We start from the raw sequence: 48,372 nt of genomic DNA on the forward strand, positions 1-48,372 counted from the left end.
GGCGTCCGGCCCCGGGTTGGCGTGCAGGGCGAAGCGCGGGTCGCGGCGCAGGTCCAGGGCCTTGCGGGAGTCCGGCATCATGCCGAGCAGCAGCTCGCCGAAGCGGAAGTCGGCCTCCAGGCCGGTGGCGCGGGGCGAGCCGTCCGCGCGGAGAGTGGCGAGGACGTGGTGCTTGTAGAGCTGGAAGCGGCGGCGGACGGTGTCGGCGAAGACGGGCTCGGCGGCGGCGAAGCCACTCCAGGAGAGGGGTGCGGAAGACGTCATGGGTGCCATCGAACACCCGATACCCGACATCTTCTGTCCGGTATCGCCACCCGTCTCCGGCCGCTCACACGTCCGAGAACGTGATGACGACCGCCTGGCCCATGGTCCGCAGTACCCCGGGCGAACCGCCCTCGGCGAGCACCGCGTCGTACCGGTCGAGCAGGATGTCCGTCCCGTCGAGCACGGCCCCGTCGTCGAGGGAGAGCGCCAGCACCGCGGCGCCCGGAGGCGCCATCAGCCGTACGGTGCCGCAGACGACGGCGGTCTCCGCCCGCGTACGCCCCCTGCGGTACATGACGTTCAGGTTGACGACGGGACCGGACAGCAGGAAGCCGTCGGTCGGGCGGTCGCCTGCGAAGTCGTGCGGCCACAGCGGCTCGTCGACGATGTGGTGCTCGCCGCCGACGACGAGGTCCATGCCCGCGCCCTCGACGACGGTCAGGGTGCGGTCGATGCCCGGGAAGAGCGAGAACGGCCCGTCGGCGGTGACGTCCGCGAGGCTCACCCGCCAGTCGAACCCGTCGGCTCCCCCGGGCCCGGTGGCGACCTCGCGGGTGAGGCCGCCGCCGTTCTTCCAGGGGACGGGCGTACGGTCGGCGGCGCGCAGGATCCGCGTACTCATCGCACGATCCCCTGGGCCTCGGCGGCGGCCAGCCAGGACGGGAACTCCGCGACCAGCCGGTCGTACAGCTCGGTTTCCGGCACCTTCCGGGGGTCGAGCCCGGCGTGGAAGTACCCGGCGTTGTCCACGACCCGTTTGGCGGGGACGGCCAGCTCGTCGAGCTTGCGCAGGAAGTCGAACTGGCTGCTGCGGGTGTCGCCGAACCCGACGAACTGCCAGAACAGCGGCAGCTTCGCGGCCTTGCAGAGGTAGCGTTCGGCGGCGGGCTTGCTGATCGGTCCGCCGTCCGTCTGGAAGACGACGAGTGCGGGCGCGGTGGAGCCGCTGTCGAGGTAGTGGTCGATGACCGCGTCCATCGCCAGGTGGTAGCTGGTCTTCCCCATGTGCCCGAGGCCCGCCACGATCGCGTCGATCCGGCCGTGGTGGTTGTCGAGGGCGATGTCGGTGACCGCGTCGATGTCCGTGGAGAAGAAGACGACGGGGACCCGGCCGTCGTCGTCGAGGTTGGCCGAGAGCCCCAGGACCCGGTCGGCCAGCGCCTGGACGCTGCCGTCCTTGTAGTAGTCCCGCATGGAGCCGGAGTGGTCGAGCACCAGGTAGACGGCCGCGCGCCGGCCGTTCAGTCCGTGCTTCTCCAGCGAGACGCCGGCGCTCTTGTAGAGGCTGACGAGGCCGGGAGCCGTCTCCCGTACCTTCTCCAGGCTGATGGCCGGGCCGGTGGCGGCCGCCGTGTTCACGCCGTGCATGGCGCCCCCCTTGTGCGGTCCGTTCGTGCGGTCCGTTCGTGCGGTCCGTGCTGTGCGGACCTAGAGCCTAGGCCACAGCGGTGCCCCCGGCTCCGGAGGTGCCCGTACCGGTTCGCTATCTTGATCGCCGCCGCCCACACCGGCCCCGCAGCGCACTCCCAGTGAAGGAGCCGGTCATGGAGGCCGCCGCCACCACGTGTTACCGCCATCCGTCGTACGAGACGTATGTCCGCTGCACCCGCTGCGAGCGCACCATCTGCCCGGACTGTATGCACGAGGCCTCGGTCGGCTACCACTGCGCGGAGTGCGTGCAGGAGGGGCGGCGCTCGGTGCGGCGGGCCCGGACCGTGTTCGGCGGCGCGGTGGCCGGGGCGACGGCGCCCGTGGTGACGTACGTCCTGATGGCGCTGAACATCCTGGCCTACCTCGGCGAGGTGGTGCGGCCCGAGATCGTCGACCGGTTCGCGGTGCTCGGCGCCGCGCTGACCGGTCCGGACGGGGAGCGGTACTACTACCGGGGTGAGACGTTCGCCGGGTACGAGCTGACGGGCGTCGCGGACGGCGAGTGGTACCGGCTGGTGACGGGGGCCTTCCTGCATCTGCCGCCGGACGCCTCGTTCGGGGTGATGCACCTGCTGTTCAACATGTTCGCGCTGTGGAACATCGGCCGGGTGGTGGAGGGGCAGCTCGGCCGGGCCCGCTATCTGGCGCTGTACCTGCTGTCGGCGGTGGGTGGCTCGGTCGTGGTGTACCTGCTGGCGCCGGACACGTCCACCGTGGGTGCCTCGGGTGCGGTCTTCGGTCTTGCCGCCGCGTTCTGGGTGATCAACCGGCGGCTCGGCCGGGACATGGCGGCGGTCAACCGGTTCATGGCCGGGTTCCTGCTGTGGATGGTGCTCTCGGCCCTGTTCACCTCGTGGCAGGGGCACCTGGGCGGGCTGCTGACCGGGGCGCTGGTGACGTACGGGCTCGCCTACGCGCCGGCGAAGCTGCGGACCTGGCCGGTGCAGCTCGGCGGCGGGGTGGTGCTGGTGGTCCTGTTCGCGGTGGCGGTGGCGGTGAAGACCACGGAGCTGACGGGCGGCGCTGTCCAACTGGGCGGCTGAGGTCATCCCGAGGTGACCGGGCCCTCCGGAGAAAGCCTTCCGGAGGAAACGGCCCCGGACGCGCCACGGCGCCCACTGAGTCCGGTCGGGGACAGGCGGGCGCCGCGTTCAGTTCCGTACGCCGTTGTACGGGACGTATCAAGGGGGCTCCCCCGGGCCGCGTGGCCCAGGGGGAACCCGGGTGGTGCTCAGACCAGCAGGGACCGGTCCGTCGGGCGGATCGGGGCCGGCAGGGCGCTGGTCCCGGTCAGGAAGCGGTCCACGCCGCGGGCGGCGGAGCGGCCCTCGGCGATCGCCCAGACGATCAGCGACTGGCCGCGGCCCGCGTCACCGGCGACGTAGACGCCGTCGACGTTGGTCGCGTAGTTCTCGTCGCGGGCGACGTTGCCCCGTGCGTCGAGCTCCAGGCCGAACTGCTGGACCAGACCGTTGGACTGGTCGGTTCCGGTGAAGCCCATGGCGAGGGTGACGAGCTGCGCGGGGATGCGCCGCTCCGTGCCGGGCTTCTGCTCCAGCTTACCGTCCTTGAACTCGACCTCGACCAGGTGGAGGGCCGCGACGTTCCCGTCCTCGTCGCCCTCGAAGTGGGTGGTGGAGACGGCGTAGACCCGCTCGCCACCCTCCTCGTGCGCGGAGGTGACCTTGTAGAGCATCGGGAAGGTCGGCCACGGCTGGTTCGCGTTCCGGTCCTCGCCCGGCTTCGGCATGATCTCCAGCTGGGTGACGGAGGCCGCGCCCTGGCGGTGGGCGGTGCCCACGCAGTCGGCGCCGGTGTCGCCGCCGCCGATGACGACGACGTGCTTGCCGCCGGCGTGGATCGGGGCGACCGTCAGGTCACCCTCCTGCACCTTGTTGGCGAGCGGCAGGTACTCCATCGCGAAGTGGATGCCGCCCAGCTCACGGCCGGGGACCGGCAGGTCGCGGGAGACGGTGGCACCGGCCGCGATGACGACCGAGTCGTAGCGGCGGCGGAGCTTCGCGGCGTCGATGTCCTGGCCGATCTCCACCCCCGTACGGAACTTGGTGCCTTCCAGCCGCATCTGCTCGATGCGGCGGTTGATGTGCGACTTCTCCATCTTGAACTCGGGGATGCCGTAGCGCAGCAGGCCCCCGATGCGGTCCGCGCGCTCGTAGACGACGACGGTGTGGCCGGCCCGGGTCAGCTGCTGGGCGGCGGCGAGTCCCGCCGGGCCGGAGCCGATGACCGCGACGGTCTTGCCGGAGAGGCGCTCGGGCGGCTGCGGGGTGACGTCGCCGCTGTCCCACGCCTTGTCGATGATGGAGACCTCGACGTTCTTGATGGTGACGGCCGGCTGGTTGATGCCGAGCACGCACGCCGACTCGCAGGGGGCCGGGCAGAGCCGCCCGGTGAACTCCGGGAAGTTGTTCGTGGCGTGCAGCCGCTCGGAGGCGGCCGTCCAGTCCCCGCGGTAGGCGTAGTCGTTCCACTCGGGGATGAGGTTGCCCAGCGGACAGCCGTTGTGGCAGAACGGGATGCCGCAGTCCATGCAGCGGCCGGCCTGCTTGCTGATGATCGGGAGCAGCGAGCCCGGAACGTAGACCTCGTTCCAGTCCTTGACGCGCTCGGCCACGGGGCGGGTCTGGGCGACCTCGCGTCCGGTGGTCAGGAAGCCCTTGGGGTCAGCCATGGGTCGCCGCCTCCATCATCTTCTCGGTGGTCTCCTGCTCGGAGAGACCGGCGAGCTCAGCGGCGTCCTTGGCGGCGAGCACTGCCTTGTACGTGGACGGGATGATCTTGCTGAAGCGGGTCACGGCGGTGTCCCACTCGGCGAGGAGCTTCTCCGCGACGGTGGAGCCGGTCTCCTCGTGGTGGCGGCGCACGACGTCGTGCAGCCACTGCCGGTCGGTGTCGGTGAGCTCCTCGATCGCGCCGAGGTTGCCCACGTTGACGTTGTCGCGGTCCAGGTCGATGACGTACGCGACGCCGCCCGACATACCGGCGGCGAAGTTGCGGCCGGTCTCGCCGAGGACGACGGCGTGGCCGCCGGTCATGTACTCGCAGCCGTGGTCGCCGACGCCTTCGGAGACGACGGTCGCGCCGGAGTTGCGGACGCAGAAGCGCTCGCCGGTGCGGCCGCGGAGGAGGAGTTCGCCGCCGGTGGCGCCGTAGCCGATGGTGTTGCCGGCGATGGTGGAGTACTCGGCGAGGTGGTCGGCGCCCCGGTCCGGGCGGACGATCACGCGGCCGCCGGAGAGGCCCTTGCCGACGTAGTCGTTGGCGTCGCCCTCCAGGCGCAGGGTGACCCCGCGTGGGAGGAAGGCGCCGAAGGACTGGCCGGCCGAGCCGGTGAAGGTGATGTCGATGGTGTTCTCGGGCAGGCCCGCACCGCCGAACTTCTTGGTCACCTCGTGGCCGAGCATGGTGCCGACGGTCCGGTTGATGTTGCGGATGGCGACCTGGGCCCGGACCGGCTGGGCGGCCTCGGGACTGTCGGCGCCGAGCGCGTCGGCGGCCAGCTTGATCAGCTGGTTGTCGAGCGCCTTGGTCAGACCGTGGTCCTGCTCGACGATCCGGTGGCGGACCGCGCCGTCGGGCAGCTCGGGGACGTAGAAGAGCGGAGCCAGGTCCAGGCCCTGCGCCTTCCAGTGGGAGACGGCCCGGTCGGTGTCGAGGAGCTCGGCGTGGCCGACGGCCTCCTCGATGGTGCGGAAGCCCAGCTCGGCGAGGATCTCGCGGACCTCTTCGGCGATGAACTCGAAGAAGTTGACGACGTACTCGGCCTTGCCGGAGAACCGGTCGCGCAGGACCGGGTTCTGGGTGGCGATGCCGACCGGGCAGGTGTCCAGGTGGCAGACGCGCATCATGACGCAGCCGGAGACGACGAGCGGCGCGGTCGCGAAACCGAACTCCTCGGCGCCCAGCAGCGCGGCGATGACGACGTCGCGGCCGGTCTTGAGCTGGCCGTCGGTCTGCACGACGATGCGGTCGCGCAGGCCGTTGAGCAGCAGGGTCTGCTGGGTCTCGGCGAGGCCGAGCTCCCAGGGGCCGCCCGCGTGCTTGAGGGAGGTGAGCGGGGACGCGCCCGTTCCGCCGTCGTGGCCGGAGATGAGGACGACGTCCGCGTGCGCCTTGGAGACACCGGCGGCGACCGTGCCGACGCCGACCTCGGAGACCAGCTTCACGTGGATGCGGGCCTGCGGGTTGGCGTTCTTCAGGTCGTGGATCAGTTGCGCGAGGTCTTCGATGGAGTAGATGTCGTGGTGCGGCGGCGGCGAGATGAGGCCGACGCCGGGCGTCGAGTGACGCGTCTTGGCGACCCACGGGTAGACCTTGTGGCCGGGCAGTTGGCCGCCCTCGCCGGGCTTGGCGCCCTGCGCCATCTTGATCTGGATGTCGTCCGCGTTGACCAGGTATTCGCTGGTCACGCCGAAGCGGCCGGAGGCGACCTGCTTGATGGACGAGCGGCGCGCCGGGTCGTACAGACGGTCAGGGTCCTCACCGCCCTCACCGGTGTTGGATTTGCCGCCGAGCTGGTTCATCGCGATGGCGAGCGTCTCGTGCGCCTCGCGGGAGATCGAGCCGTACGACATGGCGCCGGTGGAGAACCGCTTGACGATCTCGGAGGCGGGCTCGACCTCGTCGATCGAGATCGGGGCGCGGCCGGAGGTGAAGCCGAAGAGGCCGCGGAGCGTCATGAGGCGCTCGGACTGCTCGTTCACCCGGTCCGTGTACTGCTTGAAGATGTCGTAGCGCCGGTTGCGGGTGGCGTGCTGGAGGCGGAAGACCGTCTCCGGGTCGAACAGGTGCGGCTCGCCCTCGCGGCGCCACTGGTACTCGCCGCCGATCTCCAGCGCGCGGTGCGAGGCCGCGATGCCGGAGGCGGGGTACGCCTTGGTGTGCCGGGCGGCGACCTCCTTGGCGACGACGTCCAGGCCGGCGCCGCCGATCTTGGTGGCGGTGCCGTTGAAGTACGTCGCGACGAACTCCTCGTCCAGGCCGACGGCCTCGAAGACCTGGGCGCCGCGGTAGGAGGCGACGGTGGAGATGCCCATCTTGGACATGACCTTCAGGACGCCCTTGCCGAGGGCGTAGATCAGGTTCCGGATGGCCTGCTCGACGTCGATGTCCTCGATGAACGTGCCGGCCCGGACCAGGTCCTCGACGGACTCCATGGCGAGGTACGGGTTGACCGCGGCGGCGCCGTAACCGATGAGCAGCGCGACGTGGTGGACCTCGCGGACGTCCCCGGCCTCGACCAGCAGGCCCACCTGGGTGCGCTGCTTGGTGCGGATGAGGTGGTGGTGGACGGCGGAGGTGAGCAGCAGCGAGGGGATCGGGGCGTGCTCGGCGTCGGAGTGCCGGTCGGAGAGGACGATGAGGCGGGCGCCGTCCTCGATGGCGGTGTCGACCTCGGTGCAGATCTCCTCCAGCCGGGCGGCGAGCGTGTCGCCGCCGCCGCTGACCCGGTAGAGACCGGCGAGGGTGGCGGCCTTCATGCCCGGCATGTCGCCGTCGGCGTTGATGTGTATCAGCTTGGCGAGCTCGTCGTTGTCGATCACCGGGAACGGCAGCGTGACGCTGCGGGCCGCGGCGGCGGTCGGCTCCAGGATGTTGCCCTGGGGGCCGAGCGAGGAGCGCAGCGAGGTGACGAGCTCCTCGCGGATGGCGTCCAGCGGCGGGTTGGTGACCTGGGCGAAGAGCTGGGTGAAGTAGTCGAAGAGGAGGCGGGGGCGTTCGGAGAGCGCGGCGATCGGCGAGTCGGTGCCCATGGAGCCGAGCGGCTCACCGGCGGTGCGGGCCATCGGCGCGAGGATGACGCGGAGCTCTTCCTCGGTGTAGCCGAAGGTCTGCTGGCGGCGGGTGACCGAGGCGTGGGTGTGCACGATGTGCTCACGCTCGGGCAGGTCGCTCAGCTCGATCTCGCCGGTCTCCAGCCACTCCTGGTACGGCTGCTCGGCGGCGAGGGACGCCTTGATCTCGTCGTCCTCGATGATGCGGTGCTCGGCGGTGTCGACGAGGAACATCTTGCCGGGCTGGAGGCGGCCCTTGCGGACGACCTTCGCCGGGTCGATGTCCAGGACGCCGACCTCGGAGGAGAGCACGACGAGACCGTCGTCGGTGACCCAGTAGCGGCCGGGGCGCAGACCGTTGCGGTCGAGGACCGCGCCGACCTGGACGCCGTCGGTGAAGGTGACGCAGGCCGGGCCGTCCCAGGGCTCCATCATCGCGGAGTGGTACTGGTAGAAGGCGCGCCGGGCCGGGTCCATCGAGTCGTGGTTCTCCCACGCCTCGGGGACCATCATCAGCACCGAGTGCGGCAGGGAGCGCCCGCCGAGGTGGAGCAGCTCCAGGACCTCGTCGAAGGAGGCCGAGTCGGAGGCGTCCGGGGTGCAGACGGGGAAGATCCGGTCGAGCTGCGCCTGGCCGAAGAGGGAGGAGGCGAGCTGGGACTCGCGGGCCTTCATCCAGTTGCGGTTGCCCTTGACCGTGTTGATCTCGCCGTTGTGCGCGACGAAGCGGTACGGGTGGGCCAGCGGCCAGCTCGGGAAGGTGTTGGTCGAGAAGCGGGAGTGGACCAGCGCGACCGTGGAGGCGAAGCGGCGGTCGGAGAGGTCCGGGAAGAACGGCTCGAGCTGCCCGGTGGTGAGCATGCCCTTGTAGACGATGGTGCGGGCGGAGAGCGAGGGGAAGTACACCCCGGCCTCACGCTCGGCACGCTTGCGCAGGACGAACGCCTTGCGGTCCAGGACGATGCCGGTGGACTCGCCGTCGGTGACGAAGACCTGGCGGAAGGTGGGCATGGTGGCGCGGGCGCCGTTGCCGAGGAGTGCGGGGGTGACCGGGACGTCACGCCAGCCGAGGACGGTGAGGCCCTCCTGGGTGGCGATCTCCTCGATCGTGCGGACGGCCTCGGTGGAGCCGTCGGCGGGGAGGAAGGCGATACCGACGGCGTACGAACCCGCCTCGGGCAGCTCGAAAGGGGTCTCGGCGCGCAGGAAGGCGTCGGGGACCTGGCACAGGATGCCGGCGCCGTCGCCGGAGTCGGGCTCGGAGCCGGTGGCGCCGCGGTGTTCGAGGTTGCGCAGTACGGTCAGCGCCTGTTCGACCAGCTCATGGCTGGCCACACCGGTCAGAGTGGCCACGAACCCGACGCCACAGGCGTCGTGCTCGTTACGGGGGTCGTACATCCCCTGCTGGGCGGGGCGACCGTCCATGGGCGACCAGGCGTCGATACGCATCGGCTCTCCCGTCGTCGTCGTGGCATTTGCGGTGCCGAGGGACGACGTTGGCCCTCTGCGAAATTTCGTGCAGGTTACATGATGGGGCGCTTCTCAAGAAGCGGAAGGCTTGTTCCAACATGCGGACACTGTGGTGACCGGAAGTGACTGGGTGACCAGAGGTGACCGGCGACCAGGGGGTGGGTCGCTGTCGGAACGATCGGCGCCCGGGGGACCCGCAGAGAGCAGGCGTCGTTGCCTGCGGTGCCTACGGCTCATGCCCGGCGGCAGGGGAAACGAAACCACCGGGTAATGGCTACTTATGTGTAGCCCTGCATAGAGTCTCATTTTACGGCCGCCGGGCCCGTCCCGCCCAGAGGGCGGTGCCAAGACGTACGTCACACGGGTTGCCGCACGGTTAAGCCGATCGGGCGGGCTCGTTACGCCGTACGCCCGCCCCGACACGTGCGTCTGTCAGCCGACCGCCACACCGAACAGGGTGCCGAGTCCGTACGTCAGCGCTGCCGCGCCCCCACCGAGGGCGAGCTGTCGCAGCCCGCTGAACCACCAGCTCCGGGCCGTCACCCGGGCCACCACCGCGCCGCAGCCGAAGAGGCCGAGCAGTGCGAGGAGCACCGAGGGCCACAGGGCGCTCGCCCCGAGCAGATACGGCAGGACGGGCAGCAGGGCCCCGAGTGCGAAGGCGCCGAAGGAGGAGACGGCGGCCACCAGCGGGGACGGCAGGTCGTTCGGGTCGATGCCCAGCTCCTCGCGGGCGTGGATCTCCAGCGCCTGCTCCGGGTCGCGCGAGAGCTGCCGGGCCACCTCGCCGGCCAGTGGGGCGTCCACACCCCGGGCCTCGTAGAGCGCGGCGAGCTCGGCCATCTCGTCCTTGGGGTGCTTACGCAGCTCCCGGCGCTCGACGGCGAGCTCGGCCTCGACCAGCTCACGCTGGGAGGCGACGGAGGTGTACTCGCCGGCCGCCATGGAGAACGCCCCGGCGGCCAGTCCCGCGAGCCCCGTGATCACGATGGTCTGCTGGGAGACCGCACCGCCCGCGACACCGGTCATCAGGGCGAGGTTGGAGACCAGACCGTCCATGGCGCCGAAGACGGCGGGGCGCAGCCAGCCGCCGTTCACATCCCGGTGGGTGTGGTTGTCGCGGTGCGCCTCGTGCAGGACGGCGTCGGTCTCGATGATGGCCACGGTCCGTGTCTCCCCTGCTCCCCCGGCGGACTGCGAGCCCCGCCGGATGATGTCTGTACAACTTTCGACAAAGTCCAAGGTACGCCGGACGGGCGACCTCCGCCACCAAGGCAGGCCTGGCTTACCACCCCGCTGACCTGCGGAGAAAGGCCAGCCTCAGCTACGTACGGGGTCATCCGACCGGCCCCTTTCTGCCGCTGTCCGGCCTCCCGATGTGCTCCGCGTGGCACATATGCGCAAGGGAGGGGAATCGGACGCGCCGGACGAGCGGAGGGTGACGCCATGGACACGGCCGTCGGCAAGAAACGGGCCAGGGGTGCGCTGCTGGGTCTCGCGGTCGGGGACGCACTCGGCGCTCCGGCGGAGAATCTGCGGCCTTCGGAGATCCGCCGCCGCTGGGGGCGGATCGAGGGGTTCGTGAGCGAGGACCCGGCGGGCACCGACGACACGGAGTACGCGATCTTCTCCGGGTTGCTGCTGGCCCGGCACGGCTCGGCGCTCACCGTCTCCCATGTGGAGCGGGCCTGGCACCACTGGATCGCCGATCTGGACGAGGGCCCGTTCCGCGGCGCCGGGTTCAGTGAGCGCGGCACGCTGGAGAACCTGCGCCGGGGCCTCGCCGCGCCGATCTCGGCCCAGCACCGGCACGCCTGGAGCGACGGGCTGGCGATGCGGGCGGCCCCCTTCGGCGTGTTCGCGGCCGGGCGTCCCGCCGAGGCGGCCCGGCTGGTGGCGGTGGACGGCCGGGTGAGCCACGAGGGCGAGGGGATCTACGGGGGCCAGGCGGTGGCGGCCGGGGTGGCGGCGGCGATGGTCGGCGCGGGCCTCGCCTCGGTGATCGCGGCCGCGCTGTCGGTGGTCCCGATGGACTCCTGGACGGCCCGCTCGCTGCGCCGGGCGGTGGCGGCGGCCCAGCGCACCTACCCGGACCGGCTGACGATGGAGCGGGCGGTGCGTTCGGCGGTGGTGATCGGCGGCTACCCGTGGACGGACCTCGCGCCGGAGGCGGTGGGCCTGGCGTTCGGGGCGTTCACGGCGGCCCGGGGCGACTTCCGTACCGCCGTGCTGACCGCCGTGAACATGGGCCGCGACGCGGATACGACGGCGGCGGTGGCGGGGGCCCTGGCCGGGGCGCTGCACGGGGCGGGCGCGATCCCGCCGGAGTGGGCGGCGGCGATCGGGCCGGTGCGGGGCAGTTGCCTGCCCTCGATGCGGGGGTACCACGTGCTGGACATCGCGGACCTGCTGACGCCGGAGGGCGCGGAGGCGGCGGAGAGCCAGGGCCGGGGCGGCGGACGTGAGCCCTCCGCCGTACGGGACATGGCGTCGGTGGCCGCGTCCTTCGAGCCCGTACGGGAGAGGCAGCGATGACGACCGCACACGGCACCGCCGACGCGGCCGCCGTCACCGGGGAGGCCACCCCCTCCCGGCGCGCCCGGATCGAGGGCCTGCTCCTCGGCCTCGCCTCCGGGGACGCCGCCGGGTGGCCCGCCGCGCGGCACCGGGCGGCCCGGATGCCCGAGTGGACCCGGCGGCTCACCCGGGAGCTGGACACCTTCGCCGAGCAGAACGCCACGACCACACTCCCCGTCCCCATCGCCCTCAACCAGCCGCCCGAACCGCTGCGCCTCGGCCCGTCCGACGACGCCGAGTGGGCCGCGTTCGCCGCCCGTACGGTGCTGGCGGCAGCCGACGACGCGGACGGCCTCTCCCCGGGCCGCCGGATGCGGGACGCGGTGGACCGGGCCTGGAACGCGCTGGCCGCCACCGTCGCCGCCGCGAGCGCCCGGGCCCCCGAGGTGGAGGCGGCGGTGGTCCCGCTGCGTGCCCGGATCTCGGTACGGGCCGGGCTCGGCAACCTGGCCGCCGGGCTGCGGCCGCCCGCCACCGGGCACGACAACCCGCACTACTTCGACGACGCCGCCTGCGTACGGGCCGCCGTGCTCGCCGTCGTCCATCCGGGCGATCCGGAGGAGGCGGCGGCCCTCGCCGAGTTCGACGCCCGCTACACCCAGGACGGCGACGGGGTGCACGGGGCCCGCGCCATGGCCGCCGCGGTCGCCGTGGCGCTGGCCGGGGCGGACGTCGACGCGGTGGTGAACGCCGCCCTGGCCCAGCTCCCCGAGGGCACCGAGATCGCCCGCAACGCCACGCACGCGGTCCGCCTCGCCCGGGAGTTCGCGGACGAGCCCGCCGGGGCGTTCGCCCTGGTCCCGGTCCTGGAGCACCAGATCGTGGACCACGTCTACAGCTACGGGATCGCGGCGGCGGAGACCGTACCGGTCGCGCTCGCCCTCACCACCGCCGCCCGGGGCGAGATCGCCCAGGCGCTCCCGGCCGCCGCCTGCCTCTCCCGGGTCGCGGACTCCGCGCCCGCCCTGGCCGGGGCGCTGACCGGGGCGATCGGCTCGGTCACCGCCGTACCGGCGGGCTGGCGCGAGGCGTGCCGCACGCTCGCGGGCTGCGCGCTGCCCCGGCTCGCGGGGACGGATCTGGTCGAACTCGCCGGGCTGCTGGCAGCCACGGAACCGGCCGTCCCGGGTGGACAATTCCGGCATGACGCCCACAACGGCCACGGTAGCCGAGCCCGTCCCTTCGACACCGCAGTCCCCTCCCGGCCTCGATGACCGCATCACCCGGGCCCTCGTCGGCGCCGCCGTCGGTGACGCCCTCGGCGGCCCGGTCGAGGGCTGGACCCCCGAGCAGATCGCCGAGCGCCACGGCGGCCGGGTGACCGGGATCGTCGGCCCCTGGCACGGCGAGGACTGGCGCACCGCCCGCCCCATCGCCCCCTACCACAAGGGCGACGGGCACGTCACCGACGACACCCTGATGACCCACGCGCTGATCCGGGTGTACGAGAGGGTCCGCGACCACCTGGACGCGTACGCCGTCGCGGACCACCTCGTCCCGGACCTGCTCTCACCCCGCTGGATCCCGGAGCTGGAGGCCGAGGCGCTGCCGCTCCAGCGGATCTTCCTGGCGGAGAAGTGGATCGTGGCCCGGCTGCACTACGGGCACGTCGACCCGCGCGAGGCCGGTGCGGGCAACATCGTCAACTGCGGGGCCGCGATGTACATGGCCCCGGTCGGCCTGGTCAACGCCGGCCACCCGGAGGCCGCGTACGCCGAGGCCCTGGAGGTTGCCGCGCCCCATCAGTCCTCGTACGGGCGGGAGGCCGCCGGGGTCTTCGCGGCCGCCGTCGCCGCCGCCTGCCGCCCGGGCGCGACGCCGGGCACGGTGGTGGACGCGGCCCTCGCCCTGGCCAAGGACGGCACCCGGTCCGCGATCGAGGCGGTCGGCGAAGTGGCCGCGCGCCACGACGACTTCGAGGCGGCGCTCGCCCCGCTGCGGGCGGCGGTGGAGCCGTTCGACACGGTCGGCCCCGACTACCGCTCCCCCTCGCTCGGCGCCCGCCGCCCCTCCCGGCTGCACGCCATCGAGGAACTGCCCATCGCGCTGGGCATGCTGCTGGTCGGGGGCGGTGACTACCGGCGTACGGTGCTCGGTTCGGTCAACTACGGGCGGGACTGCGACTCCATCGCCACGATGAGCGGCGCGATCGCGGGCGCGCTGGGCGGCGAGGTCCCGGCCGACTGGGCGGCGACGGTGGCGGAGGCGAGCCGGCTGGACCTGCACGCCCCGGCCCGGACCCTGGCGCAGGTGGCCCGGGAGGTCTTCGCCCGGGACCTGGAGCGCCGCCGGGCCCACGAGGAGGCGTTCACCGCGCTGGCGGGTGCGCGGTGAGCGCCCACCCGGCGCGGGACCCGCACGTCCGCCCGCCCCAGGGCCCGCACGTCCGCCTGCCCCGGGACCCGCACGCCCACCCGCCCCAGGACCCGCACCTCCGCCTCACCTGGGTGCAGCCCGAGGACCTGGTCGGGCACGAGCTGCGGCAGGCCGCGCAGGACGGCCGGGACGCCCGGGAGATCGAGGAGCGGTGGTACGCGGCCGGGGGCTCGCCCGCCCCGGAGCGCGCGGGCGCCTCCGAGCCGCCCGCGCCGCCGCGCCTGCGCGCACTGGCCGGGCAGCTCCTCGACGAACTCGCCCTGCTGGAGTCGCCGTTGGCCGCCGACGAGCCCACCGACCTGGACGCGATCATCGCCGCCTGCCCGCACTGGCCAGGCCCGCCCGAGGCCTCGGCCACCGTCGGCCAGGACCGGCTGCACGCGGCCTGGCTCGGCCGGGCGGCGGGCTGCCTGCTCGGCAAGCCGGTCGAGAAGCTGCCGCTGTACGGCATCCGCGCCTTGGCCCGCGCCACCGGCAACTGGCCCCTGACCACCTGGTTCACCGCGCACGGAGTGCCACCCGAACTCCTCGCCGCCCACCCCTGGAACCGCCGCTCGACCCCCACCTCCCTCGCCGAGAACATCGACGGCATGCCCGAGGACGACGACCTCAACTACCCGCTCCTCACCCTGCTGTTGCTCCAGCGCCACGGCCGCACCTTCACCACCGCCGACCTGGCCCGCCTCTGGCTGGACGAACTCCCGGCCGGCCGCACCTTCACCGCCGAGCGCATCGCGTACGGCAACCTCCTCGCAGGCGTCGAACCCCCGGAGACGGCTCGCCTCCGCAACCCGTTCCGTGAGTGGATCGGCGCCCAGATCCGGGCCGACGTGCACGGCTGGACCCACCCCGGCGACCCGGCCGGAGCCGCCGCCCAGGCCCACCGCGACGCGGTGCTGACCCACACCGCCAACGGGGTCTACGGCGCGATGTTCACAGCGGCGGCACTCGCGGTCGCGGCGGGCGGGGAGAGCGATGTGCACGGCTGCCTGGCCGCCGGGCTGCGGGTGGTGCCGCCGTACTCGCGGTACGCCGGAGCGGTCCGGCTCGGCATCGAAACAGCGCGTACGGAAGGGGAGTTCGACCTGGTGGTGGACCGGCTGCACGCCGCGTATGCCGACACCCACCACTGGGTACACGTGCTGCCCAACGCCGCGCTGCTCGCCGCCGCCCTCACCCACGCCGACGGCGACTTCACCCGGTCCATCGGGAACGCGGTCTCCGGCGGCTGGGACACCGACTCCAACGGGGCCACCGCGGGCTCCCTCGCCGGCCTCCTCGCGGGCACCCCGACCGCTCTGCCCGACCACTGGACGGCCCCGCTGAAGAACCGCCTCGCCACCTCCGTACCCGGCTACGACCGCACCGGCTTCGACACCCTCGCCGCTCTGACCCACCAGGAGGCTCTGCGCCCATGACCCGTATCGCGGTGCTCGGCAGCACCAACATGGACCTCGTCGCCTATACCGCCCGCGCCCCGGGGCTCGGGGAGACCGTCACCGGGCGGGAGTTCCGGACGATCCCCGGCGGCAAGGGCGCCAACCAGGCCGTCGCCGCCGCCCGCGCGGGCGGGGAGGTGATGATGATCGGCGCGGTCGGCGACGACGCGTACGGCGTCCAGCTCCGCGACGGCCTCGAACACGCCGGGGTGGACACGGACCTGCTCCACACCGCCGAGGGCCCCAGCGGAACCGCGCACATCGTGGTCGACGACACCGGGGCCAACGCGATCGTGGTGGTGCCCGGCGCCAACGGCGTCGTCACCGCGCTCGGCCCCGGCGAGATCGCGGCGATCGCCGCCGCCGAACTACTGCTGATGCAGCTCGAACTCCCGCTCTCCGCCGTCGTGGAGGGCGCCCGCGCGGCCAGATCCCAGGGGGTTCGGACCATCCTCACCCCCTCCCCCGTACAGCCACTGCCCGATGAACTCCTGGACCACATCGACCTGTTGATCCCCAACGAGCACGAGGCCGCCGAGCTCTCCGGTCAGGCCGAGCCGCATGCGGCGGCGCAGATCCTGCTACGACAGGTGCCCGAAGTGATCATCACACTCGGTGCGAAGGGGGCCCTGTACGCGGCCCGGGGCGGTGAACCGGTGCTGTTCGCGGCGCCCGAGGTGCAGGCCGTCGACACGACCGGTGCCGGGGACACGTTCGTGGGGGCGCTGGCGGTGGCGCTCGGGGAGGGTCGGCCGGTGGCGAAGGCGCTGGCGTTCGCCTCCTCGGCCGCCGCGCTCTGCGTCCAGAAGCCGGGCGCGTCCACGTCCATGCCGTACCGCAGCGAGATCGAGGCCGATGCCGTATGAGGACGACGGAAACAGGACCCGGCACCCAGGCCGGCCCTCTGACCGGGCTGAAGGTCATCGACCTCGCCACCCTCTTCGCCGGGCCGCTCGCCGCCACCATGCTCGGGGACTTCGGCGCCGATGTGATCAAGGTCGAGCACCCGCGTAAGCCGGACCCCTCGCGCGGGCACGGGCCCGCCAAGGACGGCGTCGGCCTCTGGTGGAAGCTGCTCGGCCGCAACAAGCGCACCCTGACGCTGGATCTGTCCGCCCCCGGCGGCCGGGACGTGCTCCTCCAACTGGCCGCCGAGACCGACGTCATCGTCGAGAACTTCCGGCCGGGGACGCTGGAGCGCTGGGGTCTGGGCCCCGAGGAGCTGCACGCCGTCAACCCGCGCCTGGTGCTGGCCCGGGTCACCGGCTTCGGCCAGTTCGGGCCGTACGCGCACCGGCCCGGCTTCGGCACGCTGGCCGAGGCGATGAGCGGGTTCGCGGCGATCACCGGGGAGCCGGACGGGCCGCCGACGCTGCCGCCGTTCGGTCTTGCGGACTCGATCGCGGCGCTGGCGACGGCGTACGCGGTGATGGCCGCGCTCGCCGGGCGGGAGAAGACCGGCGAGGGGCAGGTGGTGGACCTGGCGATCATCGAGCCGATCCTCACCGTGCTGGGCCCGCAGCCACTCTGGTACGACCAGCTCGGCTACGTCCAGCCGCGCACCGGCAACCGTTCCCGCAACAACGCCCCGCGCAACACCTACCGCACCGCCGACGGCCACTGGGTCGCGGTCTCCACCTCCGCGCAGTCCGTGGCCGAGCGGGTGATGCGGCTGGTGGGCCGCGCGGAGCTGATCGAGGAGCCCTGGTTCGGGTCGGGCACCACCCGGGCCGAGCACACCGAGGAGCTGGACGGGGCGGTCGGCCACTGGATCTCCCGCCACAGCCGCGAGGAGGTCCTCAACGGCTTCGAGAAGGCGGAGGCGGCCGTGGCGCCGATCCATGACGTACGGGAGGTGATGGAGGACCCGCAGTACCGGGCGCTGGGCACGATCGCCGAGATCGACGACCCGGAGCTGGGGCCGCTGCGGATGCAGAACGTCCTCTTCCGGCTCTCCGAGACCCCGGGCGCCATCCGCTGGGCGGGCCGCCCGCACGGCGCGGACACCGAGGAGATCCTGGCCGGGCTCGGCCTCTCGGAGACCCGCATCGCTGCGCTGCGCGACCAGGGGGCGCTGTGACCGGCCGCCCGATCCCGGCCCCGCCGCTGCCGGAAGGTCCGCCGCCGCCCCTCGGCCGACCCCCGCTGACCTGGCTGTACGTGCCCGGGGACCGGCCGGAGGTGGTGGCCAAGGCGCTCGGCTGCGGGGCGGACGTGGTGATCGTCGACCTGGAGGACGCGGTCGCCCCCGACCGCAAGGAGTACGCGCGCGCCGCCACCGCCGAGCTCCTCGCCGACCCGCAGGCCGCCGCCCCCGGTGCCGTACCGGTCCATGTCCGGGTGCACGGCGAGGACGACATCCGGGCGCTGACGGGGCTGCCCGGACTCTCCGGTTTCCGCCTGCCCAAGATCACGCACGCGGTCTCGGTGCACCATGTGGCGGCGGTGGCCCCCGGCGTACCGCTCTATCCGCTGCTGGAGTCGGCCCTCGGGGTCGAGCACGCGTACTCGATCGCCTCGGCCGACCCCGCCGTCCGGGGCATCGCGCTGGGCGAGGCGGACCTCCGCGCCGACCTGGGCGTACGGGAGGACGGCGGGCTCGACTGGTCGCGCAGCCGGCTCGTGGTGGCGGCCCGGGCCGCCGCGCTGCCGCCGCCCGCGCAGTCGGTCTTCCCCGACGTCCGGGACCTGGACGGGCTGTGGGCCTCCTGCGTACGGGGGCGGGGGCTCGGGCTGCTGGGGCGGGCGGCGATCCATCCGCGTCAGTTGGAGGTGATCGAGCGGGCGTTCCGGCCGACGGCAGCGGAGATCGAGGCGGCGGAGGAGATCATCGCGGCCTCCGCGGTGGAGGCGGGGGCGCTGGCGCTGCCGGACGGGCGGTTCGTGGACGCGGCGGTGGTGGCGTCGGCGCGCCGCACACTGGCGATCGCCGGACGGTCCTGAGGTCTTCCCAGGTCCGCCCGGCGATCGGGGGTGGTGCGCGCGCGGGAGGTCAGCTCTTGTCGGCTGCCTCGGGGGCGGAGTCCTTCTTCTTCAGCGGATCGCTGTCGCTGTCGTCGGCGCCGGCCTCCGGCGTGTCCTTCTTCAGCGGGTCGGCGTCCTCGTCGGCGGCCTCCGCGTCGTCCTTCTTCTCGACGGCTTCGGCGGCCTCGGCGGCCTTGTCCGGCTCCACGATCTCCTCGCGGCCCGGGCGGAGCTTCGCGGAGATCACGATGTAGGCGACGGCGAGGACGAAGACGATGATCGCGGTCCACACGTTCAGGCGCAGGCCCAGGATGTGGTGGGCCTCGTCGACCCGCATGTACTCGATCCAGCCGCGCCCGGCGCAGTAGGCCGCGACGTACAGCGCGAACGCCCGTCCGTGGCCGAGCCGGAAGCGGCGGTCGGCCCAGATGACCAGCAGCGCGACACCGATGCACCACAGCGACTCGTAGAGGAAGGTCGGGTGGTACGTCCCGGCGACCCGGTTCGGGCCCTCGCTGATCTCCAGGGCCCAGGGGAGGTCGGTCGGCTTGCCGTACAGCTCCTGGTTGAACCAGTTGCCCCAGCGGCCGATGGCCTGGGCGATGGCGATACCGGGGGCCAGCGCGTCCGCCCAGGCGGGCAGCGGGATGCCCCGGTGGCGGCAGCCGATCCAGGCGCCGACCGCGCCGAAGGCGATCGCGCCCCAGATACCGAGGCCGCCCTCCCAGATCTTGAAGGCGTCGACCCAGTTCTGGCCGTCGCTGAAGTAGAGCTGGTAGTCGGTGATCACGTGGTAGAGCCGGCCGCCGACGAGCCCGAAGGGCACGGCCCAGACGGCGATGTCGGCCACGGTGCCGGCTTTGCCGCCCCGGGCGACCCAGCGCTTGTTGCCGATCCAGACGGCGACGAAGACACCGATGATGATGCAGAACGCGTAGCCGCGGAGCGGGATCGGGCCGAGCTCGATCACGCCGGTCGACGGGCTGGGAATGGAGGCAAGGTTCATGACGGAGTCGACGCTACCTTGCCGGGCGGTGGGTACGGCAAGCCACCCGGCAACGTCTGGATAACGAGGGACCTGTCACGGCCCCGTACCGCCCACCCCTCGAAGGCCTCCCCCGCTCCCTCAGGAAGCGGGGGCGGACGGGGTGGCGGTGCCGGGCTTCTTGCCCTTGTTGGCCTCGGCGACCCACTTCTTCAGGTTCTCCACGGAGATCTGCTCGTCCCCCTTCTTCGGGAAGATCGACTCGCCGTTGAGGAGGGCGGTCGGGGTGCCCTGGAAGCCGCCCTCGCGGAACGCGGTGTCCGACTTCTGGACCCAGCTGTCGTGCTCACCGCTCTCCACACAGGTGCGGAAGCCGGGGGTGTCGAGCCCTTCGACCTCCCCGGCCAGCTCGATCAGCCTGCTGTTCTTGGCGAAGGCGTCGTCGGGCTCGGGGGGCTGGTTGCGGAAGAGCACGTCGTGGTACGGGGCGAACTTGCCGACGTCCTGGGCGCAGGCGGCGGCATTGGCGGCGCGCAGCGAGCCCTTGCCGCCGAGGTTGCCGTCGATGATCGTCGCCAGGTGGTACTCCACCTTGAGCCGGCCCGCCTCGACCAGCTCCGTGATGGTGTCGCGGAAGGCGTTCTCGAACTGGGCGCAGACCGGGCAGCGGAAGTCCTCCCAGATCGTGAGCGTGGACGGGGCGTCGGAGGCACCGACCGGGAGGGTCAGGGAGTCCTCGCCGGTCGCTCCGGACGGGGTGATGGCGGGGCCGGACGCACTGTCGCCGCCGCCGTCCTTGCCCACGTTGGCCGCGATCAGGCCGACCACGGCGGCCAGCGCCAGGACGCCGACCACGGCGGAGGAGACGATCAGCGTACGGCGGCGCTTGTCGCGGCCCTTTTCCTGCTCGCGCTGCTGGGCCAGGCGCTCACGCGCACTTCGGTTTCCCTCAGGGTTCTTGTCGCTCACACCCGCAGCAACGAACCGGGGAGGCACGTACGCGCCTCCCCGGTCCATATTCCACCCGTTCAGGTGACTTCGAGGGTCACCTGTTTCGAACGCCCTGAGCCGTCAGCGCTCACGGCCTGAGCCGTCAGCGCTTTCGGACGCCCTGGGCCAGCTCGCCTGCCAGGGACCGGACGGCGTCGCGACCGGCGGCCTCGTCGGGAGCGTCCAGCATGGCCTTGACGAAGGCCGAGCCGACGATCACGCCGTCGGCGAATCCGGCGACCTCGGCGGCCTGCGCGGCGTTGGAGACGCCGAGCCCGACGCAGACCGGCAGGTCGGTGGTGGCGCGGGTGCGCCCCACCAGTTCCTTGGCCTGGGCGCCGACAGAGGCACGGGTGCCGGTGACGCCCATCAGGGACGCGGCGTAGACGAAGCCGCTGCCCGCCGCCGTGATGGTGGCGAGGCGGGCGTCCTGGCTGCTGGGGGCGACGACGAAGACGGTGGCGAGGCCGTGCTTGTCGGCGTGCTCGCGCCACAGCGCGGACTCCTGGACCGGCAGGTCGGGCAGGATGCACCCGGCGCCGCCCGCCTCGGCCAGTTCGGCGGTGAAGCGCTCGACGCCGTAGCGGTCGATGGGGTTCCAGTACGTCATGACCAGGATCGGGACCCCGGTGGCCTCGTACGCCTCGCGGACCGTACGCATCACGTCGGCGATGCGGACGCCGCCGCGCAGGGCGATGTCGTCGGCGGTCTGGATGACCGGCCCGTCGAGGACCGGGTCGCTGTGCGGGAGCCCGATCTCCACGACGTCGGCGCCGCCCGCGATGACGGCCTTGACCGCCTCGATGCCGCCGTCGACGGTCGGGAAGCCGGCCGGGAGGTAGGCGATGAGCGCGGCCCGGTCCTCCGCCTTGGCGGCCGCGAGGGTGGTACTCAACAGCTCGATGTTGCCGCTCACTTGGCGTCCCCCTCGATCTCGGCGCGGTCGCTGTCGGCGTCCGCCTCGACGGCGGCGTCGGTGTCGTACAGCCCGAAGTAGCGGGCGGCGGTGTCCATGTCCTTGTCGCCGCGGCCGGACAGGTTGATGAGGATCAGCCCGTCCTTGCCGAGCTCCTTGCCGAGGTCCAGCGCACCGGCGAGCGCGTGGGCGCTCTCGATGGCCGGGATGATGCCCTCGGTACGGGAGAGCAGGCGCAGCGCCTGCATGGCGGCGTCGTCGGTGACCGCGCGGTACTCGCCGCGCCCGATGTCCTTGAGGTAGGAGTGCTCCGGGCCGATGCCCGGGTAGTCCAGACCGGCCGAGATGGAGTACGGCTCGGTGATCTGGCCTTCGTCGTCCTGGAGGACATAGGAACGGGACCCGTGCAGGATGCCGGGCTCCCCCGCCGTCAGGGTCGCCGCGTGTTCGCCGGTCTCCACCCCGTGTCCGGCGGGCTCGCAGCCGACCAGGCGGACACCGGCGTCCGGGATGAAGGCGTGGAAGAGGCCGATGGCGTTGGAGCCGCCGCCGACACAGGCGACCGCCGCGTCGGGGAGGCGGCCGGTGCGCTCCAGGAGCTGGCGGCGGGCCTCGACGCCGATGACGCGGTGGAAGTCGCGGACCATCGCCGGGAAGGGGTGCGGACCCGCGACCGTACCGAAGAGGTAGTGCGTACGGTCCACGTTGGCGACCCAGTCACGGAACGCCTCGTTGATGGCGTCCTTCAGGGTGCGGCTGCCGGACTTCACGGCGACGACCTCGGCGCCGAGCATCCGCATCCGGGCGACGTTCAGCGCCTGGCGCTCGGTGTCGATCTCGCCCATGTAGATGGTGCAGTCGAGGCCGAAAAGCGCGCAGGCGGTGGCGGTGGCGACCCCGTGCTGACCGGCTCCGGTCTCGGCGATGACCCGGGTCTTGCCCATGCGCTTGGTGAGCAGCGCCTGGCCGAGCACGTTGTTGATCTTGTGTGAGCCGGTGTGGTTCAGGTCCTCGCGCTTGAGGAAGACCCGGGCGCCGCCCGCGTGTTCGGCGAAGCGCGGGACCTCGGTCAGCGCGCTGGGGCGGCCGGTGTAGTTGACCATGAGCTCGTTGAGCTCGGCGGCGAAGGCCGGGTCGGACTTGGCCTTGTCGTACTCGACGGCGACCTCGTCCACGGCGGCGACGAGCGCCTCCGGGATGAACTTGCCGCCGTAGGCACCGAAGTAGCCCTCGGCGCTGGGGGTCAGACCCTCGGGGTCCGGAATGAAGAACTCGGACGTCATGCGACGTACTCCTTGGCGTGCATGGCAACGGGTGGGTTCACCGTATGCGCGGAGCAACGAGCGCCACCGGGACCGGCGTGCGGTCGGGGTGGTGCGGTCGTACGTACGGGTGGAGATGTGGGGTACTGCGGTACGTCGGCCGGGGCTCGCCTACAGCGCGGACCCCGGGCGCCATCGCATCCCGTTCACCTGGCCGGGCTCGTCACCGATCACGTACCGCACCCGCCGTCCGTGCACGCGCCGGGCGGGGGCGCGGCAGCCGCGGGGGCGGCAGCCGCGCGCCAGCGGGGCGTGCGGGTCCCGGGCCGGGGCCCCGGCGGGGCGCAGGCCCGGCCGGGTGCGGGCGGCGGCGGGACGGTCGGTCATGGTCGTCGGTCTCCCGGTCAGCCGCGGCCGTGGCGGAGCGCCGGGTGGGCGCCTGCGGCGACGAGGTCGGCGACGGCGGCACGGGGGTCGCGGCCGGTGACCAGGGACTCGCCGACCAGGACGGCGTCGGCGCCGGCGTTGGCGTACGCGATCAGGTCGTGCGGGCCGCGGACCCCGGACTCGGCGACCTTGACGATGTGGTCGGGGATCTCGGGGGCGACGCGCTCGAAGGTGGAGCGGTCGACCTTGAGGTCCTTCAGGTTGCGCGCGTTGACACCGATGATCTTCGCTCCGGCGTCCACGGCGCGCTCCGCCTCCTCCTCGTCGTGCGCCTCGACGAGCGGGGTGAGCCCGATGGACTCGGCGCGCTCGATCAGGGAGACCAGGGCCTCCTGGTCCAGGGCGGCGACGATCAGCAGGGCGAGGTCGGCGCCGTAGGCCCGGGCCTCCCACAGCTGGTACGACGTGACGATGAAGTCCTTGCGCAGGATCGGGGTGTCGACCTTGGCGCGGACGGCCTCCAGGTCGGCGAGCGAGCCGCCGAAGCGGCGCTCCTCGGTGAGGACCGAGATGACGGAGGCGCCACCGGCCTCGTAGTCCGCGGCGAGGGCTGCGGGGTCCGCGATGGCGGCCAGGGCCCCCTTGGACGGGGACGAGCGCTTGACCTCGCAGATGACGGTGACGCCCTCGCCGCGCAGGGCGGCGACTCCGTCCTTGGCCTGGGGAGCGCGGGCGGCGCGCTCCTTCAGCTCGTCGAGGCTGACGCGCGCCTGCCGCTCCGCGAGGTCGGCGCGAACGCCGTCGATGATCTCGTCGAGCACACTCACGCGAGCGGCCCCCTTCCGGAACGGTTGACGGTGAACAGGATCAGCCACACCGATGGTATCCGTAGGAGGCCTCCGGGCCCGCATCCGGCCACGCCGCGTCCCACTACCTGGGCATTCAGGGCGCCAGTGCCGAGCCGAACGGCAGATTCCGGACGACGGTGAAGCCCAGGAGCAGCGCCCCGACGCTCCACCACCAGGCGGGGGCGAGGGCGATCCGCAGCGGCTGTCCGCGCCAGGCCCGGACGAGCCACAGTACCCAGACGGCGGCGAAGAGGAAGTAGCCGGTGGTGGCGACGGCGTTGGCGGAGAAGGCGGCGCCGAGGTCGCCGTGGATGAAGGCGTGGGCACTGCGGAGGCCGCCGCAGCCGGGGCAGAAGGCTCCGGTGATCTTGAGCAGGGGGCAGACGGGGTAGTGGCCGGGCTCGTTGGGGTCGACGGTGCCGACATAGGCGAAGGCGGCGGTGACGGTGGCGAGGATGCCTAGGGGGGTACCGAGCCGCCTCAAGCCCGTCCGGCGTTTGAGGACGGAACCGTGGCCTTGGGGGCCGGGCACCTGCGAGGCGTCCTCGCCCGAGGGGCCTGTGAGCTCCGGGCCGACCCGGGGAAGGGTTCCGTCCTCAAACGCCGGACGGGCTGAAATGGCGCGGGTTCCGTCCTCAAGCGCCGGACCGGCTGGTTCGGGGCGGGCCATGTCCGGGGTCGGGCAGACCGTCAACGGCATGTTCCAGGGGCCGACGCCCTGGGGGTCGGTCTCGGGGTTCGGGTTCGGGGTGGCGTCCACCCGGTGATTGTCGCCGGTCATACGGAAAGGCGCAGCCCGCCCGGGGCTGCGCCTTGCTGCGTGTCGGACGCGCGGGTCAGTGGGAGACCTGCGCCTCGCCGGCGCGCGCCCGGGCCTCGACCAGCTCGGAGGACTCCTTCGGCATGCCGAAGCCCGCGAGCTTCATCGCGTAACCGACGATGCCACCGGCGAAGATGACGACGATACCGGCCCAGAAGCCGAGCGGGTTGGCCGCGACCATGAAGACGCCTGCGACGCAGAAGCCGATGAAGGCGATGATGACACCGGTCCAGGCGGCCGGGGTGTGTCCGTGGCTCGTGCCCGCCATGAGTTGCTCCTTGTTGGTGTTGCGCGGTGGGTATCGCGTAGGTGTCGCTGGAGCTGTCGCTCGGGGGACGGCTCGCCTCCATTGTCCCGTACGGGAGCATCGGAGGTACGCCGGGGGTCCACCCCTCGTCCGGCGTTCAGCCCGTCGGGTCCTCGCCCCGGTCCAGCGCCTTCCACAGCTCCTCGGGCCGGTCCGGGTCCGGGGCGGTGCGGGGCGCCTTGCGGGGGCGCGGGGTGCCGTCGCGTTCGTACCGGCCCGACATCGTGGGCCAGCGGCCGCCGAAGCGCAGGGCGAGCAGCCCGGCGACCAGGATCAGCAGGCCCCCGGCGGCGGTGACGTACGGCCAGGCGGTGTGGGTGAGGGCGTCGATGGTGGCCGCCGCGTCACCGGTGGTGCGGGCGGCCTCCTCGTCGAGGGCCGTGCTGTCGGTCGCGCCCGCCCAGGCGCTGAGCGCGGCCCCCAGGCCGCTGAGGGCGAGCAGGGCGGCGACGAGGCGGCGGCCCGCGCCGCGCACCGCGAAGACGGCGACGAGGGCGGCCAGGCCGACGATCGCCAGGGCGGCCGGGGCGCCGGTGACGTCCCGGCCGTCGGCGGTCAGCGGCAGGGCGCCGCCGCCGGTCGCCGCGCGGCCTTCGGCCCAGACCTGGCCGGAGGCCAGCAGGACGACGGTCGCACCGGCCGCGCCCAGGAGCAGCGCGGCCGCGAGCGACCGGCGGCCGCCTCGGCCGTCCGAGGAGTCGGGCGCGGGGTCGGCGGTGACGGCACGGGGCTGGGGTACGGGGACAGCACTCACGCGTTCCACTATCCCCTACCGCCTCAGCGGTCGTGGAGGCGGTTGGCCGTATGGACGGCGCGCAGCACCGCCGCCGCCTTGTTGCGGCACTCGGTGTCCTCCGCGACCGGGTCCGAGTCCGCCACGACCCCGGCGCCCGCCTGCACGTACGCCGTTCCGTCCCGCAGCAGCGCGGTGCGGATGGCGATCGCGGTGTCGGAGTCCCCGGCGAAGTCGAGATAGCCGACGCAGCCCCCGTACAGGCCCCGGCGGCTCGGCTCCAGCTCCTCGATGATCTGCATGGCGCGCGGCTTGGGGGCGCCGGAGAGGGTGCCGGCGGGGAAGCAGGCGGTGAGGACGTCGAAGGCGGTGCGGTCCTCGGTGACCCGGCCGGTGACGGTGGAGACGATGTGCATCACGTGGGAGTACCGCTCGATCGACATGAAGTCGACGACCTCGACGCTGCCCGGTTCGCAGACCCGGCCCAGGTCGTTGCGGCCGAGGTCGACGAGCATCAGGTGCTCGGCGCGCTCCTTGGGGTCGGCGAGCAGCTCCTCGGCGAGCGCCTGGTCCTCCTGCGGGGTGGCGCCGCGGTGCCGGGTCCCGGCGATCGGGTGGACCATCGCCCGCCCGTCCTCGACCTTGACGAGGGCCTCGGGGCTGGAGCCGACGACGTCGAACCCGTCGAAGCGGAAGAGGTACATGTACGGGGACGGGTTGGTGGCCCGCAGCACCCGGTAGACGTCCAGCGCGCTCGCCGTGCACGGGGTCTCGAAGCGCTGGGAGGGCACGACCTGGAAGGCCTCCCCCGCCCGGATGCGCTCCTTGATGTCCTCCACGGCCTCCTGGTAGGCCTCGCCGCCCCAGAGCGCGGTGTACGGGGGCAGCTCGGAGGGGGGCAGGACGGCCGGGGCGTTCTCGACCGGGCGGCGCAGGTCCTGCTCCATGGCGTCCAGGCGGGCGACGGCGTCCGCGTGGGCCTCGTCGACGCCGGTGGAGAGGTCGTTGTGGTTGATCGCGTTGGCGATCAGCAGGACGGTGCCGTTCTGGTGGTCGAGGACGGCGAGGTCCGAGGTGAGGAGCATGGTCAGCTCGGGGAGCTTCAGGTCGTCACCGCCGTGCTCGCCGATCTTCTCCAGCCGGCGGACGACGTCGTAGCCGAGGTAGCCGACCATGCCGCCGGTGAACGGCGGCAGGCCCGCGTCGCTCACCAGGTCGCGCGGGGTGTGCAGGGTCTCGACGGTGGCGCGCAGGGCGTCCAGCGGGTCGCCGTCGACCGGGACGCCGACGGGCGGGGTGCCGAGCCAGTGGGCCGCGCCGTCGCGGGCGGTGAGGGTGGCGTCGCTGCGTACGCCGATGAAGGAGTAGCGCGACCAGGTCCGGCCGTTCTCCGCGGACTCCAGCAGGAAGGTGCCGGGGCGCTCGGCGGCGAGCTTGCGGTAGAGGCCGACCGGGGTGTCGCCGTCCGCGAGGAGGCGGCGGCTGACGGGGACGACGCGCCGGTCGACGGCCAGCTTGCGGAAGGTGTCGAGATCCATGGCCGGACCTTAGCTGTCGAGGAGGGTGAGGACGTCGGCGTCGAAGCAGGTGCGGTCGCCCGTGTGGCAGGCGGCGCCCGTCTGGTCGACCTTGACCAGCACGGTGTCGGCGTCGCAGTCCAGCGCCACGGACGTCACCCGCTGGATGTGGCCGGAGGTGTCGCCCTTGACCCAGTACTCCTGGCGGCTGCGCGACCAGTAGGTGGCCCGGCCCGTGGTGAGGGTACGGTGCAGCGCCTCGTCATCCATCCAGCCGAGCATCAGCACCTCGCCGGTGTCGTACTGCTGGGCGATGGCCGGGACCAGACCGTCGGCGCCGCGCTTGAGGCGGGCGGCGATGGCGGGGTCGAGGCTGCTGGCGGGCGGCGTGGGGCCGGGCGTGCTGCTGGTCATGGCCCCATTGTGCCGTGGTGGCGGCGGCCTTCCGGGCGGACGTCCACTGGGCGGACCCCGGGTGACGGTCGTACGCTGGCGGGCATGTCGACCCATGCGAAGCGTGAACGTCTTCTGCTCGCCGATCTGTTGGAAGCGGCCGGCCCCGAGGCCCTGACCCTGTGCGGGGGCTGGAAGACCCGTGATCTGGCCGCTCATGTGGTGGTCCGTGAGCGCCGCGCCGACGCGGCGGGCGGGCTGGTGATCTCCGCCCTGAAGAACCGTCTGGAGCGGGTGCAGGCCGAGTTCGCGGCGAAGCCGTACGAGGAGCTGATCCAGCTCATCCGGACGGGCCCGCCCCGGTTCTCGCCGATGTCCCTCAAGCAGATCGACGAGGCGGCGAACACGGTGGAGTTCTTCGTCCACGCGGAGGACGTACGCCGGGCCCAGCCGGACTGGTCGCGGCGCGAGCTGGACCCGGTCTTCGCCGATGCGCTCTGGTCCAACGTCGAGAAGACCTCCCGGATGCTGGGGCGCAAGTCCCCGGTGGGGCTGGTGCTGCGCCGCCCGGACGGCCGCACGGCGGTGGCCCACAAGGGCACCCCGGTGGTGACGGTGACCGGGGAGCCCTCGGAGCTGCTGCTGTTCGCGTTCGGCCGGCAGGACGCGGCGGACGTGCAGGTGGAGGGCGAGAAGGAAGCGGTGGACCGGCTGCACCGGGCCGAGCTGGGGATGTAGGGGTTTCTACGTTCCCAGCAGCCGTCGGGCCGCCAGGGCGAGGGAGACCTCGACGGCGTCCCGGGGGCGGGTGAGGCAGCGGCCGGTGAGCTGTTCGAAGCGGCGGAGCCGGTTGAGGACGGTGTTGCGGTGGCAGTAGAGCCGCGCGGCCGCCCGCTGCGCCGAGCCGTCCGCGTCCAGCCAGGCCGTCAGGGTCTCCAGGATGACGTCCCGGTCCGAGGGGTCCAGCCGGTCCAGCGGGCCGAGCACCCGGTCGGCGAGGGCGGAGCCGAGGGCCGGGGACGAGACGACGAGGGCGTCCGGGAGGTGCTCGTCCAGCAGCACCGTGCCCCCGGAGGCCGGGCAGGCGCGCAGGGCGGTCTCCGCCAGCCGCCGGGCGTCCCCGAGGGCGGCCAGGCCCTCGACGGCGGAGCCGATGCCGGCCCGGGTTCCGGCGGGGGCGTCCAGGGCGTCGGCGATGGCGGGCAGCTCGCCGGGGTCGCCCGGTTCGCCGGGGCCGCCGGTGAGCCGGAGGATGGCGAACTCGGCGTCGGGGCCGGTGTGCCAGAGGGGGGTGGCGGCCGGCGGCGGGGCCGCTTCCGGTGCCGGGGCTGGAAGCAGCCCCGGGATCGGCCCTGCGGTCAGTCCTGCGATCGGTCCTGCGTACGGTCCTGCGTACGGTCCTGCGGTCGGTCCTGCGTGCGGGCGCTGAGCCGTCTCCGTCCGTCCTGCCTGTCCGTACGGGGCCGCCTCCGGTGACAGTACGGCCGGCAGGGTCACCCGTGGCCGGGCAGGCGTCGGCTGCCGCGTTCCGCCGGACCGTACGGAGGCCACCGCGAGGACGGCGTACCGACCCTGCTCCGGCAGGTCCAGCATCGCCGCCGCCTCGGCCAGGTCCGCGATCCGGGCGGTCCCGTCCAGCAGCGCCGCGACCATCAGCCGCTGTTGGTTCTCGCGCCGCCAGGAGAGCCGGCGCTCGGCCTGCCGGTAGGCGTCCGCGACGATCCCGCAGTGCTCGTCGACGAAGTTCCACACGTCGGCGGCGACATGGACGAGCAGCCGTACGTCGTCGGGGTCGCGGCGGGCCGTCTCGTCCACCAGGTCCTGCCAGACCATCGCGCCGCCCATCCGGAAGGCGTGCAGGACGGCGTCGAGCGGTACGCCCTGCCCGGCGCGGATCTCGCCGATCCAGCGGGAGGTGCGGTGGGCGGCGTCGCGGAACTCCTTGGGCTGGAGCAGCGAGCCGACGTTGTGGCGCAGCGAGTGGTGGACCTCCTGCCAGACCTCGGCGCGGTCGGAGTCGATCGCCGCCCGGTAGCCGGGCTCCTGTTCGTACAGGGCCTCGACCAGCCGGTCGGTGAGGACCGGGAGCGAGGCGACGAGGACCCGGGCGGCCCGGTGCAGCACCTCGACGGCTTCGCGGTCGGCCAGGGAACGGGAGCGCTGGGGCAACGGCGCCGCGGGGTGGGTGCCGTGCAGCACAGCGAACCGCGGACGTACGACCTGTGGCATGGCGGCCTCCACCGGAGATCGACCGGGCGATCCTGACGCCCGCAGAATGGCATACCGCCCGGTCGGTACCTAGGGGTCTGCGCGGAACTTGTCATCACGGTCTCGCAACCACCGGCCTTCACGGGTCCTCGGGGCCCAGGAGCCGGGCCAGTTCGGTGCGGGAGCGGATGGAAAGGGCGGCGAAGACATTGCGGAGGTGGTGGTCGACCGTGCGCGGGCTGAGCGAGAGCCGGAGCGCGACCTCGCGGTTGGTGGCCCCTTCGGCGACGCAGCGGGCGATGCGCTGCTGCTGCGGGGTGAGCGCGGAGAGCGCCCCGTCCGTCGCGGGCCGCACCGACGGGCCCTGCTCCCCCGCCGCCCGTAACTCGCCGGCCGCGCGTTCCGCCCAGGCGCGGGCCGAGCAGCGCTGGAAGGCGACCAGGGCGTCGCGCAGCGGGGTGCGGGCCTCGCGGGTACGCCGGCGGCGGCGCAGCCACTGCCCGTACAGGAGCTGGGTGCGGGCCCGTTCGAAGTCGCCGCCGGCCCGGTCGTGGTGGGCCAGGGCCTCCGCGTACCGGGCGTCGGCCTCGTCGGCGGTGGACTCGTCGGTGGTGGCCAGCAGGGCTTGGCAGCGGGCCAGTTGGGCGGGGGCCTGGGGGTCGGCGGTCCGGGCGGTCCACCGGGTGAACTCGGCCACGGCGGCGTGGAGTTCACCGGACTCCTCCGATCCTCGGCCCGCGAGGACGGCCGCCTCGACATAGCAGGGCACGGCGAGCATCCGGGCGGCGAAGTGGCCCTGCCGGGGCCCGGGGCGCACCAGCGGGCCGAGCCGGGCGGCGGCCTCATCGGAGCGCCCGGCGGCCAGGTCGGCCCGGGCCCGGGCCCAGGTGGCGAGGGTCGCGGGCTGGGCGAGCCCGTGCGGCCCCGCCCCGGCGAGCGCTGCGTCGCAGTGGGCGGCGCAGGCCTCGGCGGGCCCCTCCACGGAGGCCGCGAGGGCCAGGACGGCGTGGAGGTGGACGGAGCTGTTGGCTTGCCCGGTGCGGCGTGCGGCGTGCAGCCCCTCCAGCGCGTGGGCGCGGGCCCCGGCGTGCAGCCCGGCCCGCAGCTCCGCGTAGGCCAGGTGCTCCAGGGCCTGCGGCAGCAGGGCGTCGGGCCCTGCCGTCCGTACGGCGGCGAGCGCCCGGGCCCCGGTCCGGCAGGCGGCGGCGACCTCCCCGAGGACGAGGGCGGCGACCCCGGCGCGGAGGAGGGCGGCGGGTTCGGCGGTCCGCTCCGCCGGGCGCAGGCAGTGGCGGAGCAGCGCGTGGCCCGCCTCCGTCCGTCCGGCGAGCACCGCGCACATCCCGGCCCGGTAGGAGGCGAACGCACGGTCGTACGGGGTGGGGTCGATGCGGTCCATGGCCTCCAGGTAGCCGGGCGCGTCCCCCGCCACCCAGGCCGCCTCGGCCGCCCCGAGGAGGGCGTCGAGGGCCCGCCGGGGGTCGTACGGGCCGAGCAGGGCGGCCGCGGCGATGAGGGCCGCGTGGGCGTCGGCGGCGGGGCCGGTGCGCAGGGCGAGCAGGCCGTGGACGTACGGGGCCAGGCCGTGGCGGGGCTCCCCTGCTGGGGGACCGGTCCGCGCCAGGAGGGCGCGCGCGAGGTCCGGGTCTCCGGCGAGGGCCGCCTGTTCGGCCGCCGTCGCGAACCGGGCCGAGCGCAGGGGCGGTTCGGTGGTGAGCGCGGCGGCACGGCTCAGGGCCGAGGAGCGTTCACCATGCGGGTACGGGGAGGTCGCGGCCGCCTCCAGCCGGGCGGCGAGCACGGCGTCCGGGCCGGGGGCGGCGCAGGAGAGCTGAACGAGGGCGGCTAGCGGGAGGGCGCGGCGGCCGGCGGGGGGCTCCGCCGGGGTGCCCGGCAGGGCGGGGCGGCCGGCGGAAGGCTCCGCAGGAGCGGCCGTCGGGGCGGGGCGGTCGCTGGAGTGGGTCTGCCCTGCCGACGAGGCGGCGGCCCGCTCACCGGTCTCCGCCAGCAGGGCGGCCAGCAGCTCATGAGTGGCGCGGCGGCGGGCGGGCGGGGCGTGGTGCAGGACCGCGCGGGCGAACAGCGGGTGGCTGAAGTGGACCCGGCTGCCCGCCCGTTGGAGGAACCCGTCGGTGGCGGCCGAGCCGAACAGGACGCCGTCCAGGAAGTCCCGGGGCAGCCCGGTCCGGGTGCCGGCGCGCAGCAGCAGCAACGCGTCCGCCCCGGCGCCGGCGGGCTCGTGCTCCTGGGCGGCGGCGGCCAGCAGGAGCAGCGCCCGGGTGTGCGCCGGGAGCCCGTCGAGCCGGTCCGCGTGCGCGGCCAGCACGCCCTCGGCGCCGGGCAGCGGACAGGGCAGCGGGGTGCGCCCGGCGAGCTGGTCCGGGGTGAGGCGGCGGGTGAGTGCGGTGAGGAGGCGCGGGTTGCCCGCAGCCTCCCGGAGGAGCTCGGCGCGGACGACCGGGTCGAGTCCCCCCGTAACGCCGGGAAGGCGTCGCCCATGACTCCCCGCCCCTCCCCCGCCCCCGGTGAGCCGGTCCAGCAGCGCGGCTGCCGCGTCCTCGTCCAGCGGGCCGAGCCGCAGTGCGGGCAGGCCCGCGAAGGCGGGGCCGTCGTCCGCCGCGATCAGGACGGCGACCCGGCTGCCCGCGCCCAGCCTGCGGGCCGCGAGGCCGAGGGTGGTGCGGGAGGCCGGGTCCCAGGCGTGGGCGTCGTCGGCGCAGACCAGCAGCGGGCGGGCGGCGCCCCGTTCGCGTAGCCGGGCGAGCAGCGCCTCGGGGGTGCCGGGCAGGGTGTGCGGGACGCACGCGTCCGGGGAGGTGGCGTACAGCACCGGACCCCGGGGCCGGTGGGCGGCGGCCGCCTCGTGGAGCAGTGCGGTGCGGCCGAGGCCGGGCGGGGCCGCCAGCACCAGGGATCCGCCGTCACCTTGCCACAGCCGGGCCAACAGGCCTTCCAGGGTGGTGAGTTCACCGCTGCGGCCGTACAGCCGGAGCGGACTGTGCACGGTCGTCGATGAGGTCACATCGGCACGGTACGGTCGCCCGCGGGAGCGAGGAAGGCGCGCGTCCGGTCACCGCGCCGGAGCGGTGCGGACTCCCAGCCGTACGGCCCCGGTGCTGTGCGCGGGCACAGCACCGGGGCCGCCGGAAGGGACCGGTCCGGCACGTGTGCGGGTCCGGGACGTGTGCGGGTCCGGGACGTGTGCGGGTCTACGACGTGTGCGGGCAGGTGCCCCGGTACTCCGCGATGGTGAGGCTCGGCCGGGGGATCGGGCAGAGGAACTGCTCGTAGCGGGTGTCGTTGTCGATGAAGCGCTTCAGCCACGAAAGGCTGTACTTGGCGATGGTGGTGTCGGACGAGTTGGGCGTGAAGTGCGAGGCGCCCCGCAGCTCCAGGTAGGCCTTGTCCAGCGACCCGGGCAGCGACTCGTAGAACGGCTCGGAGTGGGTGCCGACCGGCGCGACCGTGTCGCCGTCCGCCCCCACCACCAGCGTGGGCGTGCGCAGTTCGGGCCAGGTCTTGTCGGTGTTCCATCCGGTCAGCGGGATCGCCGCCTTCAACGACGTACGGCTCTTGGCGGCTTCCAGCGAGCCCCCGCCGCCCATCGAGTGGCCCATCACGCCGAGCCGCGAGGCGTCGATCCGGGTCCGTACCGGGCTGCGCTGGGTCAGGTAGTCCAGCGCGGACAGGAGCTGGCGGCCCCGGCTGTCGGGCTGGTCGAGGGTGGTGTTGGTGTCGATGGTGAAGACCACGAAGCCCTGCGAGGCCAGGCGCGGGCCGAGCCAGGCGATCGAGGACTGGTAGGCGGTGAAGCCGGGCGAGATGACGACCGCGCCGAACGTGCCGTCGGCGGTGGAGGTCGGGTAGTAGACCGTCCCGCCGCCGAACCCGCTCACGGCGAGCGAGGATACGGAGGTCTGGGAGGTGGCGTACGAGCCGCGGCTCGCCTCGATGGAGGCGTTGGTGGGGGCCGGGCCGCGCTCGTAGGGGTTGGCGGCGACGGCCTGCGCGCCGGGTGCCAGGCCGGTCAGCAGGAGGCCGGCGGTGGCCGCGGCGGTCACGAAACCGGTGAAGGCGTGGAAGCGGCTCGGGCGTGGGGCCTGTCGGCGTGCGAGGAGGTGCTGCTGCACGGGGGATCCTCTCGGTGATGGCGGGGGGGGGGAACCACACCACGCGAAGGCCCACGAGCCCGTCGTCCGGGGGCTGTCGGGGTGCACCGCGTGGCTGCCGTCGTCGTTCGTCGGCGGTCGCCACTCTCACGGTGCGTCCCGTGCGCACGCATCGGCGGTATCACCGGTCTTCGCGGACCGGTGATACCGCCGAAAGGGGTCGAAGACCCTAGCGGACCGGCTTTCCCGCCGCCCTCAGCGCGTCCTTCACCTCGGAGATCCGCAGGTCGCCGAAGTGGAAGACCGACGCGGCGAGCACCGCGTCCGCGCCCGCCTCGATCGCCGGGGCGAAGTCGGCGAGGCGGCCCGCGCCGCCGGAGGCGATGACGGGGACGGTGACGTGCTTCCGTACCGCCTCGATCATCTCCGTGTCGTAGCCGTCCTTCGTGCCGTCCGCGTCCATCGAGTTGAGCAGGATCTCGCCCGCGCCCAGCACGGCGGCCCGGTGGGCCCACTCGACGGCGTCGATGCCGGTGCCCTTGCGGCCGCCGTGGGTGGTGACCTCGAAGGTGCCCTCCGGGGTGCGGCGGGCGTCGACGGAGAGCACCAGGACCTGGCGGCCGAAGCGTTCGGCGATCTCGCGGATGAGGTCGGGGCGGGCGATGGCGGCGGTGTTGACGCCGACCTTGTCCGCCCCTGCGCGCAGCAGCTTGTCCACGTCGTCGGGGGTGCGGACGCCACCGCCGACGGTGAGCGGGATGAAGACCTGCTCGGCGGTGCGGCGGACCACGTCGTACGTGGTCTCGCGGTCGCCGCTGGAGGCGGTGATGTCGAGGAAGGTCAGCTCGTCGGCGCCCTCGGCGTCGTACAGCTTGGCCATCTCGACGGGGTCGCCCGCGTCGCGCAGGTTCTGGAAGTTGACGCCCTTGACGACCCGGCCGTTGTCGACGTCCAGGCAGGGGATGACGCGTACGGCGAGAGTCATCGCGCCCCTCCCCGGTAGGCCTCTACCTCGACCTCGACGACCAGGCTCGGGTCCACGAAACCGGACACGATGATCATGGACGCGGCGGGGCGTACGGCGTCGAACAGCTCCTTGTGGGCGCGACCGATGTCGTCCACGTCCCGGGCGTGCGTGAGGTACATCCGGGTGCGGACGACGTCCTCGCGTCCCAGGCCCACCTGCTCCAGCGCCGCGAGTGCGACGTCGAAGGCGGTGATCGCCTGCTCGTACGGGGAGCCGGCGGCGATCTCGCCGTTGATCACGGAGGTGCAGCCGGACACCAGGACCAGGCCGTTGGGGAGCTCGACCGCGCGCGAGTAGCCGAACTTCTCCTCCCAGGGGGCGCCGGTGGAGATCCGGCGTACGGAGGTGGCGGCATCGCTCATGCGGCGACCGCCTTCAGCGCCTCTTCCAGCGTGAACTCCTTCGCGTACAGCGCCTTGCCGACGATCGCACCCTCGACGCCTTCGGGGACGAGGAGGGAGATCGCGCGGAGGTCGGCGAGGGAGGAGACGCCGCCTGAGGCGACGACCGGGCGGTCGGTGACGGCGCAGACGTCCCGCAGGAGGCCCAGGTTGGGGCCTTCCAGGGTGCCGTCCTTGGCGATGTCCGTGACGACGTACCGCGCGCAGCCCTCGGCGTCGAGGCGGGCGAGGGTCTCGTAGAGGTCGCCGCCGTCGCGGGTCCAGCCGCGGCCGCGCAGGGTGGTGCCCCGGACGTCGAGGCCGACGGCGATCTGGTCGCCGTGCTCGGCGATGACCTTGGCGACCCACTCGGGGCTCTCCAGGGCGGCCGTGCCGAGGTTGACGCGGCGGCAGCCGGTGGCGAGGGCGGCGGCGAGCGAGGCGTCGTCGCGGATGCCGCCGGAGAGCTCGACCTTGATGTCCATGGCGCCGGTGACCTCGGTGATCAGGTCCCGGTTGTCGCCGGTGCCGAAGGCGGCGTCCAGGTCGACGAGGTGCAGCCACTCGGCCCCGGCGGACTGCCAGGCGAGGGCGGCCTCCAGCGGGGAGCCGTAGGAGGTCTCGGAGCCGGACTCGCCGTGGACGAGGCGGACGGCCTGGCCGTCGCGGACGTCGACGGCGGGGAGCAGTTCAAGCTTCGGCATTACAGCGTCTCGATCCAGTTGGTCAGCAGCTGGGCGCCGGCATCGCCGGACTTCTCGGGGTGGAACTGGGTGGCCCACAGCGCGCCGTTCTCCACGGCGGCCACGAACCGTTCGCCGTGCGTGGCCCAGGTGACCTTGGGGGCACGGATCTTGGCGTTGGTGACTTCGAGGGACCAGTCGTGCGCCGCGTAGGAGTGCACGAAGTAGTACCGCGCCTCGGCGTCCAGGCCGGCGAAGAGCCGGGAGTCCTCGGGGGCCTCCACGGTGTTCCAGCCCATGTGCGGGACGATGTCGGCCTTCAGGGGCCCGACCGTACCGGGCCACTCGTCCAGGCCCTCGGTCTCCACGCCGTGCTCGATGCCGCGCTCGAAGAGGATCTGCATCCCGACGCAGATGCCCATCACGGGGCGGCCGCCGGAGAGCCGGCGGCCCACGATCCAGTCGCCGCGGGCCCGCTTCAGCCCGTCCATGCAGGCGGAGAACGCGCCGACGCCGGGGACGAGGAGCCCGTCGGCGTTCATCGCGCGGTCGTAGTCGCGGGTGATCTCGACGTCGGCGCCGACGCGGGCGAGGGCGCGCTCGGCGGAGCGGACGTTGCCGAAGCCGTAGTCGAAGACCACGACCTTCTTGGTGTCGGTCATGATGCGCCCCTCAGTCCCACAGGCCCTGGATCCGCAGGATGCCCGCCACCAGGCACATCACGGAGCCGATCGACAGCAGCACGATGACGCCCTTCGGCATCCCCTGCTTGGCGAAGGAGTAGACGCCGCCGGCCAGGAAGAGGCCGACGACGATCAGGATGGTGTTGAGGCCGGTCACAAGGCGCCCTTCGTGGAGGGCAGGATGCCGGCGGCGCGCGGGTCGTGCTCGGCGGCGTACCGCAGGGCGCGGGCGAGCGCCTTGAACTGGCACTCCACGATGTGGTGGGCGTTGCGCCCGTACGGGACGTGGATGTGCAGCGCGACCTGCGCCTGGGCGACGAAGGACTCGAAGATGTGGCGGGTCATCGTCGTGTCGTAGGTCCCGATCATCGGGGCCATGGTCTCCGGCTCGGTGTGCACCAGGTAGGGGCGGCCGGAGAGGTCGACGGTGACCTGGGCGAGCGACTCGTCCAGCGGGACGGTGCAGTTGCCGAAGCGGTAGATGCCGACCTTGTCGCCGAGGGCCTGCTTGAAGGCGGCGCCGAGCGCGAGGGCGGTGTCCTCGATGGTGTGGTGGGTGTCGATGTGCAGGTCGCCCTCGGTCTTGACCGTGAGGTCGAAGAGGCCGTGGCGGCCGAGCTGGTCGAGCATGTGGTCGTAGAAGCCGACCCCGGTGGCGACATCGACCTTTCCGGTGCCGTCGAGGTTGATCTCGACCAGCACGGACGTTTCCTTCGTGGTGCGTTCCACGCGGCCTACGCGGGGGCTCATGCGTCGTGCTCCTTCTTGAGTTCGCGTACCGCATCGAGGAACGCGTCGTTCTCTGCCGGGGTTCCCGCGGTGACCCGCAGCCATCCCGGTACGCCGTTGTCCCGGACCAGGACGCCCCGGTCGAGGATCTGCTGCCAGACGGCGTGGCTGTCGTCGAAGCGGCCGAACTGGACGAAGTTGGCGTCCGAGTCGGTGACCTCGTAGCCGGTGGCGCGCAGCTCGGCCACCAGCCGGTCGCGCTCGCTCTTGAGCTGCGCGACGTACCCGAGCAGCGTATCGGTGTGCTCCAGGGCGGCGAGCGCGGTGGCCTGGGTGACGGAGGAGAGGTGGTACGGCAGCCGCACCAACTGGACCGCGTCGACCACGGCCGGGTCGGCGGCGAGGTAGCCGAGGCGCAGCCCGGCGGCGCCGAACGCCTTGGACATGGTCCGCGAGACGATCAGGTGGCGGCGGCCCTCGATCAGCGGGAGCAGCGAGGGGTGGTGGCTGAACTCGCCGTACGCCTCGTCCACGACGACGATCGAAGGACCGGCGGCCTGGGCCGCGTCGTACAGGGCGAGGACGGTGTCGGCGTTCACCGCCGTGCCGGTGGGGTTGTTGGGCGAGGTGATGAAGACGACCTCGGGGCGGTGCTCGGCGATGGCGGCGCGGGCGGCGTCCACGTCGATGGTGAAGTCGTCGTTGCGCGGCCCGGAGATCCAGCCGGTGCCGGTGCCCCGGGAGATCAGGGCGTGCATCGAGTACGAGGGTTCGAAGCCGATCGCGGTGCGGCCGGGCCCGCCGAAGGTCTGGAGGAGCTGCTGGAGGACCTCGTTGGAGCCGTTGGCGGCCCAGACGTTGGCGGCTGTCACCTCGTGGTCTGCCGTCCGCGTGAGGTAGCGGGCCAGCTCGGTGCGGAGCTCGACGGCGTCCCGGTCGGGGTAGCGGTTGAGGCCGCGGGCGGCCTCACGGACCCGCTCGGCGATGCGCTCGACGAGGGCCTCGGGGAGCGGGTACGGGTTCTCGTTGGTGTTGAGGCGTACGGGGACGTCGAGCTGAGGCGCGCCGTACGGGGACTGGCCGCGCAGCTCGTCGCGGATGGGGAGCTCGTCCCAGGGGTTGAGAGGGGTGTTCCGGGCCTCGGCGTCACGGGGGGCGGGGCTGCTCGTCACTGCTGGGGGACCTTCCATCCGAACCGTGCCTTGAGGGCTGCGCCGTGGGCGGGGAGGTCCTCCGCCTCGGCGAGGGTCACGACGTGGTGGGTGACCTCGGCGAGCGCGTCGCGGGTGTAGTCGACGATGTGGATGCCGCGCAGGAAGGACTGCACGGAGAGGCCCGAGGAGTGGCAGGCGCAGCCCCCGGTGGGCAGGACGTGGTTGGAGCCGGCGCAGTAGTCGCCGAGCGAGACCGGGGCCCAGGGGCCGACGAAGATCGCTCCGGCGTTGCGGACCCGGTCGGCGACGGCGGCGGCGTCGGCGGTCTGGATCTCCAGGTGCTCGGCGCCGTACGCGTCGACGACCTTGAGGCCGTCCTCGATCGAGGAGACCAGGACGATCGCGGACTGGCGGCCGGCCAGCGCGGGCTCGATGCGGTCCTTGATGTGCTTGGTCGCGGCGACCTGCGGGGCGAGCTCCGCCTCGGTGGCGGCGGCCAGCACCGCGGAGTCGGTGACCAGGACGGCGGCGGCCATCGGGTCGTGCTCGGCCTGGCTGATCAGGTCGGCGGCCACGTGCACCGGGTCGGCGGTGGCGTCGGCGAGGATCGCGATCTCGGTGGGCCCGGCCTCGGCGTCGATGCCGATGCGGCCCTTGAGGAGGCGCTTGGCGGCGGCGACGTAGATGTTGCCGGGGCCGGTGACCAGGTTGACCGGGGAGCAGTCCTCGGTGCCGTACGCGAACATCGCGACGGCCTGGGCGCCGCCCGCCGCGTACACCTCGTCGACGCCGAGCAGGGCGCAGGCGGCGAGGATCGTGGGGTGCGGGAGGCCGCCGAAGCCTTTCTGGGGCGGGGAGGCCACCGCGATGCCCTCGACGCCCGCCTCCTGGGCCGGGACGACGTTCATCACGACGGAGGAGGGGTAGACCGAGCGGCCGCCGGGGACGTAGAGCCCGACGCGCTCGACGGGGACCCACTTCTCGGTGACGGTGCCGCCGGGGACGACCTGGGTGGTGTGCGTGGTGCGGCGCTGCTCGCGGTGGACGAGGCGGGCGCGGCGGATCGACTCCTCCAGCGCGGCGCGGACGGCGGGGTCCAGCTCCTCCAGCGCCTGCTTCAGCGCCTCGGCGGGCACCCGGACCGACGAGATCCGGACACCGTCGAGCTTCTCCCCCCACTCGATCACTGCCGCGGAGCCACGATGGCGTACGTCCTCGCAGATGGGCCGCACCGTCTCCAGGGCGGCTTCCACGTCGAACTCGGCACGGGGCAGCAGGTCGCGCAGGGCGGCACCCTCGGGGAGGGTGTCGGCGCGCAGATCGATTCGAGAGATCACACCGCAATTCTCGCAGACCGCTCGGGACGCCCGGTCGCCCGTATCACTGGCTGATACATGTCCCGGTACATGTCTCGGCCAACTCGGGCCGCACCGGTTGTCACTGCTGACCGATAGCTTTCACGCCGTCACGCGGAGGGAAAGACACCACTACAGCATGTGTGCACGGAGGGAGCGGCCGTGACCGAGCCGCACGAAGGCGATATCCCGGACGGGCTCAGCGCAGCGGAGCTGGGCATGTGGCAGTCCTTCCGGAACGGGACGACGTACGACTTACGCACCTACGACTCCGCCCGCAACGATCCGTTCGGCCCGCACGACTGGGGGCCCGAGCGGAGTGTCGGCGCGCGGACGGTGGCGCGGCTGCTGCTGAGCGGGCCGCCGGCGCGGCCGGGCCGGGTGGCGGCGCTGAAGCTCCGGGGGGTGCGGATCACCGGGAAGCTGGATCTGGCGGGCGGCCGGGTCTCGCCGTACGTGGAGCTGACGGGGTGCCGCTTCGAGCAGGAGGTGGTGCTCCCGGAGTGCCATTTCACGACGTTGCGGATGGTGGGCTGCCTGCTGCCCCGGCTGGAGGCGGCCCGGCTGCACACGGAGGGCGATCTGCATCTGCCGCGCTGCCGGATCGACCGGGGCATCCGGCTCACCGATGCCCAGATCGGTACGGACCTGCTGATCAACCAGCTCAGCGTGGGGCCCGACCGGCACGGTCGGGCCTTCGTCGGGGACGGCATGTCGGTCGCCCAGGACCTCCAGGCCGAAATGATCGAGACGCACGGCGAGCTGAGCCTGCGCGGGGCGAAGGTGGGCGGTTCGCTGAGTCTGCGCGGCAGCCATCTGCGGGCGGCGGAGGACCGGCGCGCGCTGAACGCGCCGCAGTTGACGGTGGAGCGCACGCTCTACATGACCGAGGCATGGGTGAGCGTCGACACCGGGAACCAGGGCACGACTCCCCCGTACGGCGTGGTCTACGCCCCGACCCCGGCGCGCGGGACCCGGTCGCAGATCTTCGAGTGCAAGGGCGGGGTGCGGCTGGACGACGGGCGGTTCGGGGACGCGGTGGACCTGCAGAAGGCCCGGTTCTCGATGACCCGGCAGGAGGAGCTGTCGTTGCGCCGGATCGTCACGCCGGAGCTGCGGTTCAACGCGGAGCGGCCGGAGGAGGGCCGGGTCGTGCTGAACGGGGCGAAGGTGGTGACCCTGATCGACCTCTCGACGAGCTGGCCGGGGCCCGGGGGTCTGGCGATGGGCGGTTTCGTCTACGAGAACCTCGTCCCGTACGGCCACTTCCCGCTCTCGCGGCGGCTGGAGTGGGTGTCGGCGGCGACCCCGGAGTACGTCCCCGAGCCGTACGAACGGCTCGCGACGGTGCTGCGCGGCAGCGGCGAGGACTCCGACGCGCGGGAGGTGCTGCTGGCCAAGCAGCGCCGCCGCCGGGAGACGCTGCCGCCGGCCGCGAAGGCGTGGGGGTATCTCCAGGACTGGACGGTGGCGTACGGGTACCGGCCGGGACGGGCGCTGGTGTGGATGGCGGTGCTGTGGGCGGCGGGTACGGCGGCGTTCTCGCGGTACGACCCGGCGTCGATCAAGAACGAGGAGTCCCCCGAGTGGAATCCGGCGCTCTACGCGCTGGACCTCCTCATCCCGGTGGTCAATCTCGGCCAGGACGGCTACTGGAGGATGGTGGGCGGCTGGCAGTGGGCCGCGGCCGGTCTGGTGCTGGTGGGATGGGTTCTGGCCACGACGGTGGCCGCCGGAGCCTCCCGGCTGCTGCGCAGGGGCTGACCGAAAGGGCAGCTCGAACCAGGTGGGGCGGCCGGGACCGGCGGTTCCGAGGGATGTGCGGGGCCGCTGTGGCGGCGGTGACGAGGCACCCGGAGGGTCATGTTCAAGCCACCGCCGGACATTTCCTTTGCTCTTTCTTGACCCGGCCGGATACAACCCATCCACTCGGCACAGAAGCTTCACAGCGCACCCCTGGCGCGGCCCTCACCAGGGCTTTTCAATGGTCTGCACCATGGCCTTCCTTCGCGCTCTGCTGAGTACCGCGCGCATGATCCGGCACAGCCCTCCGCTGTCCGCCGGACTGCCCGCGGATGACGCCGTGCTGCTCGACGCCCCCGACGAGCGGCTCTCCCCGGCGCTGGTGGCCGCTGCCCTCGGCGACCCGGAACCGGCCGCCAAGCTGCTCGCCACCACCCGGGACGGCGCCGACTGGGAGAACCGCGACCGCTATCTCGGCCGGCTCGTCACCTTCGCCCGGCACCGGGACGGCTGGCTCACCGACTGGCTGGCCGCCGCCCCGCGCGACCCGGACGCCCTGCTGGTCAAGGCGGAGCTCGCGGTCCGCCGGGCCTGGGAGTCGCCCGCCCGCGCGGAACGGCTCCACGAGGTCGGCCCGCTGATCACCGCCGCCGCCGAGGCGGACCCGCGCGACCCGGTACCGTGGCGGCTCGCCCTGGACCACGCGCGCGGCAGCCACGCCACGCACACCGCCTTCGAGTCGCTGTGGGAACAGGCGATACGGCGCTCCGCGCACCACTACGGCTGCCATGTGGCGGCGCTGCGCTACCTCTCGGCCGCCTGGTACGGCTCGCACCGCGAGTGCTTCGACTTCGCCGAGCGGGCCGCCGAGGACGCCGTACCCCACTCCCTGGTGCAGGCACTGCCGGTCCGGGCGGCCTTCGCCCTCCTCCTGGACGCCCAGGCGCCGGGCCGCACCACCTCCGTACTGGAGGAGCGGATCGACACGGCGGCCGACGCGGCCATCCGGCTGTCGGCCGCCTACCGGCCCGGCGACCCGTGGCCCGCCGAGGTCCGCAACCTCCTCGCGTACGTGCTCCTCGCCCGGGGGCGCTGGGCCGAGGCGCTGGAGCAGTTCACGCTGATCGGGCAGCACGCGACGTCGTTCCCGTGGTCCTCGGTCTCCGACGACGCCCTGGGCCGGTTCCTCGACGCACGGGACGGCGCACGGCTCCAGGTGGCCTCCGTGACCCCCTTGCGCGGCCGGGCCGACCGAGGACGTCCGCGCGGCCATTACGCTTGAGCGTTGTGACCACCGCCCGTCTCCCCCTTTTCCCGCTCAACACGGTGCTGTTCCCGGGCCTCGTGCTGCCGCTCAACGTCTTCGAGGAGCGCTACCGCGCCATGATGCGGGAGCTGCTGAAGAGCGACGAGGACGAACCTCGCCGCTTCGTCGTGGTCGCGATCCGCGACGGCCGCGAGACCGCGGTGACGGGCACCGGCATGCCGGACCCCGTCGCCTCCGCACCCCCCGCCGAGCGCGCGCCGGCCGAGGGCTTCGGCCCCGACCCCATCCAGACCTTCCACCGGGTCGGCTGTGTGGCCGACGCGGCGACCATCCATGAGCGCCCGGACGGCAGCTTCGAGGTCCTGGCCACCGGCACCACCCGGGTCAGGCTGCTCTCGATCGACGCGAGCGGCCCGTATCTGAGCGCCGAGGTGGAAGAGGTCACCGAGGAGCCGCCCGCCGAGGACGAGGCCGACGAGGCCGGAGCCCTGGCCGAGGGCGTCCTGCGGGCGTTCCGGGCCTACCAGAAGCGGCTGGCCGGAGCGACCGAACGCTCGCTCGCCACCGGCTCCGAGCTGCCCGACGACCCCTCCGTCGTCTCCTACCTGGTCGCGGCGGCCACCGTCCTGGACGTCCCCACCAAGCAGCGCCTCCTCCAGGCCCCGGACACCGCGACCCGCCTGCGCGAGGAGCTGACGCTGCTGCGCCGGGAGACGGCGGTCATCCGCCACCTGCCCTCGCTCCCCGCGCCGGACCTGACCCGCGCCCCCACCCACCCCAACTGAACAAGGAATCCGGCACCGGTGGCGAAGAAGCCGAAGAAGCAGTCGGGCGGCACCCCCGCCACGGTCGCCCTGACCGCGGCGGGCACCGCCTTCACGCTCCGCCCCTACGACCACGACCCGGCCTCCACCTCCTACGGTGAGGAGGCCGCCGAGGCCCTGGGCGTCTCCCCCGACCGGGTCTTCAAGACCCTGGTCGCGGACGTCGACGGCGAGTTGACGGTCGCGGTCGTCCCGGTGGCCGGCTCCCTGGACCTCAAGGCCCTGGCGTCCGCGGTGGGCGGCAAGCGCGCCACGATGGCGGACCCGGCGGCCGCGGAACGCACCACGGGCTACGTCCGCGGCGGCATCTCCCCCTTGGGCCAGCGCAAGCGCCTGCGTACGGTGCTGGACGCGTCGGCCCGGACGCACACGACGATCTGCGTCTCGGCGGGGCGCCGGGGGTTGCAGGTGGAGCTGGCGGCGGAGGACTTGGCGGGGCTGACGGGGGCGGTGTTCGCGGAGATCGGGCGGGGGGCGTAGGCGCGGCCGCCGAAGCCCGGCGCGGGCCCTACCGGGGGCGCTGCCCCCGAACCCCCGTGCCTCAAACGCCGGCGGGGCTGAAAGACGTCCCCAGGCGCCGGACGGGCCGGATGTGCCGCCCGGCGGATCCGGGGCGTCTCTTTCGGTTCTTGCTGATCATGCTGAGGCGGCATCCCACTCCGCTTGCAGCCGGCTGAGTTGCGGCTCGCTGAGCGGCGGCTCGAAACCTGCGGGGAACATGAGCGTGAGTGGCGCGGCCGCATGTTCTCCGGCCCGTGCTCCTCGCAGTACGGAGCGACGAGATGCGGTCCCTCTCCGCACGCCTCGCGCCGGTAGTAGCGGTCATGTTCCTGGCAGAAGTAGGAGACGGACGCCGACGGCGCGCCGCTCTGCTCACCGTGGGCGCACACGGGTGCTTGGCACCTGGAGCTCGTCGGAGCCGCCCCTGCCCGTCCCCGTACGCCGGCAGCTCGGTCCCTGGAAGCCGGCCTCCGACCTGCTGGGCCAGGTGTTCCAGCAGCCTATGAGGCGGCGTGACCCTGGCGGCGCAACTTGGCGCCATAGTGGCGCTATACATGGCGCCACTTTTGTGCCACAGTTATCGCATGGACCTCGCACCGTATGTCGAGCACCTTCGCCAGGAACTCGCCGTAGCCGCCGAAGCCGGTGGCGACGAAGCCCGCGCCCTGGCCGACCGACTGACCGCTCCGCTGGAGTCGGCAACCCGGCTGACCTTGCTCAACGCGCTGTCCGCAGCGATGGGTGAGGTGACGTTGGAGCTGGCGCCCGGCTCGGTGGACGTGCGGCTGCGCGGCCTGGACCCCGAGTTCGTCGTCAACCGACCGGGGGCCCGGGCCCCTGCCGACGGGGCTGCGCCACCGGTGACGCCGTTGGCGCCATCGACCCCACAGCCGGAGGCGGCGGGTGTCCCGGAGCCGGACGAGGGCGGATCCGCGCGGATCAACCTTCGGGTGCCGACTTCCCTCAAAGCCAAGGTGGAGTCGGCCGCCGCCCGCGACGGACTCTCGGTCAACGCATGGCTGGTGCACACCCTGACCGCCTCATTCGACGGCCCTGCCGCAGGCGCCCAGCGGCCGTGGACCGGACCGGCCGCGGAGGCCGGCATCAGCCGGAGCTTCACCGGCTGGGTCTGACCGGCCCGCCGCCCGCCGCGCACCCTCCCACCCCTCCTACCAGCACGAAAACCCGACGCAGTCGAAAGGACGGAACCGCCATGCCTTCTTCCGCCACCCGTGAGCCGCAGTCCTTCGAGACGCCGGGCCCGATCACCGCGCAGCTGGAGGTCGGCTACGGGACGGTCCTGGTCAGGGCCGGCGAGCGGACCGAGACCAGGGTCCTGGTGCGACCCGGGAACACCGCGAGCGACCGCGACGTGCAGTCGGCCGCCCAGACCCGGGTCGACCTGACCGGCGGCCGGCTGACCGTACGCGGCCCCCGCGGCCGTAACCCGTTCAGCAAGATCGGGCCGATCGTGGTCGAGGTCGAACTGCCGGCCGGGTCCGAGGTGCACGCCTCCTCCGCGTTCGGGGACGTGCACTGCGAGGGCCCGCTGGGCGACGTCCACCTGAGAAGCGCGCTCGGGAACGTGTCGGTGGAGCGGGCAGGAACGGCCGAGCTCAGGACCGCCACCGGCACCATCCGCGCCCACCACCTGGAGGGCGACGCCGAGGTGCACGGCGCGGGCCGGGTCGTGATCGACCACGTGGGCGGCGACCTCACGGTCAAGAACGTCAACGGCGAGACCGAGATCGGCGAGGTCCTCGGCGAGACGAGGGTCAAGTCGTCCAACGGCTCCGTCACGATGGGAACCGCGCACGCGGGGGTCGACGTCCAGTCCGCTCTCGGCGCGATCCGGATTGCCCGGCTCACCCGCGGAGTGATCGACCTGGGGACCGCGACCGGCGAGATCGAACTCGGCATCCCCGAGACCACCGCCGCCTGGCTGGACATCCACGCCGAGGCCGGCCTGGTCCGCAACGAACTGCCCGCCGCCGACGCGCCGTCCGACAAGCCGAACCGTGCCGAAGTCCACGCCCGCACCTCGGTCGGCAACATCACGGTCACCCGCGCCGCCTGACAGCGCCCGCGGCGGGGAGCCTCCCCCGCACCCTCCTCCCAGCCCCTCCGTCACAGGGAAGCGACACTCATATGTCTGTCATGAGCACAACATACAGGTCGGCCGCGATCAGCACCGCGGGTCTCACCAAGTCGTACGACGACAAGCCGGTCCTCAAGGGCCTCGACCTGACCATCCCCGAGGGCTCCGTCTACGCCCTGCTCGGTCCGAACGGTGCCGGCAAGACCACCACCGTCGAGATCCTCACCACGCTCATCGACGGCGACGGCGGCACCGCCGCCGTGGGCGGCCACGACGTCGCCCGAGGCGGGGCCGCAGTACGCGACCTGATCGGCCTGACCGGTCAGTTCGCGGCGGTCGACGGCCTGCTCAGCGCGGAGGAGAACCTTCAGCTGATGGCCGACCTCTGCCACCTGCCGAAGGAGGCGGGCCGCCGCCGCGCCGCCCGACTCCTCGAACGCTTCGAGCTGACCGAGGCCGCCGGGAAGCCGTCCTCCGCCTACTCCGGCGGGATGCGCCGCAAGCTCGACCTGGCCATGAGCCTGATGGGCGACCCGCGCATCATCTTCCTCGACGAGCCGACCACCGGCCTCGACCCGCGTTCGCGCCGCACCATGTGGGACATCATCCGCTCCCTGGTCGCCGACGAGGGCGTCACCATCTTCCTCACCACGCAGTACTTGGAGGAGGCGGACCAGCTCGCCGACCGGATCGGTGTCCTCCATGAGGGCAGGCTGGTCGCCGAAGGCACCTCGGAAGAGCTCAAGGCGATGGTCCATGGCGGCCACATCTCTCTGCGCTTCGACGCCACAGCCGAACTGCGGCGTGCCGCCGCCCAGTTCGCCTCCACCACCCGCGACGACGAGGAGCTCACGCTCCAGATTCCGTCCGACGGCACCGTCGCCACCCTCCGCGCCGTCCTGGACGTCCTCGACGCCGCCGGCGCCACCCCCGCGTCCCTCTCCCTCCACACCCCCGACCTCGACGACGTCTTCCTCGCCCTCACCGGTGCGGACAAGAAGCAGGAGATCACCCGATGAGCATCGCGAGCGCCACCACCAGGACCGCCAGGCCACGGCCGAGCAGCTACGCCGTCCGTGACGCGGTCACGATGTTCCGCCGCGTCATGAAGCGCGCACTCCGCTACCCGTCGATCGCGATCGTCATCGTGATGATGCCGGTGGTCTTCCTTCTCCTCTTCACCTACGCCTTCGGCGGCGCGCTCGGCGCCGGCATCCAGGGCCCGCAGCTCACCGGCGACTACATCGACTACGTCGCCCCCGGCATCATCCTCATGACCGTCGCCACCGGGTCCATCGGCGCCGTCCTCACCATCTGCATGGACAAGACCGAGGGCATCGTCAACCGCTTCCGCACGATGTCGATCTCCCGCGGCTCTTTCCTCACCGGCCACGTCCTGGGCAACCTCGTCCAGACGGTCCTCGGCACCGTGGTCGTCACCGGCGTCGCCCTCGCCATCGGCTTCCGGCCCAACGCCACCTTCGTCGAGTGGCTGGCCGTGATCGGCCTCCTGATCGCCCTGGCGACCGCCCTGACCTGGCTCTCCGCCGGCATGGGCCTGACCGCCAAGACCGTCGAGTCCGCCTCCAACCTCCCCATGCCGATCACCTTCCTGCCCTTCCTCGGCAGCGCGATCGTCCCCACCGACACCATGCCCGGCGCCCTCCGGACGTTTGCCGAGTACCAGCCCTTCACTCCCGTCAACGAGAGCCTCCGCGGCCTCCTCATGGGCACCGAGATCGGCAACAGCGCCTACATCTCGCTCGCCTGGTGCGCCGGCATCGGCCTTCTCGGCTACCTCTGGTCCCGCACCGCCTTCACCAAGCAGACCAAGCGCTGATCCCGTCCCGCCCGTAGGGCAACCGAAGGGCGGCACCCCATGACGGGTGCCGCCTCACCACGATGTGAGCCGGCCGGTCCAGATCGGGTCCGATGGGTCGCGTGACGCTCCCGCTGGGCACGCGTTCCGTAGCACATGCGGCGGGGAGACCTTTCGGATGAGAAGTGGGCCCTGACCTCAGGCGCAGCCGACGGAACGCGGAAGGGGGTCTTGACAGGTCCAGACCAATCGCGCTTGGGTGGTGGCCCGTCCCGTCGGCCTGCCGGGGTACCGGTGCGCCGCGCCGAAGGAGTGAGC

Annotated in this window: 45 protein-coding genes (1 of these 45 running past the window's edge); 17 read left to right on the plus strand and 28 right to left on the minus strand. The window is 73.0% G+C overall.

What is annotated here, in order from left to right; genetic code table 11:
- The 3 genes in view from ACFWRT_RS26310 to ACFWRT_RS26320 are tightly spaced (at most 55 nt apart) and all read right to left on the minus strand, a layout consistent with a single transcriptional unit that may run on beyond the window.
- On the minus strand, positions 1-273 hold the 5' portion of the coding sequence (locus tag ACFWRT_RS26310) for a pyridoxamine 5'-phosphate oxidase family protein (protein WP_380954865.1). It extends 219 nt beyond the left edge of the window; 273 of the gene's 492 nt are visible here — the first part of the coding sequence; its start codon is at positions 271-273; its stop codon lies beyond the left edge, outside the window.
- 55 nt (positions 274-328) lie between these two features.
- A complete protein-coding gene (locus tag ACFWRT_RS26315; RefSeq protein WP_380954864.1) occupies positions 329-886 on the minus strand; it encodes a HutD/Ves family protein in 558 nt (185 codons plus the stop codon).
- Entirely contained in the window at positions 883-1,632 is a 750-nt protein-coding gene (locus ACFWRT_RS26320; RefSeq protein WP_380954863.1) for a vWA domain-containing protein, read from the minus strand. Before ACFWRT_RS26320 ends, ACFWRT_RS26315 begins: the two co-directional genes overlap by 4 nt.
- Positions 1,633-1,808: 176 nt before the next feature.
- Here ACFWRT_RS26320 and ACFWRT_RS26325 point away from each other — a divergent pair, with 176 nt between their 5' ends.
- Entirely contained in the window at positions 1,809-2,738 is a 930-nt protein-coding gene (locus ACFWRT_RS26325) for a rhomboid family intramembrane serine protease (protein WP_380954861.1), read from the plus strand.
- A gap of 188 nt (positions 2,739-2,926) precedes the next feature.
- On the opposite strand, the gene ACFWRT_RS26330 is transcribed toward ACFWRT_RS26325, so the two are convergent.
- The 3 genes from ACFWRT_RS26330 to ACFWRT_RS26340 all read right to left on the minus strand — a co-directional run bounded on the left by ACFWRT_RS26330 (position 2,927) and on the right by ACFWRT_RS26340 (position 10,124).
- A complete protein-coding gene (locus tag ACFWRT_RS26330; RefSeq protein ID WP_380954860.1) occupies positions 2,927-4,387 on the minus strand; it encodes a glutamate synthase subunit beta in 1,461 nt (486 codons plus the stop codon).
- Positions 4,380-8,939, minus strand: coding sequence for a glutamate synthase large subunit (gltB, locus tag ACFWRT_RS26335; RefSeq protein ID WP_380954859.1), 4,560 nt, complete (start codon positions 8,937-8,939; stop codon positions 4,380-4,382). Before gltB ends, ACFWRT_RS26330 begins: the two co-directional genes overlap by 8 nt.
- A 453-nt stretch (positions 8,940-9,392) precedes the next feature.
- Positions 9,393-10,124: a VIT1/CCC1 transporter family protein gene (locus ACFWRT_RS26340; protein WP_380954858.1), complete on the minus strand. Its 732-nt coding sequence runs from the start codon at positions 10,122-10,124 to the stop codon at positions 9,393-9,395.
- A gap of 282 nt (positions 10,125-10,406) precedes the next feature.
- Between ACFWRT_RS26340 and ACFWRT_RS26345 the strand changes: the two genes are divergently transcribed.
- From ACFWRT_RS26345 to ACFWRT_RS26375, 7 genes are read left to right on the plus strand one after another with little or no spacing between them, the layout of a single operon-like run.
- The gene (locus ACFWRT_RS26345; RefSeq protein WP_380954857.1) at positions 10,407-11,495 is read left to right on the plus strand and encodes an ADP-ribosylglycohydrolase family protein; all 1,089 of its coding nucleotides are present in this window, start codon (positions 10,407-10,409) and stop codon (positions 11,493-11,495) included.
- A complete protein-coding gene (locus ACFWRT_RS26350; protein WP_380954856.1) occupies positions 11,492-12,751 on the plus strand; it encodes an ADP-ribosylglycohydrolase family protein in 1,260 nt (419 codons plus the stop codon). The genes ACFWRT_RS26345 and ACFWRT_RS26350 overlap by 4 nt, the downstream gene beginning before the upstream one ends.
- Entirely contained in the window at positions 12,681-13,871 is a 1,191-nt protein-coding gene (locus tag ACFWRT_RS26355) for an ADP-ribosylglycohydrolase family protein (protein WP_380954855.1), read from the plus strand. The genes ACFWRT_RS26350 and ACFWRT_RS26355 overlap by 71 nt, the downstream gene beginning before the upstream one ends.
- Positions 13,872-13,927: 56 nt before the next feature.
- A complete protein-coding gene (locus ACFWRT_RS26360; RefSeq protein WP_380954877.1) occupies positions 13,928-15,331 on the plus strand; it encodes an ADP-ribosylglycohydrolase family protein in 1,404 nt (467 codons plus the stop codon).
- Positions 15,328-16,218 (plus strand): ribokinase, encoded by an 891-nt coding sequence (gene rbsK / locus ACFWRT_RS26365; protein WP_380954853.1) that lies wholly within the window; start codon positions 15,328-15,330, stop codon positions 16,216-16,218. Before ACFWRT_RS26360 ends, rbsK begins: the two co-directional genes overlap by 4 nt.
- Positions 16,215-17,432 (plus strand): CaiB/BaiF CoA transferase family protein, encoded by a 1,218-nt coding sequence (locus tag ACFWRT_RS26370; RefSeq protein WP_380954852.1) that lies wholly within the window; start codon positions 16,215-16,217, stop codon positions 17,430-17,432. The genes rbsK and ACFWRT_RS26370 overlap by 4 nt, the downstream gene beginning before the upstream one ends.
- Positions 17,429-18,295 carry an HpcH/HpaI aldolase/citrate lyase family protein gene (locus ACFWRT_RS26375; RefSeq protein WP_380954851.1) on the plus strand — a complete coding sequence of 289 codons (867 nt, stop codon included), beginning with the start codon at positions 17,429-17,431 and terminating at the stop codon, positions 18,293-18,295. Before ACFWRT_RS26370 ends, ACFWRT_RS26375 begins: the two co-directional genes overlap by 4 nt.
- Positions 18,296-18,344: 49 nt before the next feature.
- Here the strand turns inward: ACFWRT_RS26375 and lgt are convergent, their stop codons facing one another.
- The 11 genes from lgt to hisI form a co-directional block, all read right to left on the minus strand.
- Entirely contained in the window at positions 18,345-19,322 is a 978-nt protein-coding gene (lgt, locus tag ACFWRT_RS26380) for a prolipoprotein diacylglyceryl transferase (protein ID WP_380954850.1), read from the minus strand.
- A 120-nt stretch (positions 19,323-19,442) separates the two neighbouring features.
- On the minus strand, positions 19,443-20,270 hold the full coding sequence (locus tag ACFWRT_RS26385) for a DsbA family protein (RefSeq protein ID WP_380954848.1): 828 nt from the start codon (positions 20,268-20,270) through the stop codon (positions 19,443-19,445).
- Between the two features lie 124 nt (positions 20,271-20,394).
- Entirely contained in the window at positions 20,395-21,207 is an 813-nt protein-coding gene (gene trpA, locus ACFWRT_RS26390; protein ID WP_380954847.1) for a tryptophan synthase subunit alpha, read from the minus strand.
- Entirely contained in the window at positions 21,204-22,490 is a 1,287-nt protein-coding gene (trpB, locus tag ACFWRT_RS26395; protein WP_359523876.1) for a tryptophan synthase subunit beta, read from the minus strand. The genes trpA and trpB overlap by 4 nt, the downstream gene beginning before the upstream one ends.
- 150 nt (positions 22,491-22,640) lie before the next feature.
- A complete protein-coding gene (gene trpM, locus ACFWRT_RS26400) occupies positions 22,641-22,856 on the minus strand; it encodes a tryptophan biosynthesis modulator TrpM (RefSeq protein ID WP_327217726.1) in 216 nt (71 codons plus the stop codon).
- Between the two features lie 17 nt (positions 22,857-22,873).
- Complete coding sequence (gene trpC / locus ACFWRT_RS26405) at positions 22,874-23,683, minus strand: indole-3-glycerol phosphate synthase TrpC (RefSeq protein WP_010064524.1); 810 nt, start codon at positions 23,681-23,683, stop codon at positions 22,874-22,876.
- 115 nt (positions 23,684-23,798) lie between these two features.
- Positions 23,799-24,236 (minus strand): DUF2752 domain-containing protein, encoded by a 438-nt coding sequence (locus ACFWRT_RS26410; protein WP_380954875.1) that lies wholly within the window; start codon positions 24,234-24,236, stop codon positions 23,799-23,801.
- A gap of 304 nt (positions 24,237-24,540) precedes the next feature.
- Positions 24,541-24,792 carry an HGxxPAAW family protein gene (locus ACFWRT_RS26415; protein ID WP_380954846.1) on the minus strand — a complete coding sequence of 84 codons (252 nt, stop codon included), beginning with the start codon at positions 24,790-24,792 and terminating at the stop codon, positions 24,541-24,543.
- A 136-nt stretch (positions 24,793-24,928) separates the two neighbouring features.
- Positions 24,929-25,594, minus strand: coding sequence for a TIGR02234 family membrane protein (locus ACFWRT_RS26420; protein WP_380954845.1), 666 nt, complete (start codon positions 25,592-25,594; stop codon positions 24,929-24,931).
- Between the two features lie 14 nt (positions 25,595-25,608).
- Positions 25,609-27,102 carry an anthranilate synthase component I gene (locus tag ACFWRT_RS26425; RefSeq protein WP_380954844.1) on the minus strand — a complete coding sequence of 498 codons (1,494 nt, stop codon included), beginning with the start codon at positions 27,100-27,102 and terminating at the stop codon, positions 25,609-25,611.
- A 9-nt stretch (positions 27,103-27,111) separates the two neighbouring features.
- Positions 27,112-27,495, minus strand: coding sequence for a phosphoribosyl-AMP cyclohydrolase (gene hisI / locus ACFWRT_RS26430; RefSeq protein WP_380954842.1), 384 nt, complete (start codon positions 27,493-27,495; stop codon positions 27,112-27,114).
- A gap of 84 nt (positions 27,496-27,579) precedes the next feature.
- Here hisI and ACFWRT_RS26435 point away from each other — a divergent pair, with 84 nt between their 5' ends.
- Positions 27,580-28,212: a TIGR03085 family metal-binding protein gene (locus ACFWRT_RS26435; RefSeq protein WP_380954840.1), complete on the plus strand. Its 633-nt coding sequence runs from the start codon at positions 27,580-27,582 to the stop codon at positions 28,210-28,212.
- A 6-nt stretch (positions 28,213-28,218) separates the two neighbouring features.
- Here ACFWRT_RS26435 and ACFWRT_RS26440 read toward each other — a convergent pair whose 3' ends face one another.
- The 11 genes from ACFWRT_RS26440 to hisD all read right to left on the minus strand — a co-directional run bounded on the left by ACFWRT_RS26440 (position 28,219) and on the right by hisD (position 39,784).
- On the minus strand, positions 28,219-29,703 hold the full coding sequence (locus ACFWRT_RS26440) for a PucR family transcriptional regulator (protein WP_380954839.1): 1,485 nt from the start codon (positions 29,701-29,703) through the stop codon (positions 28,219-28,221).
- Positions 29,704-29,821: 118 nt separating this feature from the next.
- Complete coding sequence (locus tag ACFWRT_RS26445) at positions 29,822-32,704, minus strand: helix-turn-helix transcriptional regulator (protein ID WP_380954838.1); 2,883 nt, start codon at positions 32,702-32,704, stop codon at positions 29,822-29,824.
- Positions 32,705-32,891: 187 nt separating this feature from the next.
- The gene (gene bdeA / locus ACFWRT_RS26450) at positions 32,892-33,812 is read right to left on the minus strand and encodes a bis(hydroxyethyl) terephthalate hydrolase (RefSeq protein WP_380954836.1); all 921 of its coding nucleotides are present in this window, start codon (positions 33,810-33,812) and stop codon (positions 32,892-32,894) included.
- A 208-nt stretch (positions 33,813-34,020) separates the two neighbouring features.
- The gene (gene hisF / locus ACFWRT_RS26455) at positions 34,021-34,776 is read right to left on the minus strand and encodes an imidazole glycerol phosphate synthase subunit HisF (protein ID WP_380954834.1); all 756 of its coding nucleotides are present in this window, start codon (positions 34,774-34,776) and stop codon (positions 34,021-34,023) included.
- On the minus strand, positions 34,773-35,180 hold the full coding sequence (locus ACFWRT_RS26460) for a RidA family protein (protein WP_380954832.1): 408 nt from the start codon (positions 35,178-35,180) through the stop codon (positions 34,773-34,775). Before ACFWRT_RS26460 ends, hisF begins: the two co-directional genes overlap by 4 nt.
- Positions 35,177-35,902, minus strand: coding sequence for a bifunctional 1-(5-phosphoribosyl)-5-((5-phosphoribosylamino)methylideneamino)imidazole-4-carboxamide isomerase/phosphoribosylanthranilate isomerase PriA (gene priA / locus ACFWRT_RS26465; protein WP_380954830.1), 726 nt, complete (start codon positions 35,900-35,902; stop codon positions 35,177-35,179). The genes ACFWRT_RS26460 and priA overlap by 4 nt, the downstream gene beginning before the upstream one ends.
- Positions 35,902-36,543: an imidazole glycerol phosphate synthase subunit HisH gene (hisH, locus tag ACFWRT_RS26470; RefSeq protein ID WP_355867149.1), complete on the minus strand. Its 642-nt coding sequence runs from the start codon at positions 36,541-36,543 to the stop codon at positions 35,902-35,904. Before hisH ends, priA begins: the two co-directional genes overlap by 1 nt.
- A gap of 10 nt (positions 36,544-36,553) precedes the next feature.
- On the minus strand, positions 36,554-36,721 hold the full coding sequence (locus ACFWRT_RS26475) for a hypothetical protein (protein ID WP_003969742.1): 168 nt from the start codon (positions 36,719-36,721) through the stop codon (positions 36,554-36,556).
- On the minus strand, positions 36,718-37,314 hold the full coding sequence (hisB, locus tag ACFWRT_RS26480; protein WP_380954827.1) for an imidazoleglycerol-phosphate dehydratase HisB: 597 nt from the start codon (positions 37,312-37,314) through the stop codon (positions 36,718-36,720). Before hisB ends, ACFWRT_RS26475 begins: the two co-directional genes overlap by 4 nt.
- On the minus strand, positions 37,311-38,465 hold the full coding sequence (locus ACFWRT_RS26485; RefSeq protein ID WP_381121359.1) for a histidinol-phosphate transaminase: 1,155 nt from the start codon (positions 38,463-38,465) through the stop codon (positions 37,311-37,313). The genes hisB and ACFWRT_RS26485 overlap by 4 nt, the downstream gene beginning before the upstream one ends.
- The gene (gene hisD, locus ACFWRT_RS26490) at positions 38,462-39,784 is read right to left on the minus strand and encodes a histidinol dehydrogenase (protein WP_380954824.1); all 1,323 of its coding nucleotides are present in this window, start codon (positions 39,782-39,784) and stop codon (positions 38,462-38,464) included. Before hisD ends, ACFWRT_RS26485 begins: the two co-directional genes overlap by 4 nt.
- Positions 39,785-39,964: 180 nt before the next feature.
- Here hisD and ACFWRT_RS26495 point away from each other — a divergent pair, with 180 nt between their 5' ends.
- The 8 genes from ACFWRT_RS26495 (at position 39,965) to ACFWRT_RS26530 (ending at position 48,075) form a co-directional block, all read left to right on the plus strand.
- Positions 39,965-41,566, plus strand: coding sequence for an oxidoreductase (locus tag ACFWRT_RS26495; RefSeq protein ID WP_380954822.1), 1,602 nt, complete (start codon positions 39,965-39,967; stop codon positions 41,564-41,566).
- Positions 41,567-41,786: 220 nt separating this feature from the next.
- The gene (locus tag ACFWRT_RS26500; RefSeq protein ID WP_380954820.1) at positions 41,787-42,827 is read left to right on the plus strand and encodes a hypothetical protein; all 1,041 of its coding nucleotides are present in this window, start codon (positions 41,787-41,789) and stop codon (positions 42,825-42,827) included.
- Positions 42,828-42,832: 5 nt separating this feature from the next.
- Positions 42,833-43,597 carry an LON peptidase substrate-binding domain-containing protein gene (locus ACFWRT_RS26505; RefSeq protein WP_380954819.1) on the plus strand — a complete coding sequence of 255 codons (765 nt, stop codon included), beginning with the start codon at positions 42,833-42,835 and terminating at the stop codon, positions 43,595-43,597.
- An 18-nt stretch (positions 43,598-43,615) separates the two neighbouring features.
- Entirely contained in the window at positions 43,616-44,116 is a 501-nt protein-coding gene (gene ybaK, locus ACFWRT_RS26510) for a Cys-tRNA(Pro) deacylase (protein ID WP_380954817.1), read from the plus strand.
- A gap of 605 nt (positions 44,117-44,721) precedes the next feature.
- Positions 44,722-45,270: a toxin-antitoxin system HicB family antitoxin gene (locus ACFWRT_RS26515; RefSeq protein WP_380954816.1), complete on the plus strand. Its 549-nt coding sequence runs from the start codon at positions 44,722-44,724 to the stop codon at positions 45,268-45,270.
- Between the two features lie 80 nt (positions 45,271-45,350).
- Positions 45,351-46,214 carry a DUF4097 family beta strand repeat-containing protein gene (locus tag ACFWRT_RS26520; protein WP_380954815.1) on the plus strand — a complete coding sequence of 288 codons (864 nt, stop codon included), beginning with the start codon at positions 45,351-45,353 and terminating at the stop codon, positions 46,212-46,214.
- Positions 46,215-46,285: 71 nt separating this feature from the next.
- Entirely contained in the window at positions 46,286-47,254 is a 969-nt protein-coding gene (locus ACFWRT_RS26525; protein ID WP_380954813.1) for an ATP-binding cassette domain-containing protein, read from the plus strand.
- Complete coding sequence (locus ACFWRT_RS26530) at positions 47,251-48,075, plus strand: ABC transporter permease (RefSeq protein WP_380954812.1); 825 nt, start codon at positions 47,251-47,253, stop codon at positions 48,073-48,075. The genes ACFWRT_RS26525 and ACFWRT_RS26530 overlap by 4 nt, the downstream gene beginning before the upstream one ends.
- Positions 48,076-48,372: the final 297 nt, after the last annotated feature.

The organism is Streptomyces cyaneofuscatus, from assembly GCF_042718795.1.
GTDB lineage: Bacteria > Actinomycetota > Actinomycetes > Streptomycetales > Streptomycetaceae > Streptomyces > Streptomyces cyaneofuscatus_A.

What these genes read in the sequence shown, in the direction of transcription:
- ACFWRT_RS26315 (WP_380954864.1), bottom strand. Translation starts at nt 886, where the DNA reads ATGAGTACGCGGATCCTGCGCGCCGCCGACCGTACGCCCGTCCCCTGG.
- ACFWRT_RS26320 (WP_380954863.1), bottom strand. Translation starts at nt 1,632, where the DNA reads ATGCACGGCGTGAACACGGCGGCCGCCACCGGCCCGGCCATCAGCCTG.
- ACFWRT_RS26325 (WP_380954861.1), top strand. Translation starts at nt 1,809, where the DNA reads ATGGAGGCCGCCGCCACCACGTGTTACCGCCATCCGTCGTACGAGACG.
- ACFWRT_RS26330 (WP_380954860.1), bottom strand. Translation starts at nt 4,387, where the DNA reads ATGGCTGACCCCAAGGGCTTCCTGACCACCGGACGCGAGGTCGCCCAG.
- gltB (WP_380954859.1), bottom strand. Translation starts at nt 8,939, where the DNA reads ATGCGTATCGACGCCTGGTCGCCCATGGACGGTCGCCCCGCCCAGCAG.
- ACFWRT_RS26345 (WP_380954857.1), top strand. Translation starts at nt 10,407, where the DNA reads ATGGACACGGCCGTCGGCAAGAAACGGGCCAGGGGTGCGCTGCTGGGT.
- ACFWRT_RS26350 (WP_380954856.1), top strand. Translation starts at nt 11,492, where the DNA reads ATGACGACCGCACACGGCACCGCCGACGCGGCCGCCGTCACCGGGGAG.
- ACFWRT_RS26355 (WP_380954855.1), top strand. Translation starts at nt 12,681, where the DNA reads ATGACGCCCACAACGGCCACGGTAGCCGAGCCCGTCCCTTCGACACCG.
- rbsK (WP_380954853.1), top strand. Translation starts at nt 15,328, where the DNA reads ATGACCCGTATCGCGGTGCTCGGCAGCACCAACATGGACCTCGTCGCC.
- ACFWRT_RS26370 (WP_380954852.1), top strand. Translation starts at nt 16,215, where the DNA reads ATGAGGACGACGGAAACAGGACCCGGCACCCAGGCCGGCCCTCTGACC.
- lgt (WP_380954850.1), bottom strand. Translation starts at nt 19,322, where the DNA reads ATGAACCTTGCCTCCATTCCCAGCCCGTCGACCGGCGTGATCGAGCTC.
- trpB (WP_359523876.1), bottom strand. Translation starts at nt 22,490, where the DNA reads ATGACGTCCGAGTTCTTCATTCCGGACCCCGAGGGTCTGACCCCCAGC.
- trpM (WP_327217726.1), bottom strand. Translation starts at nt 22,856, where the DNA reads ATGACCGACCGTCCCGCCGCCGCCCGCACCCGGCCGGGCCTGCGCCCC.
- ACFWRT_RS26415 (WP_380954846.1), bottom strand. Translation starts at nt 24,792, where the DNA reads ATGGCGGGCACGAGCCACGGACACACCCCGGCCGCCTGGACCGGTGTC.
- ACFWRT_RS26425 (WP_380954844.1), bottom strand. Translation starts at nt 27,102, where the DNA reads ATGGATCTCGACACCTTCCGCAAGCTGGCCGTCGACCGGCGCGTCGTC.
- hisI (WP_380954842.1), bottom strand. Translation starts at nt 27,495, where the DNA reads ATGACCAGCAGCACGCCCGGCCCCACGCCGCCCGCCAGCAGCCTCGAC.
- ACFWRT_RS26435 (WP_380954840.1), top strand. Translation starts at nt 27,580, where the DNA reads ATGTCGACCCATGCGAAGCGTGAACGTCTTCTGCTCGCCGATCTGTTG.
- ACFWRT_RS26440 (WP_380954839.1), bottom strand. Translation starts at nt 29,703, where the DNA reads ATGCCACAGGTCGTACGTCCGCGGTTCGCTGTGCTGCACGGCACCCAC.
- hisF (WP_380954834.1), bottom strand. Translation starts at nt 34,776, where the DNA reads ATGACTCTCGCCGTACGCGTCATCCCCTGCCTGGACGTCGACAACGGC.
- ACFWRT_RS26460 (WP_380954832.1), bottom strand. Translation starts at nt 35,180, where the DNA reads ATGAGCGATGCCGCCACCTCCGTACGCCGGATCTCCACCGGCGCCCCC.
- priA (WP_380954830.1), bottom strand. Translation starts at nt 35,902, where the DNA reads ATGCCGAAGCTTGAACTGCTCCCCGCCGTCGACGTCCGCGACGGCCAG.
- hisH (WP_355867149.1), bottom strand. Translation starts at nt 36,543, where the DNA reads ATGACCGACACCAAGAAGGTCGTGGTCTTCGACTACGGCTTCGGCAAC.
- hisB (WP_380954827.1), bottom strand. Translation starts at nt 37,314, where the DNA reads ATGAGCCCCCGCGTAGGCCGCGTGGAACGCACCACGAAGGAAACGTCC.
- ACFWRT_RS26500 (WP_380954820.1), top strand. Translation starts at nt 41,787, where the DNA reads ATGGTCTGCACCATGGCCTTCCTTCGCGCTCTGCTGAGTACCGCGCGC.
- ACFWRT_RS26515 (WP_380954816.1), top strand. Translation starts at nt 44,722, where the DNA reads ATGGACCTCGCACCGTATGTCGAGCACCTTCGCCAGGAACTCGCCGTA.
- ACFWRT_RS26520 (WP_380954815.1), top strand. Translation starts at nt 45,351, where the DNA reads ATGCCTTCTTCCGCCACCCGTGAGCCGCAGTCCTTCGAGACGCCGGGC.
- ACFWRT_RS26525 (WP_380954813.1), top strand. Translation starts at nt 46,286, where the DNA reads ATGTCTGTCATGAGCACAACATACAGGTCGGCCGCGATCAGCACCGCG.
- ACFWRT_RS26530 (WP_380954812.1), top strand. Translation starts at nt 47,251, where the DNA reads ATGAGCATCGCGAGCGCCACCACCAGGACCGCCAGGCCACGGCCGAGC.